The organism is Nocardia sp. NPDC059236 (assembly GCF_042754085.1).
Classification (GTDB): Bacteria; Actinomycetota; Actinomycetes; order Mycobacteriales; family Mycobacteriaceae; genus Nocardia.
In genome coordinates, this window is record NZ_JBHZAF010000027.1 from 56,088 (window position 1) to 97,197 (window position 41,110).

Below are 41,110 nucleotides of genomic sequence, written 5' to 3' on the forward strand. Positions count from 1 at the left end.
GCGAACCCGAACGAGCGCTGCGGCTGCTCACCACCAAGGACAGCCCGGTCCAGCACGAAATCGTCAACGCCATCGAGCGCATGGTGCAGCAGGAACTGGACCGCGGGCACCTCATCCATCCGATGTCCGCGCACGACCTGGCCTACCTGATCGCACGCATCGGCGAATCGTTCATCTACGCCGACCTGATCACCGGAGACGACCCCGACGCAGCCAAGGCCGCCATCGCGGTCGCGGCGCTGTTGGGCGATCCGACCTATACACCGAAAGGGATCCACTCATGACTGTGTCCGGGCAATGCCGCCCCCAATTCGATGAGCTACGAACAACTTTCGAGCGGAACATCGCCTCGGGCGAGGAGCTGGGTGCCTCGATCGTCATCGACATCGACGGCGAGATCGTGGTCGACCTGTGGGGCGGTTACTGCGACAGCGAACGAACCCGGCCCTGGGAGAAAGACACCATCACCAACGTATGGTCCTGCACCAAGACGGTCACCAGCCTGGCAGTGCTGATGCTGGTGGACCGCGGCCTGCTCGACGTGCGCGCACCGGTCGCGGCGTACTGGCCCGAATTCGCCGCCAACGGCAAGGAACACATCGAACTGCGTCACCTGCTCTCGCACACCTCCGGTGTCTCGGGCTGGGAGGCGCCCTTCGGCCTCGGCGACCTCTACGACTGGGAGCCGGCCAGCTCGCACCTGGCCGCGCAGGCGCCGTGGTGGGAACCGGGAACCGCGTCGGGATACCACGCGCAGAACTTCGGCCAGTTGCTCGGAGAAGTCGTTCGCCGGGTCACCGGCAAGACCCTCGCGCAGTTCGTCACCGAGGAGATCGCCGGCCCCTTGGGCGCCGATTTCCAGATCGGTGCGCGCGAAGACGATTGGCCCCGCATCGCCGATGTCGTTGCCCCGCCGCCGCTTCCGTTCGAACTCAACGCGCTGCCCCAGGACAACCTCCTGCGCAGAACCCTCGGCACACCCCCGCTCGACGCGGACGCCGCGAACACCGCGCCGTGGCGGCGCGCGGACCTGGGCGCTTACAACGGCCACGGCAACGCACGCTCGCTCGCACGCATCATGTCCGCCATTCCACGCGGCGGAACCGTCGATGACATCACCTTGCTGACCCCGGCCACGATCGAGTTGATCTTCGAGGAACAAAGCAACGGACCCGACCTGGTGCTGGGCGTCCCGCTGCGCTTCGGCATCGGGTACGGCCTGCCGCACAAGCGCCTCGTCCCGTACATCCCCGACGAACGGATCTGCTTCTGGGGAGGCTGGGGCGGCTCGATGGTCGTGATGGATCTGGACCGTCGCATGACCATCACCTACGCGATGAACAAGATGGGCGCCGGCCTCATCGGTTCACCCCGAAGCGAGGCGTACCTGCGGACGGTTTATCAGGTGAGCAACGCCTGATCCCGCCGTAACCCTGGCACCGAGCCCGGCCGCCGCTCCTCGAGAGCCGGGTTCGGTATCCGAATCTGCACCCGCTGACGAACAGGATGGCCGTCGGCGCCATTATGGTGCGTTCCGCGGAGCGTCTCGTCCCCCAAAAATCGAGACAGCGGCCCACACTGGAGCCATGGCTGACAGGAACGAACTCGCGGCTTTTCTGCGGGCCCGGCGCAATCGGCTGACACCCGGTGAGGTCGGGCTGCCGAACGGAATCAACCGCCGTGCACCGGGATTGCGCCGTCAGGAAGTGGCACAGCTGGCCGGGATCTCGGTGGATTACTACATCCGCATCGAGCAGGCCCGCGGCGCGAAGCCGTCGCGGCAGGTGCTGGCGGCGCTGGCCCGCGCGCTCATGCTCACCGTGGACGAGCGGGAATACCTGTTTCGGATGTCGGGGGAGTCGCCGCCGGTCACGGCCGGGCCGCACAAGACTGTGCCGCAGGCGGTCCGGTCCATCCTCGACAATCTGGCGGCCCCGGCGTATGTGGTGGACGCGACCTATGAGGTGCTCGCCTGGAACCGGGCGGCCACGCCCTTCGTCGGCGATCTCGACACGGTGCCCGAGCACGAGCGCAATATGATCCGCTGGATGTTCCGGGAGGCCGCCGACCATCCGCAATGGGCCGACGCCGAGACCCGCGACTTCGCCCGTGCCCTGATCGCCGATCTGCGCGCGGCCTATGCCCGGTATCCGGGGCATCCGGCGCTGGCCGCGCTGGTCACCGAACTGCTCGGCACGTCGAAGCGGTTCGCCGACATGTGGGCCGCCCACGATGTGGAGGTGCGCCGGATCCACCGCAAGCGCATCCGTCATCCGGAGCTGGGGCCGCTGGACTTCCACTGCCAGGTGCTGCACATCTCCGACACCGATCAGCGGGTCATCGTCTACTGCGCGACGCCGCACACCCGGACCGCCGCCGTCTTCCAGTCGCTGGCCGCCGCCACCGACCGCTGAAGGTTTGCCAACATTCGTTGGCCAACAAGTGTTGACATGGCTTCGACCGGGTCGTACCGTCTAAGTCAACAGACGTTGGCCAACAAATGTTGGCAGAGCCTCAGGAGTCGTCATGAACACCGTCCCCGCCACCGCCTCGGTCGTCATCGTGGGTGCCGGTCCCGCCGGGCTGACCGCGGGCATCGCGCTCGCCGACGCGGGTGTGAACGTGGTGCTGCTCGACAAGCTGGCCGAGGGCGCCAACACCTCCCGCGCGGTCGTCGTGCACGCCCGCACCCTGGAGGTGCTCGAGCAGTTCGGCGTCACCGAGACCCTGCTCGAGCGCGGAATCGTGGTGCCGCACTTCGTGATGCGCGACGGCGACCACGTGCTGGCCCGCATCTCGTTCGACGGACTGCCCACCGCCTACCCCTACACCGTGATGATCGGTCAGGAATCGACCGAGGCAATCCTGCTGGCGCGCCTCGAGAAGGCGGGCGGGCAGGTGCACCGGCACGCCGAGGTCACCGGCGTCGTCCAGGACGCCGACGGTGTCACCGTCTCCTTCACCGACGCCGACGGCGCCGCGAATTCCGTTCGCGCGGACTGGGTCATCGGTGCGGACGGCATGCACAGCCCGGTCCGCGAGGCCGCCGGGATCGGCTTCACCGGCGCCACCTACCCCGAGTCCTTCGTCCTCGCCGATGTCCGCATGACCTGGCCGGACCCGCGCGACGAGGTCTCCCTGCACCTGTCGCCCGAGGGGGTCACGGTCGTCGCGCCGCTGCCCGACCCGCAGCCCGACCGCTTCCGCATCGTCGCCACCGTGGCCGACGCCCCCGAGCACCAGGATCTGGCCTATGTACAGGCGCTGGTCGACGCCCGCCGGCCCGGCGCGCACGCGAAGCTCGAGGAGATCGTCTGGAGCTCGCGCTTCCGGGTGCACCACCGGGTCGCCGACCACTACCGCGCCGGCCGCATCCTGCTCGCCGGGGACGCCGCGCACGTGCACAGCCCGGCGGGCGGCCAGGGCATGAACACCGGCATCCAGGACGCCGCCATGCTCGGCCGCCTGCTCGCCGCGGTGGTCGCGGGCGCCCCTGAGGCCACCCTCGACGAGTACGAGCAGACCCGTCGCCCGGTGGCGCTGGGCGTGGTCAGCTTCACCGATCGCATGACCCGCATGGCCACCTTGCGTCCGGTGCCCGCCCGGCTGGTCCGCAACCTCGTCATCAGCACCGCCGCCCGTATCCCGGCGTTCCGTCGCAACATGGCCTACCAGCTCTCGGAACTGGCCAATCGCTGACTGCCGCAGCATGATTCGGCGGCCCGCACCCTCGGGTGCGGGCCGCCTGTCGGGTGGGATTCGCCGATGACGCCGCGTCGATCAGTGGCCGTCGCGGTGATCAGTGGCCGTCCCAGGACGCGGATGACGCCTCAGCCGCGCAGGGATGTGGTGACGGTATCGGCCGCGGCAATGGTGGCGGTGGCCAGCTCGTGCAGGCGGGCGGCGGGGAGATTGGTGTCGGGGCAGGAGACGATCGACGCGATGACCGAGCCGTCGGAGGCGAAGATCGGGGCGGCGACCGACACGACCGCATTGTGGTCGCCGAGTTCGTCGGGGAGATAGTCGATGGTGATGAGGTCGGCGATCATGGCGCTGAGACGGTGCCGCAGCGGATCGGTGACAGGGGAATGGCGAAGTGCCCCCAGGGCTTCCAGCATGGGGGCGGACTCGTCGGCAAGGCGTTCGACGGAGTAGCCGCGGGCGGCGATGACGTCGAGGACCGCGGTGAGGCGGGGGCGGTGGCGTGGGTCGGCGGCCTGCAGCCAGGTCTCCCGCTCGGATTCCGGTGCCCAGGCGATGAATTCGCGGCAGACCGGCGGCGCGAACGGCATGCGGCGGGCGGGGCGGATCCACGGGACCGACGGGGTGCCGAGCACCTCGGTGATGACGATGGCCTCCTGTTCCCGCTCGGCCAGGAAGATCGGGACGCCGTGCGCGGTGGCCAGCGCGTGCATGGGCTCCACGGCCAGGCGGCGCAGCGGAAAAGCGGTGTCGGCCCGCCGCGCCACGGCCAGTAGTCCGAGGCCGAGGCTGTAGTTCCCCTCGCTGTCGCGCACGGTCCAGCCGTCGGCGGTGAGCTGGGTGAGCACGGCGTGCGCGGTGGCCCGGGACATGCCGGTGGCGCGCACGATGCGGGCCAGTGAGAGGCGCTCGCCGGAATGCCGCGACAGCAGCTCGATCGCCTGCACGACCCGGTGGGTCGGCGGTGAGGCGGGCGCGGAACCTGCTCCGGCCGCCGTTCCGGGTTCGGAAGCCACAGGGGCGGTGGTGGATTCAGGCAACTCGATCCCTGCTGGTGTCGGTCCCGGCGCTGCGGGAGGTTCGGGCCCGATCGTATCGGCCGGGGTGTCGGTCATCCGCACCGGAGTGGCCCGGATCCGGTGTGCCCGAGCTACTCCGATGCGCGGCGGCAACTACTCCGATACGCGGCAATTCGGGCGCGGGTATTGACCGTCGCCCGGGTGCCGACCTATCGTCGGTGTCACATTATCGAACAATAGCGTCGAATATTCGACACTGCAAGGTCGAATGACCGGACGGATCGGATGACGCGGCGAATGGGACGAGAGATGCGCACGGGATATGAGCTGTCGCACCTGAACGCCTTGGAGGCGGAATCGGTGCACATCATCCGGGAGGTGGCGGCCACCTTCGAGCGGCCGGTGCTGCTGTTCTCCGGTGGTAAGGACTCGGCGGTCATGCTGGAGCTGGCACGGCGGGCGTTCTGGCCCGCGCCGCTGCCGTTCCCATTGCTGCACATCGATACCGGGCGCAATTTCGACGAGGTCATCGACTTCCGGGATCGCACCGTGGCGCGGCTGGGCGCCCAGCTGCTGGTCGGCAGCGTGCAGGACGATATCGACGCGGGCCGGGTCACCGAACGGCCTGGCGAGACCCGAAACCGGCTGCAGACCACCACCCTGCTGCGCACCATTCGCGAGCACCGCTTCGACGCGGTATTCGGCGGGGCGCGTCGCGACGAGGAGAAGGCGCGCGCCAAGGAGCGGGTGTTCAGCTTCCGCGACGAGTACGGCGCGTGGGAACCGCGGGCCCAGCGCCCCGAGGTGTGGAACCTCTACAACGGCCGGCACCGCAAGGGCGAGCACATCCGGGTGTTCCCGCTGTCGAACTGGACCGAGCTCGACATCTGGGAGTACATCGACCAGGCCGAGGTGGAGCTGCCGTCGCTGTACTACGCGCATCGGCGCACCGTGGTGGCGCGCGACGGAATGTTGCTGGCGGACAACCGATTCCTGGAGTTCGGCCCGGAGGAGAAGCGCTTCGAGGCCACCGTGCGCTTCCGGACCCTCGGCGATGCCGACTGCACCGGTTGCGTGGAATCCACCGCGGCCGACCCCGCCGAGGTGATCGCCGAAACCGCCGCCACCCGGCTGACCGAGCGCGGCGCCACCCGCGCCGACGACCGCATCTCGGAGTCCGGCATGGAAGATCGCAAGCGAGAGGGCTATTTCTGATGCGTCGCAACCTGTTACGACTGGCCACCGCGGGCAGCGTGGACGACGGCAAATCGACCCTCATCGGGCGGCTGCTGTTCGACTCCAAGAGCCTGTTCAGCGATCAGCTGGATGCCATCGAGCGCGCGAGCCTTTCGCGCGGCGGCGACGGGCCGGACCTGTCGCTGGTGACCGACGGCCTGCGCGCCGAACGCGAGCAGGGCATCACCATCGATGTCGCGTACCGCTACTTCGCCACGCCGCGAAGGAAATTCATCATCGCCGACACCCCGGGGCACGTGCAGTACACCCGGAACATGGTGACCGGCGCCTCCACGGCCGACCTGGCGCTCATCCTCGTCGACGCGCGCAAGGGCGTCTCCGAGCAGACCCGCCGCCACGCCTTCCTGTCCTCGCTGCTGGGGGTCGGGCACCTGGTGCTGTGCGTGAACAAGATGGACCTGGTCGACTGGTCCGAGCAGCGGTTCGAGGAAATCCGGTCGGAATTCGCGGATTTCGCCACCAAGCTCGATGTCGGCGATCTGAGCTTCATCCCGGTGTCGGCGCTGCACGGCGACAATGTGGTGGATTCGTCCGCGCGCACCGCCGGCTGGTACCCGGGCCCGCCGCTGCTGCGGCACCTGGAAGAGGTGCACGTGGCCTCCGACCGCAACCTCATCGACAACCGGCTGCCGGTGCAGTACGTCATCCGGCCGCACGGGGAGAACCAGCGCAGCTACGCGGGCACCGTCGCGGGCGGCATCTTCAAGCCGGGCGACGAGGTCGTGGTGCTGCCGTCGGGGCGGACCAGCCGAGTCAACCAGATCTGGGGGCCGGGCGGCGGGAAGGTCGACGAGGCCTTCACCGGTATGGCGGTGTCGCTGACCCTGGACGACGAAATCGATATCGGCCGTGGCGATATGCTCGCCCGGCCCGGCAACCAGCCGCACACCGATCGTGAGCTCGACGCCATGGTGTGCTGGTTCTCCGACGACACCGAACTGCGGGCCGGCAACTCCTACGCCATCCGCACCGCCACCCAGACCTCCAAGGTGGAGGTGAGCGAGCTGGACTACCGGCTGGACGTGAACACCCTGCACCGGCAGACGGACGCGGATCGGCTGGGGCTCAACGACATCGGGCGCGTGACGATCAAGAGCCGGCAGTCGCTGCTGTTCGACCCGTACCGGGAGAACCGCGCCACCGGCAGCTTCATCCTCATCGACGAGGCCACCGATCAGACGGTGGCCGCGGGCATGATCACCGGACGCTCCACGGGCGCACCGCGGGTCGGGCAGAAGGCCTCGAATGTGGTGTGGCACAGCTCCGCCGTGGAGCGCGGGCAGCGGCTCAGCACCGGCGCGACCGTGTGGCTGACCGGACTGTCGGGCTCCGGGAAGTCCACCATCGCAGTCGAATTGGAGCGGCAGCTCATCGAGTCCGGGCAGCCCGCCTACCTGCTCGACGGCGACAACCTGCGGCACGGGCTGAACAAGAACCTGGGCTTCACCGACGAGGACCGGCGGGAGAACATTCGCCGCGTCGCCGAGGTGGCGGCGCTGTTCGCGGATGCCGGCGTGGTCGCCATCGTGTCGCTCATCAGCCCGTTCCGTGCCGAACGGCGCGAGGCGCGCAAGCTGCACGACTCCAGGAATCTGTCGTTCCGGGAGATCTTCGTGGACACCCCGCTCGCGGAGTGCGAGCTGCGCGACTCGAAGGGCCTGTACAAGCGGGCCCGCGCCGGGGAGCTGCGCGAATTCACCGGCATCAGTTCGCCGTACGAGCGGCCGGAATTCGCCGACCTGACCATCACCCCCTCGGCCGGGACGCCGGCCGAGATCGCCCATCGAATTCGAGAGATCCTAGGAATCGCTGATAGCTGATGACAGATATAGAAAAGGCCGAGCTGCCCCTGACCGAGCCGTTCCTCGCGGCCGTCGCCGAGGCCGAAAAGCTCATCGCCGCCGCCGATTTCATCCGTGACCCGCACGACCTCGCGGAGGGCTACGACTACCTGCAGGGCAGCATTGCCGCCGTGCTGCAGCTGTCGCGGGCGCACGGCACCTCGCACCCGTACCTCGTGTCCGCCACCGGGCCCTACACCAAGATGGGCCTGGACAACCCGGACACGCTGTACTACAGCGCCAATATCGAGCCGAATGCGGAATACCTGCTCACCGGCGTGCGCGGCAGCACCGTCGACCTGAGTTTCCAGGTGCTCAAGGGCGATTACACTGCCACCGACGTCCCGAACGGTGACGACGCGTTCGACGACCGGCGGCTGCAGATCAACGAGGACGGCAGCTATCAGCTGCGCTTCGGCCCGCCCAAGGAGAATCCGGAGCCGAACTACTTCGTGCTCGGCGAGGGCGCGTCCATGCTGGCCGTGCGCGAGGTCTACGGCGGCTGGAATGCCGAGCGCAAGGGCAGCATTCGCATCGAGCGGGTGGACACCATCGGGACCGCGCCGGTCGAGGCCGGGGTGGAACAGCTGCGCAAGCGGTACCGAGCGGCCGGGCGCATGCTGCTGACCCGGGTGCACACCTGGTTCAACTTCCCGAAGTGGTTCTACCTGAACCTGCCGGTCAATACGCTGACCGAACCTCGGCTCACGCCGGGCGGCTTGAGCACGCAGTACTCCTCCGTCGGGCATTTCGAGCTGGAGGACGATCAGGCGCTGATCATCACCGTGCCGAAATCCGATGCGCCGTATCAGGGTTTCCAGCTGGGCAGCCGCTGGTACGTCTCGCTCGACTACGCCAACCACCAGACCTCGCTGAATCATCAGCAGGCGCAGGTGGATCCGGACGGGATGATCCGCATGGTGGTCTCCGCCCGGAACCCGGGGATCGCCAACTGGATCGAGACCACCGGCCGCAAGCTCGGCATTCTCCAGTTCCGCTGGCAGCGCGTGGATCGCGCGATCACGCCGGAGGACGGGCCGACCATCGAGCTCGTTCCGTTGGACAAGGTGGCCGAACGGCTGCCGCACTACGAACACAATCGAATCGACGAGGCCGGATGGCGCGAGCGGATCGCCGCTCGCCAGCGCGCCTTCGCGGAAAGGATGCTGGGATGACCCGCCTGAAGACGGGACTGCTGGCCGACAAGGTCGTGGTCGTCAGCGGCATCGGGCCCGGTCTCGGTCGCTCCATCGCGCTGGAGGCCGCGGCGGCCGGGGCCAAGGTCGTGCTGGCGGCGCGCACCGAGTCGCGGCTGAAGGAGGTCGCCGACGAGATCGCGGCCGAGGGTGGCGCGGAAACGCTCTGCGTGCCCACCGATATCACCGATGAGGCCACGGTCCAGAACCTGGCGAAGCAGACCCTCGAGACCTTCGGCCGGGTCGACGCGCTGGTGAACAACGCATTCAAGGTGCCGTCCATGAAGCCGCTGGCGCGCACCGACTTCGAGCAGATCCGCGAGAGCGTGGACCTGACCGTGCTCGGCAATCTCCGCATGACGCAGGCGTTCACCGACGGGCTGGCCGAGACCAAGGGCTCGGTCGTCATGGTCAACTCCATGGTGCTGCGGCATTCCGAACCCCGCTACGGCAGCTACAAGGTCGCCAAGGCGGCCCTGCTGGCCATGTCGCAGACTCTGGCGACCGAGCTGGGCGAGAAGGGGATTCGCGTCAACAGCGTGCTGCCCGGCTACATCTGGACCGACCAGCTGAAGTGGTACTTCAGCGAGATCGCCAAGAAGTACGGCATCACCGAGGAGCAGGTCTACCAGCAGACCGCGTCCAAGTCCGACCTGAAGCGGCTGCCGCTGCCCGACGAGATCGCCCAGACCATCGTCTTCCTCATGTCGCCGTGGGCCAATGCCATCACCGGGCAGACCATCGACGTCAACTGCGGCGAATACCACGTCTGAGCAAGGAGTTTCACCACTATGAGCGGACGTACCAACGTCGGCACCGTCGAGGATCTGCACCACTCGGCGTCGAAAGTCAGCGGCCTCACCGACTTCGGGTCCGACGACTACCTGGAGGCGCTCGGCGTCCTGCTGGAGTCATACCAGCGTGACGCCGGGCTCACCGAGCTCGGCTCCAAGATGAGCCGGTACTTCCTGCGCGGGGCGCTCGTCGCGCGTGCCCTGAGCGAAGCCTCCTGGCAGGCCAACCCGGCCTACACCGAAACCCAGGTCACCAGGCCGATTTTCGTGACCGGGCTGCCCCGCACCGGCACCACCGCCCTGCACCGGCTGCTCGCCGCCGACCCGCAGCACCAGGCCCTGGAGATGTGGCTCGCCGACTTCCCGCAGCCGCGGCCGCCGCGCGAGACCTGGGCCGACAATCCGGTCTACCAGGCGGTCGACAAGGGGTTCGCCCAGCACCGGATCGAGAACCCGGAATTCATGGGCGTGCACTACATGACCGCCGCCGAGGTCGAGGAGTGCTGGCAGCTGCTGCGCCAGACGGTGAAATCCATCTCCTACGAGTCGCTGGCCTACCTGCCGAGCTACTCGCAGTGGCTGCGCAAGCAGGACTGGACGGATGCCTATGCGCGGCACAAGGCGAACCTGCAGCTCATCGGCCTGGGTGACAACCGGCGCTGGGTGCTGAAGAACCCCAGCCACCTGTTCGCCCTCGACGCCCTGATGAAGGTGTACCCGGACGCGCTGATCATCCAGACCCACCGCGACCCGGTCACCATCGTCGGCTCCTCGTGCAGCCTGTCCGAGCAGGCCACCGCGGGCTGGTCCACCACCTTCGTCGGCGAGAAGATCGGTGAATCACAGCTCGAACTGTGGTCCCGCGGCCTGCGCGAATTCAATACCGCGCGAGCCCGGTACAACCCGGACCAGTTCATGGACATCGAATTCGACGAACTCCGCGCCGACCCCTTCGCCACGGTCGAGAAGATCTACTCGAAGTTCGGCCTGGACTACACGGATTCGGCCCGCACCGCCATGACCACCCTCGACGAGGAGAGCAAGTCCGGCGACCGCAAACCGGTCCACAAGTACTCCCTGGCCGACTACGGGCTCACCGAAGACCGGGTCCGAGCCGAATTCGAGCTCTGACCAACCCATCTCGGACGGCCGGGTGCGCACCTCGCGCATCCGGCCGTCCGCGCTGTGACGGGTTTTCACCGCGGTCGATTCGACCGTGATCAACCTCTGCTGTCACGTCGGGTGTGCGACCGGGGAGGTCACCGCGCTCAGTCCGGTGAACAGTACGGTCAAGCCGCGCTGCATGATCGCTTCGACCTCGGCGAAATCGGTCGACTCGGCCCTGACGATCCAGTGCGTATAAGCCTGGCGGCTGGTCTGTACCACCAGCTGGGCGGGCAGTTCGCGCAGAAACGGATCGGTGCCGAGATCGATACGCGCGGCGAGGAATTCGGTGATGGGCTCGTAGAGCCATTCGCCCCACTCCAGCCATCGGCGCCGGTATTCGGGGCTCATGACACCGGTGAGGCGGCTGCGCGGGCCAGATTGGCTCGGACCTCGGCATTCCAGGCCTCGGCCGGGCGGGTGGTGTCGAGTTCGTATTCGAATCGATCGACCATCGCCGGTTCGATATCGGCCTGGTCGACGTAGAACTGCTGATACCAGCGGCGCAACTGATAGACCGGGCCGTCTTCCTCGCAGAGCAGCGGATTGTCGATGCGCGCCTTGCGTTTCCAGATCGCCACGTCCTGCTCGAAGCCGAGCTTGACCCAGTCGCCCATCGCACGGGCACCGGCCATGGCTTCCTCGGCGTCGAGACCGGCGGGGATTTCGACCATGATGCCGTACTGCAGGACGAAGGAGTTCGCGTCGATCGGATAGTGGCAGTTGATCAAAACTGTTTTGTGGTCACCGTTCTCGTAGCGATAGAGCAGGTCGTCGATCATGAACGAGGGTCCGTAGTACGAGGCAACCGACTGTGTGCCGAGCAGTTTCGGCTCGCCGATCGGTCCCGGCAGATCCTCGCGCGCACCGCTGTCGAAGTACTGGGTCGCCACATGCCCTTCGAACACGTTGCGGAAGTAGGTGGGCAACGAGCCGTGCACGTAGAAGAAGTGCGCCATATCGACGATGTTGTCGACGATTTCACGGCAGTTGGTGTCGACGACGGTGGTGTACCAGTGCCAATCGGTCCACCCTTCGCTGCCGGCCGACTCGATGCGGGGAATGGCGACCTCTGGCGGCGGCGGATTGCCCTCGGGGTCGTTCCACACGAACAGCATCCCGTCCTGCTGCAGCGTGTTCCACGCTCGGGTACGTGCCAGCGGCGGGACGCGGCGGCCGTAGGGAATCTGCTTGCAGCGGCCGTCCCCGCCCCAGCGCCAGTCGTGAAACGGGCACGCGATCTCGTCCCCTTTGACTTCGCCGTCGGACAGATCCCCGCCCATGTGCCGGCAGTAGGCGTCCAGCACCTTCAGCGTGCCGTCCGCCCCGGCGAAGATCACCAGTTTGGTCCCGAACGCCCGGATGGAATGCGGCTTGCCGTCGGCGAAATCGCGCACCAACCCCAGGCAGTGCCAGCCTCGCGCGAAGCGGGCCGGTGCCGGCTCGGCTTCGACCCGGCGGAACTCGTCACGCATCGTTGTCATAGGTACCGTCCTCGCTCGGTGTGAATGCGGAACACCAACTCACGGGCCCCGTCATCGGAGCCGGCCCCGCACATTTCCCGTTATAGCGGTGGAAAATCCCATGCCGCGCAGATGATTTCACTCACTGGACGATCGGAGAAACTCCGCCATGGGGTTTCGGTGACTGGAACGTCGAACGGTGGTCACCTCCGGGCTCGCCGCTCATCGCGCTGATCGCCACGGTGCCAGGAGAAGTTCGCAGGCTCGGTGGATGTCGGAGAGGGCTTGGTCGGTGGTGAGGCGGCCGGCGGTGGTCCAGGTGAGGATGCCGAAGACGCACTGCTCGAGGAGGCGGGCCAGGCGGTGGTCCTCGGGGGTGGGGTGGGGGATGGCGGCGGCGGTCAGGATGCGGTCCGGCATGGCGTAGTCCTGGGCGAGGGGGCTGGCGGGGGCGGGGTCTTCGGCTCGGACTGCGTTCATGGACACCAGCATTGCGCGGGCCAGGCGGGGGTGGCGGAGCAGTTCGCCGATGGCGGTACCCAGGAATTCGGTCGCGCCGGCGACCGGGTCGGCGGGAATGTCGGCGGGACTGGGCATTTCGCGGATGGCGCGATCCAGGACGCCCGCGAACAGGTGGTGCTTGGACGGGTAGTAGCGGTACAGGGTGCCCAGCGCCACCCCGGCGGTCTGGGCGACCTCGCTCATCTGCACGCCGTCCAAGCCGTGCTCGGCACCCAGGCGGGCGGCGGCGCGTAGGATCGCGCGCTGGCGCTCGAGCTGGCGGGCGGTCGATACCCGGCCGGGGGTGCGGGACTCCGGAATTCGCGGCATGGCCTCATCTTCTGTCGGAAAACTAGAATTCACTCTAGTTTTTTCGGCCGGAAGTTTGTAGAACTGGAGGGTGCCGAGTTCATTCTCACAGGTGAGGAAGTCGCGATGAACGGTGAAGATCCGCAGCATCCGGTCGATCCGGAGCGCCCGGTCGATCCCGAGCGGTATGGGCCGTGGGCGGTCATCACCGGGGGATCGGAGGGGGTCGGGCGGTCGTTCGCGCTGGAGCTGGCGCGGGCGGGGATCGCGCTGCTGCTGGTGGCGCGGCGGGCCGAACCGCTCGCCGCGACGGCCGCCGAGTGCCGGGCGCTGGGCGTCCAGGTACGCACGCTGGCACTGGATTTGACCGCGCCCGGCGCGGTGGCGGAGATCGCGGCGGCGGTGGACGATGTCGAGGTCGGGCTGCTGGTGCTCAATGCGGGCGCGAATACGCACAGCGCGCCGTTCGTGGACGGGGATCTGGACGCCTTCCACCGGGTCATAGATCTGAACATCACCGCGCCGCTCGGGCTGATCCACCACTTCGGGCGCGCCATGAAAACCCGTGGACGAGGCGGGATTCTGATGGTCGGGTCGCTGGCCGGGTATCTGGGCTCGCAGCATCACACCGTGTACGGCGGGGTCAAGGCGTTCGGGCGGATCTTCGCCGAGAGCTTGTGGCTGGAGCTCGGCGAATACGGGGTGGATGTGCTCGAACTGGTGCTCGGCGTGACCCGGACACCGGCCATGGAGCGCGTCGGACTCGACTTCACCGTGCCAGGGATGACGGTGTCCGAGCCCGACGACGTGGCGCGCGAAGGACTTTCGCGGCTCGGGTTCGGGCCGGTGCACATCATGTCCGGCAACGAGGCGGGAGCCGCCCAGCGCAATGACCCGGATCGGGCGGCCGCCGTGCTGCGCGCCGACAAGGGCATGCGGCGGCTCATGGGTCTGCCGGAACGGGTGGTGCGATGAGTATCCGCCTCGGTCTGTCCACGCCGATCGTGGTGCAGGTGCCCGGCGTCGCCTCGCCCTGGGAGGCCACCGCGGGCCCCGAGGATCTGACCCGGATCGCCACGACCGCAGATGAACTCGGCTTCGACCACCTCACCTGCTCCGACCACGTCGGCGTGCCAGCGGCGGCCGCCTCGGTGCGCGGCGCGACCTATTGGGACCCGCTGGCCACCCTGTCGTACCTGGCGGCGCACACCACCCGGATCCGGCTCGCCACCTCGGTGCTCGTGCTGGGCTACCACCATCCGCTGGCGCTGGCCAAGAGCTACGGCACCCTCGACCGGCTCAGTGGCGGCCGGGTGGTGCTCGGGGTCGGAGTGGGCTCTCTCGCAGAGGAATTCGCCCTGCTCGGCGCGGCCTGGGAGGACCGGGGCGCGCGGGCCGATGCGGCGCTGACCCGATTGCGACGGGCCTGGGGGCGCCGTGATGTCGAAGGCTTCGTGCTGGAACCGCACGCCACCGCCACCACCGTGCCGATCTGGGTGGGCGGGCGCACTCGCCGGTCGCTGCGCCGCGCGGTGTCGCTGGGCACCGGCTGGGTGCCGTTCGGCCTGCACGCCGACCAGATCGCGGACCTGCTAACCACGGTGACCGTACCCGACGGCTTCGATGTGGTGCTCTCGCCGGGCGTGCCGCTGGATCCCCAAGGGAACGCCGAGGATTCCCTGCGCCGGCTGGCAGCGCTGCGAGCGGCTGGGGCGACCCACCTCACCTGCACGGTCCGGGCCACCGATGCCGTCCACTACTGCGATCAGCTCGCCGCGCTGCGCGAGCTGGTCGACCGTCATCTCCTGTAGCAGAAGGATTTCCATGATCGAAGAGCGTCTCGCCGTGCTCGAGGACCGGTTGCGCCGGGTCGAGGACGAGCTGGCCATCACCCGTCTGATCGCCTCCTACGGCCCGCTGGTCGATGCCGGGGCCGCCGAGGCGGTCGCCGAATTGTGGACCGAGGACGGCGAATACGACGTCGAGGGCTGGCACATGCGCGATCGCGGGCAGGTCCGCGACATGGTCGAATCGCAGGCGCACCAATCGCTCATCGCCGCCGGATCGGCGCACTTCCTGGGCCCGGTGTCGGTCACCGTGGACGGGGACACCGCGGACGCGGTGTGCGAGTCGCTGCTGGTCCGGCGGCGGGACGGCGGATTCTTCGTGTGGCGGGCGGGGGCGAATCACTTCCGCCTGGTCCGCACTTCCGGCGGCTGGCGGATCGCGCAGCGGATCACGCGGGCGCTGGATGGCTCCGAGACCGCCCGAAAACTGCTCATTGCGCCCTGGACCAGCGGAAATGGCGTTTCCGAATGGAAATGAGGGTCCCCTAACGCGCCGCCGATTCTTCCAGCTATGGTTAGCATCACCTAACGCCGCACCTGGGCGTTTGCTGGAAGGACCTGAAATGAACGGACGCTCGAGCGGCATGGCGCCGGTGCGCAAGACCCTGATGCGCGTGTCGGCACTGGGTGCAGCGCTGGTGGTCGCGGCGGCATGCAGCAATACGAAGTCGAACAACGACGACGTGAAGGCGCTCGACGGAAACCATTACGCCCAGGTCAATATCGCCTCCAACAAGGCGGACGACAAGGCGCAGTTCACCTTCCCGAACTTCATCAACGCCTGGGGCATCGCGGACCGTCCCAAGGGCGCCGGCGGGCACTTCTGGGTCGGCGCGGGCGGCTACTCCTTCCAGTTCGTCGGTGACGCCACCAAGGCGGCGGATGCCAAGTACCAGAAGATGTTCCAGGATCCGCTGAAGCTGGTCACCATCCCGGGCGCGGACTCCATCGCGGACGACGACGGCGACGACAGCGAAGGCAAGACCACCGGCGTCGTCTTCAACCCGGCCCCCATCACCTCCGACATCTTCGCGGTGAAGGACCAGCCGGTCAGCTACGACGGCAAGGACGAGAAGCTCACCGGCTCCGCGCGATTCATCTTCGCCACCGACTCCGGCAAGATCTCCGGCTGGACCGAGCAGGGTGCGGGCGGCGCCATCGTGCGCCACGACGGCCCGGCCGTGCTCGAATACGACGGCACCGCGGCGGGCATGAAGTTCAAGGGCATCGCACTGGACCCGTCCGGCGCCAAGCTGCTGGCCGCCGACTTCGGCAAGGACCCGCAGGTCCGCACCTTCGACAAGGACTGGAAGCTGGTGCCCACCACCGGTTTCGCCAACCCCTTCGCCACCGGTGACGCCATCGACCCGGCCGACGCGTCCAAGGGCAAGAAGGTGAAGGTCGGCGACCCGGCTCCCTTCAACGTCGCCACCATCGGCGACCGCGTCTTCGTCACCTACGCCGTCACCCAGTCCGAGGGCGGCGACCCGAACAAGCTGAAGGCCGGCGAAGAGGACAAGCTCGACAAGGACCAGGAGAAGAACGCCGGCAACAAGGCCAAGAAGGGCCAGGTCGCCGAATTCGACAAGAACGGCAAGCTGGTTCGCACCCTCGACGCCGACGGCCGCCTCAACGCGCCGTGGGCCGTCACCATCGCCCCGCAGGGCTTCGGCCCGCTGTCGGGCAAGCTGCTGGTCGGCAACTTCGGCGGCGCGGGCCACATCCTGGCCCTCGACGACCAGTCCGGCAAGTTCGTCGACTACCTGCGCGACGCCGACGGCAAGCCCGCCGAGATCGAGGGCCTCTGGGGCCTCATGTTCGGCAACGGTGAGAGCCTCGGCGACGCCGACGCCCTCTACTTCACCGCGGGCCCCAACGACGAGAAGGACGGCCTCTTCGGCAGCCTCCGCCTGAAGTAACCCGCGAAAGCCCCGGGCCCCGAGTCGATTCCGGCTCGGGGCTCACGCTTTTCCGGGGCAGGCTCGTCGCCGGGGTCAGCTCGCGCCGACGCCCAGTGCGGTGAGCAGGACCAGCACCACGGTGACGACGGCGAAGACGCCGTGCCCGCCCACGACCACGACGGGGAAGTGGCGTTCGGCCGGTTCGGACTGCGGGGCACCGGCTGCCCGGCCCCGATAGACCGGCAGCCAGCGCAGCAACATGAAGAAGCCGAGCAGTGCCACCGGAATCAGCACCGCGAAGGCGACCCAGGCGACAGCCTTGGTGTCGACCACCAGGTAGATGATCCACAGCACCAGCCCGGCCACGGCCAGCAGGAAGTGGCCGAAGATGAGGGGCGGGGGCAGATGGCTGGAACTCGGTTGCCGGACACCGCCTTTGGCGATCCAGGTGCCGAGCAGAACGAAACCGCCGGCCGCGGTGAGCAGCCAGGTGATGAGTGCCGCGATGGCCATGATCAACTCCTGTCGAGAGAGGGGGCGGGGGATTCAGCGCTGGAAACCCGCGGCCTGGGTGGTCTCGTCGGCGACCCGGACGCCGTAGCGATAGGCGAGTTTGCCGCCGAGATAACCGGATACGGTCAGCGCCGCGAGGGCTGCCACCGACAGCAGCAGCGGACCCCACGGCACCGGACCGTGCGTGCCCTCGGCTCGCCGCCAGACGAAATCCAGTGCGAAGGCGACGGTCACCGCGAGGTTGAGGCTCAGGTGGACCAGGCCGGTGCGGAAGGCGGCGGTGCCGGCCGGAATGGCCAGGAAATCCAGGAATCCGACGGTGGCCGCCGCGAGTGCGCCGAGCACGCCGATGGCGATCAGCCACAGTGCGCCGCGCGCCAGGAACTCCGGATCATCGACCATGTGCGAGGCGAGGTCGAAGATCAGGCTGGCCACCCAGGTCCCGATGGGCACGGTGACCAGGATCGGATGGAACGGATGGCCGTACGGCCCGGCCAGCGCCGCGCTCACCGGGCGCTTGGCCTGGTACGGATCAGGCTCGGTCTGCTGCGGATCAGCCGTCACGACAACCTCCCAACCAGCCTTGAATTCAGGAAATAATTCTTGGCGTAATTACCCTGCCGGGTCAAGGACCACACGCTGCAGCGGTACCAAATACTTTTCGGCCATCACGATGGGCGCTATTGTGGTCACGTGACCAGTGCTTCCGCGATCGGTGCCGTCGCCGTCCTCGATGACGACCTGCGGCGCGGCATGTACTGGTACATCCGCCGCGCCCGCCGCCCCGTCACCCGCGACGAGGCCGCCGCCGAGGTCGGCATCTCCCGCAAACTCGCCGCCTTCCACCTGGACAAGCTCGTCGACGCGGGTCTGCTACGCGCCCGCTACGAGGCCGTCGGCGCCCCCCGTCGCGTCGGCCGTACCCCCAAGGTCTACGAACCCGCCGAAACCGATGTGCGCGTGAGCATTCCGGAACGCCGCTACGAGGTGCTGGCCGAAATCCTGATGGGCGCGGTCCTCGCCGAGGGTGCGGACGAGACCGCCCGGGACGTCGCCGTCCGCGTCGCCACCGAGCGCGGCACCGCCCTCGGCGCCGCCGAACGCGACCTCCGCAAACCCGGCCGCCTCGGCCCCGAACGCGCCCTCACCCTCCTCCAGGCCCTACTGTCCGACCAGGGCTTCGAACCCGGCCGCCCGACCCCGTCCTGCGTCCGCCTGCACAACTGCCCCTTCCACCCCCTCGCCGCCTCCGCCCCCGAACTCGTCTGCACCCTCAACCACGCCTACCTCTCCGGCATCCTCGACGGTCTGGGTGCGAACACCGTCGAAGCCGTTCTGGCTCCGGCCCCCGGCGAATGCTGCGTCGAACTACGCCCGGCAGTCGACGGCCGCGACCGCCCGGACCACCCTTCGCCCGCCCCGGGCTCATCGGCAGCCTCCGCCTGAGGGAGATATAGCTATTCCATCGTCTTGCCGATCAGGAACAGTGTGAGGACGATGCCCATCACCACGACCAGTCCGTAGTGGCCGGCCGACCGGCCGTAGTCATAGGTGGAGGAGGCGACGACGATCGTCATGATCAGGAAAAGAAAGCGCTTCACCGCAGACTCCCACAGGCTCGTTCCCAACCGTACGAGCGGTGGATTCGGTTGTGCCACAGCGTAATGGGTGAAGGGCAGCGCAGTGGCGGCGGCCCGCCCGAACGCTGCGTGTCGGCGTGGAAACGGGGCAGCGGTCACCGCGGAATCCGGGTGCGCGACCGATGAATCCACGACGGTCGCCCCGTCCTATGGGTAACCGCGCGGCCCACCTCGACCCATTCGCAAGGAGTACACCGATGCGCAAGATCACCGCTGGACTGTTCATCTCGCTCGACGGCATCGTCGCCGACCCGCAGGACTGGCACTTCCCCTACTACAACGACGAGATGGGCGAGGCGGTCTCGGCCCTGGTCGCCACCGCCGACACCCTGCTGTTCGGCCGCGTCACCTACGACTCGTTCGCGGGTGCGTGGCCCGAACGTGAGGCCGCCGGAGCCGAGGACGCGGGCTTCGCGAAGGCGCTCGGCGATCTGCGCAAGATCGTGTTCTCCCGTCGCGAACTCGACTTCACCTGGCGCAATTCCGAACAGCCCCGCGGTGATCTGGTGGCGACCGCGGCCGCCCTCAAAGCCGAACCGGGCGGCGACATCTCGCTCAGCGGCTCGACCTCGATCGTGCGTCAGCTGCTGGCGGCCGCGCTCGTCGACGAACTGCACCTGTTCGTGCACCCGATCGCCCTGCGCAGCGACGGCCTGCGGCTCTTCGACGAGGGCACTCCCATCCCGCTGCGGCTGCTGTCGGCCACGCCGTTCAAAACCGGTGTGCTCCACCTGATCTACGGCCCCGCCGACGCTCCCGAGGAGGCCGGTTACGAGGACGCGAGAGCGCACCTCGCCTGAGCAGCCGGGCGGTGTCGAACCAGCGAGTAGAGCCGAGGTATGCCAACATCGGCCGCATGGCGATCTCTGTGGAGTCTGTTGCGCATATCCGGCTCACCGTGGGTGACATCGGGCGGTCGAGAGCCTTTTACGATGCGGTCTTCGGGTGGCCGGTGGCGCTGGAGATCGCGGCCGATGCGGACGACGAAACACGGCAACGGCTGAGCTTCCTGCACGGTGGGGTGATCTACCGGATGGCGCAGGGACTGATCGGTCTGCGGCCGGTCGGAACCGACCGGTTCGACGAGGACCGTGTCGGTCTCGACCACCTCGCCTTCCCGGTCGGTTCACTGGCCGAATTGGAGACCGCCGCGGCGCATCTCGATGCCTGCGGGGTCGCGCACGAGGACATCAAGGACATCGGCTTCAGCTACATCCTGGAGTTCCGGGACCCGGACAACATCGCACTGGAGTTGGTTGCGCCGAAGTAGGTGCGGGGGCCCGGGGCTAGTTCATGGCCTTGCCGACGAAGAACATGGTCAGGACTGCGCCCAGGGCTATTGCCGCGCCGTAGTGGCCGGGGGAGTGGGCGTAGGTGTAGGTGGATGCGGCGAGGATGATCGCGGCGGTGAGGAATAGCAGGCGCTTCGCTTTGGGCTCCACAGGCTGGAATTCAACCGTAGGAGGGGGCGGATTCCTGGGCGCCACGGCGGCGGGTCAAGGGTGGGAGCGGGTCCGCCGACGGCGGGCCCGCTCCTTGTCGGGAAGCGGCGCTCCGACCGGCTACTTGCCGAAGGATCCACCGGCCGAGCCGCTGGCGACCAGGCAGAGCGGATTGTTGACCATGAGCATTTGCGCCGAGCCCGAGGACGAACCGGTGATGCCGGAGTCGATGGCGGGTGTGTTCGGCGGTGTAGCAGCGGGATCACCGGAACCGCCGAGCCGCACCGAGCGGCCGTCGGAGTTCGGATCCGCCGGTGCACCCAGCAGGTCCAGCACTGTCGGGGTGATGTCGGCCAGGGTGTAGCCGTTGTTCTGCGCACCCGCGGCGAAGTCCGGCCCCCGCGCGATCATGAAACTCGCTGTCTCGTAGGCGCTCTGACCACCGTGGCCCCCCTCGGGCTTGTGCCCGTGGTCCGTGGTCACCAGGATCGTCCAGCGCTCGCCGGCGTGCGTCCGGGCGCGGTCGTCGACCGCCTTGGTGATCTTGCCGACCAGCGCGTCCACCCGGCCGATGGCATCCCGGTACGCCTGCGGCCAGATGCCACGCAGGGTGTGGCCGACGATATCGACCTGATCGAGGTGGGTGAACACGAAATCCGTGCCGTCGTCGGTGATGGCGGACACCACCTGCGCCGCGGCATTCGAATCCGCGGTCGTCTCACAGACTCCCGCGCCGGTCGGATCGACCTGCGTCACGGACACCCTGTCCGCCGCGGGATTTCCGGTCCGGGCGATCATGCCGATCTTGTCCCAGGTACCCAGCGACGCGGTGGCCAGGCTCGGCTTCGCGCGCTCCAGCTGCGTGAACACCGTCGGATACTGTGCGAAAGGCGCAGGGGTGCAGGTGGAGTCATTGTCCTTGATGCCGTGCTTGGTATCCCACACCCCGGTCAGGGCCGTCGCCCAGGAGACGCACGACATGGTGGTGTGCGGGGCGATGGAGGTCCGCGCCAGGGTGCCCTGGGCCGCGAGCAGGCCCAGGTTCGGGGCATTGGCCGCCTGCACCTCGCTCCACAGCGTGCCGTCGATGCCGATCACCACGACCTTGTTCACCACGGGTGCGGCCGTTGCCGGGGCGGCCGTGGCCAGCGGGAGTGCGGCCAGCGCGGCGGCGGCCACCATTGCACGAGTACGAGACATGCGCGGCAACCTAGCCGGGGCCCGGCACTTCCGCAGCAAATTCGGACAATTGACCAGAACTGTCCCGCTGAGTGAACGTCGGCGGGACGCATCCCCTAGCCGGAGCGGGGGTTCGAGCGGGTCTGCCGCCGGCGGGCCCGCTCCTTCTCGATGGCGTCGAAGCGGAGTTGCAGGCCGTCGGTGAAGGCCGACAGCGCCAATTCGAAACTCTCCGAATCGATCTCGTCCGCCTTGGCGCGCAGCAGATGCGCCTGCTCCAGATGCGGGTAGCGGTCGCGATAGACCTGGACGTCGTCGACGAAACCGCGGGAGAACGAGCCCATGGTGGCGCCCATGACCAGGTAGCGGGTGGCCGCGCCGATCATGGTGGCGTCGCGCGGTGGCCAGCCGGCGGAGACCAGGCCGCCGTGGACGGCGTCGGCGGCGCGCAGGTTCTCGTCGCGGGTGCCGGGTCCGGCGGCCAGGTACGCGACGAAGTTGGGGTGCCGGACCAGGGCGTCGCGGTAGGAGTGGGCCCACGAGGTGAGGCCGGCCCGCCAGCCCTGGTCGAAGGCAGACGCATCGACCCGCGCCATGAGACCGCCCGCAATGTCGTCGAGGACGGCGTCCTTGGTGGGGTAGTGGGTGTAGAGGGAGGCGGCCTGCACACCGAGTTCGGCGGCGAGCTTGCGCATGGACAGCTCGGCGAGCCCGTCGCGATCGATCAGGGTCAGGGCCGCGTCGCGAATCCGTTCGCGGCTCAGCAGCGGCACCTTCGGCCTGGCCATCCGGCTCACCTCCTTCGATGGAAGACCCCAGCGATCCCCCGGCGGACGTCGAATTTATCACTCGGTCCTTGATTAACCGAACACTGTTAGGATAACTTCGGGCCATAAACCTAACAACGTTTGGTTAGGAGCTATCACAACCATGGACTTCGAACTCGGCGAGTCGCAGCGCGAACTGCGCGAGCTGGCCCGGGCCTGGGTGGACAAAGAGGTCGTTCCGCACGCGGCCGCCTGGGATCGGGCCGAGGCGGTCGATACCGCGATCGTCGGCAAGCTCGGTGCGATGGGCTTCCTCGGAATCGAGATCCCGGAGGAGTACGGCGGCTCCGGCGGCACGGCCCTGGACTACTGCGTCCTGCTCGAGGAACTCGGCCGCGGCGACAGCTCGGTGCGCGGCATCGTGTCCGTCTCGCTCGGCCTGGTGGCCAAGTCGATCAAGACCTACGGCACCGAGACCCAGAAGCGGGAGTGGCTGCCGCGCCTGTGCGCCGGGCAATCGCTGGGCTGCTTCGGGCTCACCGAACCCGGCACCGGCTCCGACGCGGGCAGCCTCACCACCAAAGCCGTTGCCGACGGCGACGATTGGCTGCTGTCGGGCACCAAGATGTTCATCACCAACGGCACCTGGGCCGATGTCGCCATCATCTTCGCCCGCACCGGCGGCCCCGGCCCCAAGGGCGTGACCGCCTTCCTGGTGCCCACCGACGCACCCGGCTTCGCGCGCACCGAGATCAAGGGCAAGCTCGGCCTGCGCGGCCAGGCCACCGCCGAACTCGTCCTCGACCAGGTCCGGGTGCCCGACGCCAACCGGCTCGGCGAGCTCGGCCAGGGCTTCAAGATCGCCATGGCCGCGCTGGACAAGGGCCGGATGGGTGTGGCCGCCGGGTGTGTCGGCGTCGTGCGCGGCTGCCTGGAGGCCGCCGTGAAATACGCTCGGGAGCGCGAGCAGTTCGGCAAGCCGATCGCCTCCTATCAGCTGGTCCAGGAACTCATCTCCGATATCGCCGTCGATGTCGAGGCGGCACGGCTGCTCACCTGGCGGGTCGCCGACCTGGTCGGGAAGGGCAAGCCGTTCGGCACCGAGGCCTCGGTCGCCAAGCTGTTCGCCAGCGAGGCCGCGGTGAAGGCCGCCAACAATGCCATCCAGGTATTCGGCGGATACGGCTACATCGACGAGTACCCGGTGTCGAAGTACCTGCGCGACGCCCGCGTGCTCACCCTCTACGAGGGCACCAGCCAGATCCAGAAACTGCTCATCGGACGCGCCCTTACCGGCGTGAACGCCTTCCTCTGAACGTCATTCACAGACAGGGAGATTCAGTCATGTCGAAAGTCGCAGTCGTGACCGGTGCGGCCCGCGGAATCGGCGCGGGCACCGCGGCCCGGCTGGCCGCCGACGGCTTCGCCGTCGCCATCGTCGATCTCGACGAGGCCGCCTGCAAGGACGCCGTGGACGCCATTACCGCCCAGGGCGGCACGGCCATCGCGGTGGGCTGCAATGTCACCGACGAGGCGCAGGTCGCCGCCGCGTTCGAACGCATTGCCGCGGAACTGGGTTCGGTCGACGTGCTGGTCAACAACGCGGGCGTGCTGCGCGACAACCTGCTGTTCAAGATGTCGGTGGACGACTGGGACATCGTCATGTCCGTGCACCTGAAGGGCACGTTCCTGTGCTCGCGGGAGGCGCAGAAGTACATGGTGAAGCAGAAGTCCGGCAAGATCGTGAACACCTCCAGCGTGTCCGCACTGGGCAGCCGCGGCCAGGCCAACTACTCGGCCGCCAAGATGGGCATCCAGGGCCTGACCCGCACGCTCGCCATGGAATTGGGCCCGTTCGGCATCAATGTGAATGCCGTCGCGCCCGGCTTCATCGTCACCGAGATGACCGATGCCACCGCCGCCCGCGTGGGCGTCTCGCCGGAGGAGTTCCGCGCCGAGGCCGCCAAGATCACCCCGCTGCGCCGGGTCGGCGAGCCCACCGACATCGCGAACGTGGTGTCCTTCCTGGTCTCCGACGACGCGTCGTTCGTCACGGGCCAGACCATCTACGTCGACGGCGGACGCCGTCTCTGACCGCTAGAGAGATTTCTTCCATGCAGAGAACAGTTTTCGACAAGGACCACGACGCCTTCCGCGAGACCGTGCGCGCGTTCATCGAAGCCGAGGTCGTGCCCGTCTACGAGCAGTGGTACGCCGCCGGTATCGCACCCCGCGACTTCTATTACAAGCTGGGCGAACTCGGCGTCTTCGGCATCGAGGTGCCCGAGGAGTACGGCGGCGCGGGCATCGAGTCGTTCAAGTTCCAGGCCATCCTCATGGAGGAGTGCGCCCGCGCCGCGGTGTCCTTCGGCGGCTCGGGCGTGCACGTCGGACTGTGCCTGCCCTACATCAAGAATCTCGCGAGCGCGGCGCAGAAGCAGCGCTGGCTGCCCGGCTTCGTCACCGGCGAGATCATGTTCGCCATCGCCATGACCGAGCCCGGCACCGGCTCCGACCTGGCCGGAATGCGCACCACCGCAAAGCTTTCCGCGGACGGCACGCACTACGTACTGAACGGGTCCAAGACCTTCATCACCGGCGGCGTGCTCGCCGACCGCGTCATCGTCTGCGCCCGCACCGCCGCGCCCAGCGACACCGATCGGCGCCACGGCATCTCGCTGTTCGTGGTGGACACCAAGTCCCCGGGCTACAGCGTCGGCCGCAAGCTGGACAAGCTGGGCCTCAAGGTCTCCGACACCGCCGAGCTCAACTTCACCGACGTCAAGGTGCCGGTGGAGGACCTGCTCGGCGAGGAGCACAGGGGCTTCTCCTACCTGGGCCAGAACCTCCCGCAGGAGCGGCTGTCCATCGCGGTCGGCGCGTACGCGCAGGCCAAGGCCGCGATCCGCTTCGCCAAGGAATACACCCGGCAGCGCAACGTCTTCGGACAGCCGGTCGCCAGCTTCCAGAACACCAAGTTCGAACTCGCCGCCTGCCAGGCCGAGGTGGACGCCGCCGAGGCCGTGGTCGACCGTGGCCTCGAGGCCCTCGACGAAGGCACCCTGACCCCCGCCGACGCCGCCTCCGCCAAGCTGTTCTGCACCGAGGTCGCGCACCGCGTCATCGACCGCTGCCTGCAGCTGCACGGCGGCTACGGCTTCATCAACGAATACCCGGTCGCCCGCCTGTACGCAGACAACCGCGTCAATCGCATCTACGGCGGCACCAGCGAGGTCATGAAAATGATCATCGCCAAGGACATGGGGCTGTAGGCCGAGCCGCCCCGAACGCTGATCCGATCGAACCGAGGTCTCAATGAACGCGACTCTCTCCCTGGCCGGCATCCTCGCCGAACCGGCGTGGCGGCGACCCGACCACATCGCCCTGATCGAGGGCGACCAGCGCATCACCTTCCGCGACCTGTGGCGGCAGGCCCGCGAACAGGCCGGTGCGCTCATCGAACTCGGGGTGCGGCCGGGTGACCGGGTCGCGCTCATGGGACCCAATACCGCTGATTTCCCGCGCGCATACTTCGCCATCCTGGCGGCGGGTGCGACCGTGGTGCCGGTGCACCTGCTGCTCACCGCGGACGAGGCGGAATACGTGCTGCGCGACAGCGGGGCCAAGGTCATGATCTGCCATCCGATGGTGGAGGCCGTCGGCAAGGAGGCGGCCGGCCGGGTCGGCATCGACTGCCTGAGCCCGAAAGAGCTTTCCGGCGAGGCGATTCCGGCGTATGTGGCGCGCAGCCCGCTCGACACCGCGGTGGTGTTCTACACCAGCGGCACCACCGGCCGCCCCAAGGGCGCGGAGCTCAGCCACCTCAATATGGTCATGTGCGCGACGGTGAACGCCTTCGACGCCAACGAGGTCGAGCGCGAGGATATCGCGCTGGGCGCGCTGCCGCTGTTCCATGTGTTCGGGCAGACCGTCTCCATGAACTCGCACTGGCGGCTGGGCGCGACCCTGGTGCTCATGCCGAGATTCGATGCGGCACAGGCGCTCGAGCTCATGGTGAAGGAGAACATCAACACCTTCCACGGGGTGCCGACCATGTACCACGGGCTGCTCGAGGCGGCCGGGGGCGCGGCGGAACTGCCGAAGCTGCGGCTGTGCATCAGCGGCGGCGCGGCCATGCCGCCGGTCATCATCGAGGAGTTCGAGAAGGTCTTCGGCTCGCACATCCTCGAGGGCTACGGCCTGTCCGAAACCTCGCCCACCGCAACGGTGAACCAGCCGCTGCTCGGCCCGCAGATCGGCACCGTCGGCCACCCGGTGTGGGGCGTCGACGTCGAGATCGCCGCCGCCGAGGTGCGCGACCGCATCGAACTCCTGCCGACCGGCACCATCGGTGAGGTCGTGGTGCGCGGCCACAATGTGTTCAGCGGCTACACCGGCAAGCCCGAGGCCACCGCGGAGGTCATGGTGGACGGCTGGTTCCGCACCGGCGACCTGGGCGTCAAGGACGAGCAGGGCTACCTGCGCATCGTGGACCGGATCAAGGAGATGATCATCCGCGGCGGGTTCAACGTGTACCCGACCGAGGTGGAGGCCGCGCTGCTGCGGCACCCGAACATCGCGCAGGTGGCGATCATCGGTGTGCCGGACGAGAACTACGGCGAGGAGATCCTCGCGGTCGTCGTGCCGTCCGGACCGCTCACCGCCGAGGACGTCATCGACTTTGCGAAAGAGCATGTGGCGCGGTACAAGTACCCGCGCCGCGTCGAGTTCGTCACCGAACTGCCCATGGGGCCCACCCACAAGATCCTCAAGCGCGAACTGAAGCAGCGCTACGCCTAGCGGGAGGAACACAGCATGATCGACTTCAGCGACTTCGACCACCTGCGCGCCGCCGCCGGCACCGAAATCGGTGTCAGCGACTGGATCACCGTCGACCAGCAGCGCATCGACACCTTCGCCGACGCCACCGACGACCACCAGTGGATCCACGTCGACGCCGCCCGCGCGGCCGCCGGACCCTACGGGCGCACCATCGCCCACGGGTTCCTCACGCTGTCGCTGGTGGTGCCGATGACCGCGCAGGTCATGACCGTCAGCGCCGCGAACATGGCGATCAACTACGGGCTCAACAAGGTTCGGTTCATCAACCCGGTGCCGGTGGACAGCCGCATCCGCGGGCGCTTCACCCTCGACGCCGTCACGGACATCCCCGGCGGCGTGCAGGCGGTGCGGACGGTCACCGTCGAAATCGAGGGGCAGGACAAGCCCGCCTGCGTCGCGGAGAGCATCGCCCGCTACCTCGCCTGAGGCGCGCAGACCAGGGCCCGCCGATCGAATGGATCGGCGGGCCCTGGCTTTTCGCGGACCGGCGGTGTTCTGCGGGCTAGCTGCGTGGTCCGAACGGCACCGCCGACAGCGGGGCGGCGTCCGGCGTCATGGTCGCCACCACCGAGATCCCGGCCGCCTGGAAATTCATCAGAGCCCGGGCGATATGGTTCGCCGAGGTGATCAGGATCGCCGCGTGCGCGCCGATGGCATCCATCAGCTGCGCCGAGAACGCCGCGTTCTGGACCGTCGAATTCGCCTTGGTCTCGGTATGAATGCGGGTGCGGTCGATACCGCGCTCGACCAGCCAGTCCGCCATGGCGTCCGCCTCGGTCACCCCGTTCTGCGGATTGCCGCCGGTCACGATGACCGGGGCCTGCGGCGAGAGCAGGGCCGAGACGTAGCCGGCGTAGAGCCGGGCCATGAGCTCCGGGCGCATCGAGCCGTCGGGCTGCAGACCGTAACCGAGCACCACGATCGCGGTGTCCGGGGTGAACAGCGCGGGCAGGTTCACGCCCGGCAGGTCCATGCCGGGGATATTGAAGGTCTGCAACGCGTTGATGGCCGCCAGCATGTTCTGGGAGAGCCCGGCGATGGAATCGATCTGTACCGGCTGCGGCGGCGCGTCGGCGTGGGCCGGGGCGGCGGCCGTCGCCAGTGCGATGACGGTCGCGCCGGGCAGCAGGGCCTGGATGGCCTTGGTGCGGAACTGATTCGATGTCCTCCGGTGATGGCGGCCGGGCCGGACGCGCCCCAGCTGGGGGCGGACTCCTTGCCACTGACCGCTGGGTGAGATTCTCCGATGTCTGCCTGCGTCGAGCATCGCAACCCCCTAGGTAGCCGGGATGTGACTACCGGTCGGTTCACAATCGTCCGAATCATGATCGCGCCGGATCCACTTCCATGGAGGCGATTTCGCGAAATCAAGATTCACATCGTCGCGAGACAGTGTCCGAACAGCGGAAATATCAAGCCGGACCGGCATTGTCGTGAGGTCGGCGCGACCGGTCGGACCGCTCCAGATGGTATGACCGGCATCACATCGCACCCGATGTCACACCCGCGTGGGCCGCGTCGTCAACCTGACGAAGGCAACGAACGACACAGAGAAAAGAGAGAACAATGACCCGCTTCGCCCTGTACGAGAACGAAGTCGCCGCCAAGTTCAACAAGCGCCTCGTCACCGCCGCCCGCGTCGTCGACGAGTCCAGCCTGCCCAAGGCCACCCAGGAACTGGTGAAGATCCGCGCCTCGCAGATCAACGGCTGCGGCATGTGCCTGGACATGCACACCAAGGACGCCGCCCACGCCGGCGAGACCGCGGTCCGCCTGGCCATGGTCGCCGCCTGGAAGGAATCCACCGTCTTCACCGAGCCGGAGCGCGCGGCCCTCGCCCTCACCGACGAGGGCACCCGCCTCGCCGACGGCGGCGGCATCTCCGAGGACACCTGGGCCCTGGTTCGCAAGAACTACGACGACGACCAGATCGGCGCGCTGATCTCCCTCATCGCCACCATCAACGCCTGGAACCGCCTGAACGTCATCTCCGGCCAGCTGGGCGGCCAGTACGTTCCCGGCCAGTGGTGACCACCTGCCCGCGCCCCAATCACATTGGGGCGCAAGGGTAGACATTCCTCGAGTGGCACACCACCGAGGGGAATCGGTCGAATCCCCGCGGCGGTGTGCCACTCGGCGTTCGGGCCGCGCAACCGACCCCGCGATTCGGCTGCCGGGCCCGAGCTTCCAGGACGGGCGGCCAACCCGCCTGTCCGTCCGGCCGATCGAGCCTGCCCGGCTCGGGTTCTCGATACCGTGCAACTGCCCGCTCTCATTCCGGTCCGCGTTCCCCGGTGGAGTGTCGGCTCGGAAGCGCCGCGGTCGGGTGGATTCCGGTCCCGCCCCTCGATCGTCGAGACCGGACGGCTAGTCGTTGTGGCGCACCAGCGGCCAGTCGATCGCGACTCGGCCCGCCGTCGTCACGTAGGTGGTGAAGACGTTCAGCGCCACGTGGGCGATGATCTCCACCAGGAGGTCCGGGGCCAGGCCGGCGTCCTGGGCGGTACGCAGATCGGCGTCGGTGACGGTGCCGTTGTGGACCAGCAGGGCGTGCGCGAAGGCCAGGGCCGCTTCGGCTTCCGGGTCCGTGGACGCGGCCTGCCGGGCGCGGATCGTCTCCTCCGCGGGCAAGCCGGTGACCTTGGCACCGCGATAGGTGTGGGCCGACAGCTCGTAGTCACTGCGATTGTGCTGGGCCACCAGCAGCGCGAGGCGCTCGCGGGTGGCGGGCGGAATCCGGCCGTGCCGCAGGGCATCCGACAGATCCAGATAGCCGCGCAGGGCCGAGGGACTGTTGGCCATGGCCTTGGTCAGGTTCGCGGTGATGCCGAAGGCTTGCTGCGCCTCGGTGAAGAGGGCGGCGGTGGCGGCGGGCGCATCCTCCGGCTCCAGTAGCGGCAATCCTGACATCGTTCGAGAATCGGCCGCCGCGTTGATAGATTCGCTGTACATCGGCGATGTGCCGAACGAACAGCGGCTCATGGTGGATGTGCGGGTGACAGTAGGACTGACGGTGCTCGGACCGGTCGGTGTGACAGTGGACGAGCGGGCCGTGCCCGGACTCGCGCCCCGCCACCGCGCGGTGCTGGCGCACCTGTTGCTGAACGCCCGCACCGTGGTCACCGTCGACCAGCTCACCGACGCGCTGTGGGGACCCACCCCGCCCGACACCGCGCGCTCCCAGATCCACCACGCCATCACCGCCGTCCGCAAGGTGCTGCGCACCGCGGGCATCGCCGACCTCCTGCACACCCGCGCCAACGGCTACCTCATCCAGCCCGCGCCCGGCCAGCTCGATCTCGACGTCTTCGTCGCCGAAACCGCCACGGCCACCCGCGAATCCGCCACCGACCCGGCCGCCGCTGCCACCCGCCTGCGCGCCACCCTGCGGCTCTGGCGCGGTCAGCCCCTCGCCGACGTCAAGGCCGACTTCGCCCCCGACGCCCGCGCCCGCCTCGAGGACCGCCGCCTGCGCGCCGTCGAACAGCTCGCCGAACTCGACCTCGCCCTGGGCCGCCACGACGATCTCATCGACGAACTCCCCGCCCACCTCGCCGCGAACCCCTTGCGCGAGAAGCTGACCGCCCACCTCGTGCTCGCCCTGCATCGCGCCGGTCGCCAGCCCGACGCCCTCACCGCCGCCCGCGCCTTCCGCAGCCGCCTCGCCGACGATCAGGGCCTCGACCCCAGCCCCGCTTTCGCCGACCTCGAACAGGCCATCCTCTGTCGCGACCCCGCCCTCGACTACCGCCCGGACCAGCCGGGGTCGTTCGGTGCGCACCCGGTCGTCGGCCACCATACGAATGATGCTGCCGCGCAGCAGCATTCGGAGGCTCCGGATCTCGGCGCGGGCCGCATCGGCGTGGACGCCGCCCGATTCGAAGCGACGTCGCGCCCAGTGGTGGACAGGATCGATCCGGCTGCCGATCCCGCAGCGAGCACGTTGCCCGCCGCGGGGCAGGTGGTCAACTTCCTGCCGTACGACGTTCCTGATTTCACGGGACGGGCCGGGGATATCGAGCGGCTGCAGGGCTGGCTGACCGGGGAGGCCGCCGGGGTGGCGGTCCTCGACGGCATGGCGGGGGTCGGGAAGACCGCGCTCGCAGTGCATTTGGCGCACGTGGTGGCGGGGCAGTTTCCGGACGGGCAATTGTTCATCGACCTGCAGGGTCATACGCCGGGGCGGGAGCCGCTGGATATCGGGATCGCGCTGGGGGCCTTGCTGCGTCAGCTGGGTGTGTCCGACGACGCCATTCCGTCGGGGGAGGCGGAACGGGCGGCGCTGTGGCGGGCCCGAGTGCGGGACCGGCGGGTGATCGTGGTGCTCGACAATGCGGTCGACACCGCTCAGGTGCGGCCGCTGCTGGCCGGAGGCGGGGCACACCGGGTGATCGTGACCAGCCGGCGACGGCTGCTGGATCTGGATGGTGCGCAATCGCTGTCGATGGAGCTGCTGGCGGCGGCCGATGCCGTCGAGCTGTTCCGGGCCATCGTGGGGGAGCGGGCGGACGCGGAACCGCTGGCGGCGCTGGATGTACTGCAGCTGTGCGGATTCCTGCCGCTGGCCATTCGCATCGCGGCCGCGCGGCTCGCGCACCGGCCCCAGTGGACGGTCGAATACCTGGCCGGGCGGCTGCGGGATCAACGACGGCGGCTCACCGAACTGGCCACACCGGAACGCGGGGTGGCCTCGGCCTTCGCGCTGTCCTATCAGCAGCTGGAACCCGCTGAGCAGCGCATGTTCCGGCTGCTCGGGCTCAACCCCGCGCGCGATATCGAACCGCACGCCGCCGCGGCCCTCACCGGCCTCACCGTCGCCGAGGCCGAGCACCACCTCGAGCGCCTGCTCGACGCGCACGTCCTGACCCAGCTGCGCCCCGGCCGCTACACCATGCACGACCTGGTCCGTCAGCACGCACGTACCACCGCGGCGAACGAGGAATCCGCCGAAACCCGCTCCGCCGCAGTCGAATCCCTCTACCGCTACTACCAGGACACCGCCGCTCAGGCCGTCCGACTACTCTTCCCCGACGGCTCCCACGCCGCACCGGAGTTCACCAGAGCTTCGGAATCCACTGCAGCATCGCAATCGACCGGAGCATCGGAGTTCACTGGAGCAGCGGACTTCACCGGTGCATCCGAGTTCGCACCGGCGCGGGAGTCCGTCGGGGCGCTGGATTCGGCTGGGGCGCAGTCGTTCGATAGATCGGCGCTGACCTTCGAGGAGTCGGCGGAGGCCATCGAGTGGCTCGATGCGGAACGCATCAACCTGGTGGCCATCTGCATTGCGCCGGAGGAGGCCGCGCGGCCCGGTTACACGGCGCGGCTGGCACGCAGTCTGCACGCCTACCTCGATGGGAACGGCCACTACGGTGCGGCGCGCACCATGCACACGCAGGCGTTGCGGAGTAGCCGCCGCGATGAGGACCTGGCCGCGCAGTCCCGGGCATGCAGCGACCTGGCTTGGATCGCCTGGCGATTCGGGCGGCTGGACGAGGCGCACGACTACGGTGAGCAGGCCCTCGACGCGGCCCGCGCAGTCGGGGATGGGCGGGCTGAGGCCCGGGCCCATTACGTGTTCGGGTATGTCTTCTGGCAGCGCGACATCGAGCGGGCAGGGGAGCACTATCGGCAGGGGCTGGCCCTGTTCCGCGAGTTCGGCGACCGTGCTGGTGAGGCGGCCTGCCTCACCAGCCTCGGCACCGTCAGCGAGCGCTTGGAGCGCTACCCCGAAGCTCGTGAAACGCTTGGCGAAGCCCTGCGCCTCTACCGCGAATTGGGTTCCCGCACAGGGGAAATAGTCGTGCTCAACAACCTCGGCCCGGTGCATCTCGGCGAGGACCGCCCCGACGAGGCGCGCCGCCGGCACCGCCGCGCCCTCGACCTGTGCCGCGAACTCCGCTTCCGCAGCGAGGAGGCCGAGGCCCTCAACGGTCTCGGCGAGATCGCCCTCGCGCTGGACGATCCCGCCGCCGCCGTCGCCGACTTCACCGCCGCGGTCACGGTCTGCCGCGATCTCGGCGACCGCGCCGAGGAGGCCCGCGCTCTGCTCGGCCTGGCCCAGTCCCACCGCGCGCTCGGGCAGACTGCTGCCGCTCGCGACCATTCCGTCAGGGCGCTGGCCCTTTTCGAGGAACTCGAGGTCCCCGAGGCCGATGACGCCCGCGCCCTCCTCGCCGACCTCGGCTGACCCCGCCGCGGAAATTCGGTACCGCTTTCCGCGACGTGTCATTACTGTCATCGTCGCCACCGACGCCCTGGCGCGCAGGTCGTGGGGTGGTCCAGCCGGTGTGGAGGAGTCCGGAGTCCTCGCTTCCCCGTCAAGGAAGAAACCGCGGGTTCGAATCCCGTCACTGGTGCAGGTGATGTCAGCCGGATGCGGTCCGTCAGCCCTCGAAGGCTCGGTCAGTCCTCGAAGGCGGCGCGGTGGGCCGCACACCATTCGGCGAAGGTGCGCGGCGGGCGGCGGAGCAGTTCGGTCACGGTGCCGGTGCGCGCGCCCACGGTGTCGGCACGCATGAGGGCGAAGCCCGCCACGATCGCCGCGGCCAGCGGCGGGGGAGCGCCGTTCGGGAAGCGGGCCGCCACCGCCTCCTCCGGCGTCGCGGCCTCACGAATCTTGATGTCGCGGTCCAGGATTCGGGCGAGGATCGCGACCTGCTCGCCGACGGTCAGGCTCTCCGGCCCGGTGAGGTGATAGGCCGCCCCGGCGTGGCCGGGCTCGGTGAGGCAGCGCGCCGCCACCTTGGCGATATCGGCGGGATCGATCGGGGCGAAGCGGCCCGGACCGGAGGGGTCGAGGATCGGGTCGCCCGCCCGCAACGCCGGAATCCATTCCAGGGCATTGGACATGTACCCGCCCGGACGCAGGATCGTGCACGGAATTCCGCTGGCGCGCACCAGATTCTCGCGCTCGTGGTGCCAGCTGCCCATGGCGGGCAGTGGTTCGACCAGCACGTGGGCGGAGGAAATCATGACGATCCGCCTCACTCCCGCCCTGACGGCGGCGTGCAGCAGGTTGCGGGTGTGGTCGAGCCCGATGCCCGGGACCAGCAGAAACAGGCCGGTGACTCCGGTCATGGCCCGGTCCAGGCTCGCCGGATCATCGAGGTCGCCCGGGCAGGTCTCCGCACGCGCGGGCAGGGTCGTGGCCCGTGCCGGATCACGCACCAGGGCACGGAAATCGAGGTCGTTGGCGTCGAGGATGCGGGTGAGTTCGCGGCCGATGTTCCCGGTCGCTCCGGTCAGCAGTAGCATGACATCTCCAGATCGTTAGCCGTCTATCGAAAAACGTTAGACGGCTAACGATCGACGGTCAATATCCGCACCCGACCGGAGGCCTCATGTCTTCCCCAGGCTCAGCCGACTTCCTGGACCTGCACGGCCGCACCTCGAAAGCCCTGCGCGCCTTGGCCGATCGCGATATGCGCCGCCTCGGCCTGCACCTCGGCCAGAATCACGTGCTGGCCGTGCTGTGGGAACAGGACGGCCGCACACCGGGGGAGATGGCGGCCGTGCTGAACGTCACCACGCCGACCGTCGTCAAGATGGCCACCCGCATGGCCGCCGCCGGTCTGCTCACCCGCCGCCGCGACGACAAGGACAATCGCCTGGTCCGGCTCTGGCTCACCGACCGCGGCCGCGACCTCCGCGACCCCGTCGAAGCCGACCGGAAGACCCTGTCCGACAAGGTGACCGCCGACCTCACCGACGCCGAGCGCCGACACCTGATGTCGGCGCTGGAAAAAATCCACCGCGCCGCCGCCGACCTCCTCGGCGAATCGCTCGACCACACCGACTCGATCCCGGACTGACCCGGACCCGTGCCGTTCGATCCCGGACCGGCGCTGCCGTCCCGGCCATCACCTAGAGTTGGGCACATGATTACCGCGATCGTGTTGATCTCTGCCGAACCGGATCGGATTCCAGAGACCGCGCAGGAACTGGCCGACATCAAGGGGGTGGCCGAGGTCTATTCGTGCGCGGGGGATGTGGACCTGATCGCCGTGGTCCGGGTGCGCGACCACGAGGAGATCGCCGACGTGGTCACCGGCCGGATCAACAAGACGCCGGGCGTGCTGCGCACGGCCACCCACATCGCGTTCAAGTCCTACTCGCGCGCGGACGTGGAGGCCGGCTTCTCGATCGGCGAATAGCCGGCCGGGTCAGCGGGTCTGCACGGACGCGCCCAGCGCGGTGCCGGTGTGACCGGGCTCGATGGTGTGGGTGACGCCGCCCTTGCAGCCGGGGAACAGATACACCTGGGCGCGCAGGGCGGTTTCATTGTCGACACTGAGCCGGCGCGGCACACTGCGGATGGTCACGCAGTCGCCCGGAATGCCGTAGCTACGGCCGTCCACACTGAGGGTGCCGGGATCGGCGGTCTCGTCGTGAGCCCAGTGAGCGGCGCTCACCGGAATGCCGATGCCCAGGAACACGGCCACCAGGCCGGGTAGCACCACTCCGTATCGCATGTCGAAACTGTAACGCCGCCTCGGGGACCGAACGGCAAACACACAGCTGGGTGACCCGAACTCTCAGGACACTCGGAGGAATTCTTCCATGAGAGGGCAGGAACCATGTTCGTGAAGGTGTGCGGGCTCACCACCGAGGAACAGATCGACTGGGCCGTCGAGCTCGGCTACTCGGCCATCGGCGTGGTCGGCACGGCCAAGAGCAAGCGGTATGTCGAGCCCGCCCGGGCGCGTGAGCTGGCGGCGTACGCGCGCGGCCGGATCCGCTCGTTCGTGGTGGCGTTCGACCGGACCGAGGTCGCCGAGGTGATCGGCGACTTCGACGTCATCCAGCTCTACAACTGGACCGACCTGCCGAATCTGGCCTACTGCTCGGCCGCCGCACCCGCCCCGGAACAGGTCTGCGAGTACTTCTTCTACGACGCCAGCACCGGATCGGGCGTCTTCGCCGAATTCCCGGACTGGCTGGAGAAGGTGCCCGGACAGGTGGTGCTGGCCGGTGGCCTCAGCCCCGACAATGTCGCCGAGGTGATCACGACCCATCGGCCGTTCGGCGTCGACGTCTCCAGCTCCGTCGAAACCGCCCCTGGCATCAAGAGTTTCGATGCCATGAGCCGGTTCAAACAGGCCGTGGACTCCGTGGCCGAACCGGGGGCCTGAAGCCCCCGGGATCAGTTCGCGCCGAGCCCGTTGGAGACGGTGACCCAGCGATCCAGCAGGGCCGAGGCCGCACCCGAATCCACGGTCTCGGCCACCCGCTTCAACGCCGCGGCCAGCTTGGTGTGCAGATCGTCGTCCACCTCCGCGGCGGACAGCTCGAACGCCACCAGCGCCGCCGCCGAATTCAGCAGCACCGCGTCCCGCACCGGGCCCGGGTCGCCGGCGAACATAGCGCGCGCGATCTCCGCGTTCATCGTCGCGTCGCCGCCGCGCAGCGCCGACGGATCCACGCGCTCGATGCCCAGTCTCGTTGGGTCGATGGTGGTTTCGTGCAACCGGCCGCCCGATACCACCCACACATCGGTGGTGTCGGCGGTGGTGATCTCGTCCAGGCCGTCGTTGCCGCGGACCACCAGCGCCGAGGCGCCGCGTTCGGCGAACACACCCGCGATGACCGCCACCAGATCCGGGAAAGCGCAGCCGATCAGGCCCGTGCTGGGCTGGGCCGGATTGGTCAGCGGGCCCAGGATATTGAAGACCGTCGGAATCCCGATCTCACCGCGCGCCTGACTCGCGAACCGCAGCGAGGGATGGAACACCGGCGCGAAGCAGAACCCGATGCCGGTCTGCCGCACGCACTCGGCCACCGATTCCGGCCCGAGTGCGATCTTCACGCCCAGCGCCTCCAGCACGTCCGCGCCGCCGCTCTTGGACGAGGCCGCCCGGTTGCCGTGCTTGATCACCGGAATCCCGCTGGCCGCCACCACGATCGAGGACATGGTGGAGATGTTCACGCTGCCCGAGCGGTCGCCGCCGGTACCGACGATATCCACCGCCGCGCCCTCGAACGGCACCCGCCTCGCGTGCGAGAGCATGCCGGTGGCCAGGCCGCTCAGCTCGGTCGGGGTCGGGCCCTTCATCTTCAGGGCCACGCCGAAGGCCGCGATCTGCGCGGAGGTGGCGTTGTCGGAGAAGATCTCGTTCATCGCCCACGCGGCCTCATCCGAGGACAGATCGTTGCCGTCGGTGAGGATGCCGAGAATTTCTCTCCAGCTGCGCGCGCTCATTGCCTTCTCTTCCCGTTGCCGGTCCACGCCGGACACCAGTGTTGTTGGGGCAAGCCTAGTGTGCGGGGCTAGTTCTTTCCGCCAGGACCGGCGGCGGGCTGGAGGGCATCCCAGCCGAGGACATGGCCGTCGTAGCGATGGGCGATTCCCGCCATGCGGGAACGCTCCTGGGAGCAGTGCAGGGCGTCGAGCACCTGCACGCGCTGCAGCACCAGGCTCGCCGGGTCGGCCGCGTCCACCGAGGCCGTGTCATAGCCGATCTGCGCGGCGATGACTTGCACCTCACCGACGCGGTCGGCGGGAACCTGGAGGTGGTGCCGGAGGACTACTGGATCGTCCGATGTCCACTGCAGAGCCTTGCCCAGGGCCGCCGAACAGGCTTCGGCGTCATCGAAACTCGACGCCACCACCACCAGATCCGGCCGCGTCGGGTCCAGTTCCGTTGCCCCGCCGCGTCCGGCTATCCGCCGCCACCACGATTTCACGCTCATACATCCCTCTCCACAGGGCTCAGCTTCCTCTTACCTGCGCAATCTAGGCTCACCCGGGACACGCCGAGAGCCCTGCCAGACGAGCGCTCGCCCTGGGCTTTCCGACACGTACGACAAAGTTTCGTACCCGCCTACGCCTGTCGTACTACGACAAGTCATACTTACCGGCGTGACGACCGCAGTAGGGACCCCAGGATCGGCCATTACCCAGCGTGTGCATTCGCTGAACCGGCCCAACATGGTCAGCGTCGGTACCATCATCTGGCTGTCGAGCGAGCTGATGTTCTTCGCCGGCTTGTTCGCCATGTACTTCGTTGCTCGCGCGCAGGCGCACGGAAACTGGCCGCCGGAGCCGACCGAGCTGAACATGAAGCTCGCCGTGCCGGTGACCGCGGTGCTGATCGCCTCCTCCTTCACATGCCAGATGGGCGTGTTCGCGGCGGAGAAGGGTGACGTCTTCGGCCTGCGCCGCTGGTACCTGCTGACCTTCCTGATGGGTGCGTTCTTCGTCGGTGGCCAGGCCACCGAGTACCACGCCCTGTACTCGGAGGGCACCTCGATCTCCAGCAGCGTGTACGGCTCGGTGTTCTTCATCACCACGGGCTTCCACGGTCTGCACGTCATCGGCGGTCTCATCGCGTTCGTGTTCCTGCTGATCCGCACCAAGCTCAGCAAGTTCACCCCGGCGCAGGCCACGGCGGCGATCGTCGTCTCCTACTACTGGCACTTCGTCGACATCGTCTGGATCGGCCTCTTCGCCACGATCTACTTCGTCCGCTAGTACCGGACGTGCCGAGGCCCAGCCCGCGTCGGCAACCCAAAAACTTGTACAAGTCGGTTCCGTCTACTCCAAAGGGACACAGATGAGTTCATCTCCCCCGTCAGCGCCAGATCCCGAGGGGATCGGCCAGGCCACCAAGATCCGCAAGCAGCGCCGGATGCGCCGGAAGCTGGCCGGCGGTCTGGTCCTCCTGATGGGCCTCGTCGGAGCCGGCTTCGCGGCGTCGGCCCTGACCCCGCAGGCTCAGGTCGCCACCGCGAAAGAGGACCAGTCCGCGCTGATCCGCGAGGGCAAGCAGATCTACGACACCTCCTGCGTCACCTGCCACGGTGCCAACCTGCAGGGTGTCCAGGATCGCGGCCCCAGCCTGATCGGCGTCGGTGAGGCCGCGGTCTACTTCCAGGTTTCCACCGGTCGTATGCCTGCCGCCCGCAACGAGGCGCAGATCCAGCGCAAGCCCCCGAAGTTCGACGCGCACCAGACCGACGCGCTCGGCGCGTACGTCCAGTCCCAGGGCGGCGGTCCGACCGTGCTGCGCGACAGCAACGGCGAGATCGCGCAGGAGTCCATCGTCGAGGACCGTGACCTCGGCCGCGGTGGCGAGCTGTTCCGCATGAACTGCGCCTCCTGCCACAACTTCACCGGCAAGGGTGGCGCGCTGTCGTCCGGCAAGTTCGCGCCGCCGCTGGAAGAGGCCACCGAGCAGCAGCTCTACCTGGCCATGCTGACCGGCCCGCAGAACATGCCCCGGTTCTCCGACCGGCAGCTGACGCCGGACGAGAAGAAGGACATCGTCGCCTACATCAAGGACCGCATGGATACCCCGTCCGAGGGCGGCTACGGTCTCGGCGGCTTCGGTCCCGCGACCGAGGGCCTGGCCATCTGGGTCGTCGGCATCGTGGTCCTGGTCGGCTCCGCGATGTGGATCGGTTCCCGGTCATGAGTGAACAGGAGCGAAACAGCATGGGGGACAACCCCACCGAACCCACCGATGAGCAGCTCGACGCCATGTCGCGGGACGAGCTGGTCAAGCTCGGCACCGAGCTGGACGGCGTCGACGTCGCCTACCGTGCCCCGCGCTGGCCGGTCCCGGGTACCCGGGCCGAGAAGCGCGCCGAGCGCCGGGTGGCGCTCTGGTTCGGCATCTCCGCGCTCGCGGGTGCCGCGCTGATCGGTGTCTTCCTGTTCTGGCCCTGGGAGTACAAGGGCCGTCACCAGGACGGCAACGGCATGTACACGCTGACCACCCCGCTCTACGGCCTCACCCTCGGCATCGCCGTGCTGGCCGTCGGCGTCGCGGTGGTGCTGATCCGCAAGCACTTCATCCCCGCCGAGATCTCCATCCAGGACCGCCACGACGGCGCGTCCAAGGAGGTCGACCGGCGCACCCTGGTCGCGCAGCTGCAGGACGCCGCCGAGACCTCGACCCTGGGCCGCCGCAAGCTCATCACCCGCACCGCGGGCCTGGGCGTGGGCGTCATGGGCGTCGGCGCGCTGCTCGTCTTCGTCGGCGGCATGATCAAGAACCCGTGGGCCAAGCGCGACAAGTCGCCGCTGTGGGTCTCGGGCTGGACCCCGGACTACCCGGGCGAGACCATCTATCTGCGTCGCGACACCGGCCGGCCCGAGGACATCGTCCTGGTCAAGCCGGAGGATCTGGACGCCGGCGCCATGGAGACCGTCTTCCCCTGGAAGGAATCCTGGCGCGGTGACGAGCACAAGACGCTGGAATCGCTGCGCGGTATCCGCAACGCGGTCATGCTGATTCGCTTGCGCACCCACGATGCCGAGCACGCCATCAAGCGCAAGGGTCAGGAGAGCTTCAACTTCGGCGACTACTTCGCCTACTCGAAGATCTGCACCCACCTCGGCTGCCCCACCTCGCTGTTCGAGCAGCAGACCAACCGGATCCTGTGCCCCTGCCACCAGTCGCAGTTCTCCGCGACCGAGTGGGGTAAGCCGGTCTTCGGTCCCGCCGCGCGTGCGCTGCCGCAGCTGCCGATCACCGTCAACGCCGATGGCTACCTGGTCGCCCAGCACGACTTCATCGAGCCCCTCGGCCCGGCCTACTGGGAGCGTCGTTCATGAGCCCTAGCAAAGTGGCCGTCCAGGCCAACGAGATGGACGAGCGCTACCGCCTCGCGGCGTTCGCCAAGCGATCGATCAACAAGGTCTTCCCGACCCACTGGTCGTTCCTGCTCGGTGAGATCGCGCTGTACGCGTTCATCATCCTGCTGCTGTCGGGTATCTACCTGACGCT

The 41,110-nt window shown here is 68.3% G+C and carries 45 protein-coding genes, 1 tRNA gene and 1 pseudogene (1 of these 47 running past the window's edge); 31 read left to right on the forward strand and 16 right to left on the reverse strand.

Annotation, left to right across the window (positions count from 1 at the left end; translation table 11 throughout):
* The 4 genes from ACFXIV_RS42120 to ACFXIV_RS42135 form a co-directional block, all read left to right on the forward strand.
* On the forward strand, positions 1 to 284 hold the end of the coding sequence (locus tag ACFXIV_RS42120; protein WP_379402561.1) for a QsdR family transcriptional regulator. Its footprint begins 313 nt before the window's first position; the window shows 284 of its 597 coding nt (coding positions 314-597); the start codon falls outside the window, past its left edge; its stop codon occupies positions 282 to 284.
* Positions 281 to 1,420, forward strand: coding sequence for a serine hydrolase domain-containing protein (locus ACFXIV_RS42125; RefSeq protein WP_379402560.1), 1,140 nt, complete (start codon positions 281 to 283; stop codon positions 1,418 to 1,420). Before ACFXIV_RS42120 ends, ACFXIV_RS42125 begins: the two co-directional genes overlap by 4 nt.
* Positions 1,421 to 1,586: 166 nt before the next feature.
* Complete coding sequence (locus tag ACFXIV_RS42130) at positions 1,587 to 2,414, forward strand: helix-turn-helix transcriptional regulator (RefSeq protein WP_379402559.1); 828 nt, start codon at positions 1,587 to 1,589, stop codon at positions 2,412 to 2,414.
* A 112-nt stretch (positions 2,415 to 2,526) separates the two neighbouring features.
* Positions 2,527 to 3,699, forward strand: coding sequence for an FAD-dependent monooxygenase (locus ACFXIV_RS42135; RefSeq protein ID WP_379402558.1), 1,173 nt, complete (start codon positions 2,527 to 2,529; stop codon positions 3,697 to 3,699).
* Positions 3,700 to 3,830: 131 nt separating this feature from the next.
* Here ACFXIV_RS42135 and ACFXIV_RS42140 read toward each other — a convergent pair whose 3' ends face one another.
* On the reverse strand, positions 3,831 to 4,718 hold the full coding sequence (locus tag ACFXIV_RS42140) for a helix-turn-helix domain-containing protein (protein WP_379402557.1): 888 nt from the start codon (positions 4,716 to 4,718) through the stop codon (positions 3,831 to 3,833).
* 312 nt (positions 4,719 to 5,030) lie between these two features.
* Between ACFXIV_RS42140 and cysD the strand changes: the two genes are divergently transcribed.
* From cysD to ACFXIV_RS42165, 5 genes are read left to right on the forward strand one after another with little or no spacing between them, the layout of a single operon-like run.
* Entirely contained in the window at positions 5,031 to 5,936 is a 906-nt protein-coding gene (cysD, locus tag ACFXIV_RS42145; protein WP_354851579.1) for a sulfate adenylyltransferase subunit CysD, read from the forward strand.
* Complete coding sequence (gene cysC / locus ACFXIV_RS42150; protein WP_379402556.1) at positions 5,936 to 7,798, forward strand: adenylyl-sulfate kinase; 1,863 nt, start codon at positions 5,936 to 5,938, stop codon at positions 7,796 to 7,798. The genes cysD and cysC overlap by 1 nt, the downstream gene beginning before the upstream one ends.
* On the forward strand, positions 7,798 to 8,994 hold the full coding sequence (locus ACFXIV_RS42155) for a hypothetical protein (protein ID WP_379402555.1): 1,197 nt from the start codon (positions 7,798 to 7,800) through the stop codon (positions 8,992 to 8,994). Before cysC ends, ACFXIV_RS42155 begins: the two co-directional genes overlap by 1 nt.
* The gene (locus tag ACFXIV_RS42160) at positions 8,991 to 9,788 is read left to right on the forward strand and encodes an SDR family oxidoreductase (protein WP_379389674.1); all 798 of its coding nucleotides are present in this window, start codon (positions 8,991 to 8,993) and stop codon (positions 9,786 to 9,788) included. The genes ACFXIV_RS42155 and ACFXIV_RS42160 overlap by 4 nt, the downstream gene beginning before the upstream one ends.
* A gap of 18 nt (positions 9,789 to 9,806) precedes the next feature.
* Positions 9,807 to 10,940: a sulfotransferase family protein gene (locus ACFXIV_RS42165; protein ID WP_379402554.1), complete on the forward strand. Its 1,134-nt coding sequence runs from the start codon at positions 9,807 to 9,809 to the stop codon at positions 10,938 to 10,940.
* Positions 10,941 to 11,042: 102 nt separating this feature from the next.
* On the opposite strand, the gene ACFXIV_RS42170 is transcribed toward ACFXIV_RS42165, so the two are convergent.
* From ACFXIV_RS42170 to ACFXIV_RS42180, 3 genes are all read right to left on the reverse strand, one after another.
* Positions 11,043 to 11,324, reverse strand: coding sequence for a hypothetical protein (locus ACFXIV_RS42170; protein ID WP_379402553.1), 282 nt, complete (start codon positions 11,322 to 11,324; stop codon positions 11,043 to 11,045).
* Positions 11,321 to 12,457 carry a Rieske 2Fe-2S domain-containing protein gene (locus ACFXIV_RS42175; RefSeq protein WP_379402552.1) on the reverse strand — a complete coding sequence of 379 codons (1,137 nt, stop codon included), beginning with the start codon at positions 12,455 to 12,457 and terminating at the stop codon, positions 11,321 to 11,323. The genes ACFXIV_RS42170 and ACFXIV_RS42175 overlap by 4 nt, the downstream gene beginning before the upstream one ends.
* Positions 12,458 to 12,658: 201 nt before the next feature.
* A complete protein-coding gene (locus ACFXIV_RS42180) occupies positions 12,659 to 13,267 on the reverse strand; it encodes a TetR family transcriptional regulator (protein WP_379402551.1) in 609 nt (202 codons plus the stop codon).
* A gap of 105 nt (positions 13,268 to 13,372) precedes the next feature.
* Here ACFXIV_RS42180 and ACFXIV_RS42185 point away from each other — a divergent pair, with 105 nt between their 5' ends.
* From ACFXIV_RS42185 to ACFXIV_RS42200, 4 genes are all read left to right on the forward strand, one after another.
* Positions 13,373 to 14,221, forward strand: coding sequence for an SDR family NAD(P)-dependent oxidoreductase (locus ACFXIV_RS42185; protein WP_379402550.1), 849 nt, complete (start codon positions 13,373 to 13,375; stop codon positions 14,219 to 14,221).
* A 2-nt stretch (positions 14,222 to 14,223) separates the two neighbouring features.
* Entirely contained in the window at positions 14,224 to 15,057 is an 834-nt protein-coding gene (locus ACFXIV_RS42190) for a TIGR03619 family F420-dependent LLM class oxidoreductase (RefSeq protein WP_379402607.1), read from the forward strand.
* 13 nt (positions 15,058 to 15,070) lie between these two features.
* Positions 15,071 to 15,571, forward strand: a complete 501-nt coding sequence (locus ACFXIV_RS42195; protein WP_379402549.1) for a nuclear transport factor 2 family protein — start codon at positions 15,071 to 15,073, stop codon at positions 15,569 to 15,571.
* Positions 15,572 to 15,656: 85 nt separating this feature from the next.
* Positions 15,657 to 17,012 carry a TIGR03118 family protein gene (locus tag ACFXIV_RS42200; RefSeq protein WP_379402548.1) on the forward strand — a complete coding sequence of 452 codons (1,356 nt, stop codon included), beginning with the start codon at positions 15,657 to 15,659 and terminating at the stop codon, positions 17,010 to 17,012.
* A gap of 75 nt (positions 17,013 to 17,087) precedes the next feature.
* On the opposite strand, the gene ACFXIV_RS42205 is transcribed toward ACFXIV_RS42200, so the two are convergent.
* Positions 17,088 to 17,507 carry a hypothetical protein gene (locus tag ACFXIV_RS42205; RefSeq protein ID WP_379402547.1) on the reverse strand — a complete coding sequence of 140 codons (420 nt, stop codon included), beginning with the start codon at positions 17,505 to 17,507 and terminating at the stop codon, positions 17,088 to 17,090.
* A 33-nt stretch (positions 17,508 to 17,540) separates the two neighbouring features.
* On the reverse strand, positions 17,541 to 18,071 hold the full coding sequence (locus ACFXIV_RS42210) for a DUF2231 domain-containing protein (RefSeq protein ID WP_379402546.1): 531 nt from the start codon (positions 18,069 to 18,071) through the stop codon (positions 17,541 to 17,543).
* 129 nt (positions 18,072 to 18,200) lie between these two features.
* On the opposite strand from ACFXIV_RS42210, the gene ACFXIV_RS42215 reads away from it, so the two are divergent.
* Positions 18,201 to 18,953, forward strand: a complete 753-nt coding sequence (locus ACFXIV_RS42215) for a helix-turn-helix transcriptional regulator (protein ID WP_379402545.1) — start codon at positions 18,201 to 18,203, stop codon at positions 18,951 to 18,953.
* Positions 18,954 to 18,964: 11 nt separating this feature from the next.
* Here ACFXIV_RS42215 and ACFXIV_RS42220 read toward each other — a convergent pair whose 3' ends face one another.
* Positions 18,965 to 19,108, reverse strand: a complete 144-nt coding sequence (locus ACFXIV_RS42220) for a hypothetical protein (protein WP_379402544.1) — start codon at positions 19,106 to 19,108, stop codon at positions 18,965 to 18,967.
* Between the two features lie 236 nt (positions 19,109 to 19,344).
* Here ACFXIV_RS42220 and ACFXIV_RS42225 point away from each other — a divergent pair, with 236 nt between their 5' ends.
* Together ACFXIV_RS42225 and ACFXIV_RS42230 are read left to right on the forward strand one after the other, a co-directional pair.
* Positions 19,345 to 19,947, forward strand: coding sequence for a dihydrofolate reductase family protein (locus ACFXIV_RS42225; protein ID WP_379402543.1), 603 nt, complete (start codon positions 19,345 to 19,347; stop codon positions 19,945 to 19,947).
* A 56-nt stretch (positions 19,948 to 20,003) separates the two neighbouring features.
* The gene (locus tag ACFXIV_RS42230; RefSeq protein ID WP_379402542.1) at positions 20,004 to 20,417 is read left to right on the forward strand and encodes a VOC family protein; all 414 of its coding nucleotides are present in this window, start codon (positions 20,004 to 20,006) and stop codon (positions 20,415 to 20,417) included.
* A gap of 16 nt (positions 20,418 to 20,433) precedes the next feature.
* Here ACFXIV_RS42230 and ACFXIV_RS42235 read toward each other — a convergent pair whose 3' ends face one another.
* From ACFXIV_RS42235 to ACFXIV_RS42245, 3 genes are all read right to left on the reverse strand, one after another.
* Positions 20,434 to 20,589: a hypothetical protein gene (locus ACFXIV_RS42235; protein ID WP_379402541.1), complete on the reverse strand. Its 156-nt coding sequence runs from the start codon at positions 20,587 to 20,589 to the stop codon at positions 20,434 to 20,436.
* A gap of 120 nt (positions 20,590 to 20,709) precedes the next feature.
* The gene (locus ACFXIV_RS42240; RefSeq protein ID WP_379402540.1) at positions 20,710 to 21,789 is read right to left on the reverse strand and encodes an alkaline phosphatase family protein; all 1,080 of its coding nucleotides are present in this window, start codon (positions 21,787 to 21,789) and stop codon (positions 20,710 to 20,712) included.
* A gap of 95 nt (positions 21,790 to 21,884) precedes the next feature.
* The gene (locus ACFXIV_RS42245; protein WP_379402539.1) at positions 21,885 to 22,556 is read right to left on the reverse strand and encodes a TetR/AcrR family transcriptional regulator; all 672 of its coding nucleotides are present in this window, start codon (positions 22,554 to 22,556) and stop codon (positions 21,885 to 21,887) included.
* Positions 22,557 to 22,698: 142 nt separating this feature from the next.
* Between ACFXIV_RS42245 and ACFXIV_RS42250 the strand changes: the two genes are divergently transcribed.
* From ACFXIV_RS42250 to ACFXIV_RS42270, 5 genes are read left to right on the forward strand one after another with little or no spacing between them, the layout of a single operon-like run.
* Complete coding sequence (locus ACFXIV_RS42250; protein WP_379402538.1) at positions 22,699 to 23,850, forward strand: acyl-CoA dehydrogenase family protein; 1,152 nt, start codon at positions 22,699 to 22,701, stop codon at positions 23,848 to 23,850.
* Between the two features lie 29 nt (positions 23,851 to 23,879).
* The gene (gene fabG, locus ACFXIV_RS42255; RefSeq protein ID WP_379402537.1) at positions 23,880 to 24,629 is read left to right on the forward strand and encodes a 3-oxoacyl-ACP reductase FabG; all 750 of its coding nucleotides are present in this window, start codon (positions 23,880 to 23,882) and stop codon (positions 24,627 to 24,629) included.
* Positions 24,630 to 24,649: 20 nt separating this feature from the next.
* Positions 24,650 to 25,807, forward strand: a complete 1,158-nt coding sequence (locus ACFXIV_RS42260) for an acyl-CoA dehydrogenase family protein (protein ID WP_379402536.1) — start codon at positions 24,650 to 24,652, stop codon at positions 25,805 to 25,807.
* 43 nt (positions 25,808 to 25,850) lie between these two features.
* Entirely contained in the window at positions 25,851 to 27,335 is a 1,485-nt protein-coding gene (locus ACFXIV_RS42265) for a long-chain fatty acid--CoA ligase (RefSeq protein WP_379402535.1), read from the forward strand.
* A gap of 15 nt (positions 27,336 to 27,350) precedes the next feature.
* Positions 27,351 to 27,803 carry a MaoC family dehydratase gene (locus tag ACFXIV_RS42270; protein WP_364616316.1) on the forward strand — a complete coding sequence of 151 codons (453 nt, stop codon included), beginning with the start codon at positions 27,351 to 27,353 and terminating at the stop codon, positions 27,801 to 27,803.
* Positions 27,804 to 27,879: 76 nt separating this feature from the next.
* On the opposite strand, the gene ACFXIV_RS42275 is transcribed toward ACFXIV_RS42270, so the two are convergent.
* A complete protein-coding gene (locus ACFXIV_RS42275; RefSeq protein WP_379402534.1) occupies positions 27,880 to 28,644 on the reverse strand; it encodes a YdcF family protein in 765 nt (254 codons plus the stop codon).
* Between the two features lie 299 nt (positions 28,645 to 28,943).
* On the opposite strand from ACFXIV_RS42275, the gene ACFXIV_RS42280 reads away from it, so the two are divergent.
* On the forward strand, positions 28,944 to 29,408 hold the full coding sequence (locus tag ACFXIV_RS42280) for a carboxymuconolactone decarboxylase family protein (RefSeq protein WP_379402533.1): 465 nt from the start codon (positions 28,944 to 28,946) through the stop codon (positions 29,406 to 29,408).
* A gap of 336 nt (positions 29,409 to 29,744) precedes the next feature.
* On the opposite strand, the gene ACFXIV_RS42285 is transcribed toward ACFXIV_RS42280, so the two are convergent.
* Positions 29,745 to 30,287 (reverse strand): carboxymuconolactone decarboxylase family protein, encoded by a 543-nt coding sequence (locus ACFXIV_RS42285; RefSeq protein ID WP_379402532.1) that lies wholly within the window; start codon positions 30,285 to 30,287, stop codon positions 29,745 to 29,747.
* 49 nt (positions 30,288 to 30,336) lie between these two features.
* On the opposite strand from ACFXIV_RS42285, the gene ACFXIV_RS42290 reads away from it, so the two are divergent.
* Complete coding sequence (locus tag ACFXIV_RS42290; RefSeq protein WP_379402531.1) at positions 30,337 to 33,567, forward strand: BTAD domain-containing putative transcriptional regulator; 3,231 nt, start codon at positions 30,337 to 30,339, stop codon at positions 33,565 to 33,567.
* A 94-nt stretch (positions 33,568 to 33,661) separates the two neighbouring features.
* Positions 33,662 to 33,736, forward strand: a tRNA-Asp gene (locus tag ACFXIV_RS42295).
* Positions 33,737 to 33,782: 46 nt separating this feature from the next.
* Here the strand turns inward: ACFXIV_RS42295 and ACFXIV_RS42300 are convergent.
* A complete protein-coding gene (locus ACFXIV_RS42300) occupies positions 33,783 to 34,634 on the reverse strand; it encodes an NAD(P)H-binding protein (protein ID WP_379402530.1) in 852 nt (283 codons plus the stop codon).
* An 86-nt stretch (positions 34,635 to 34,720) separates the two neighbouring features.
* Here ACFXIV_RS42300 and ACFXIV_RS42305 point away from each other — a divergent pair, with 86 nt between their 5' ends.
* Both ACFXIV_RS42305 and ACFXIV_RS42310 read left to right on the forward strand, forming a co-directional pair.
* Positions 34,721 to 35,191, forward strand: coding sequence for a MarR family winged helix-turn-helix transcriptional regulator (locus ACFXIV_RS42305; RefSeq protein ID WP_379402529.1), 471 nt, complete (start codon positions 34,721 to 34,723; stop codon positions 35,189 to 35,191).
* A 66-nt stretch (positions 35,192 to 35,257) separates the two neighbouring features.
* On the forward strand, positions 35,258 to 35,533 hold the full coding sequence (locus tag ACFXIV_RS42310; protein ID WP_040856541.1) for an Lrp/AsnC family transcriptional regulator: 276 nt from the start codon (positions 35,258 to 35,260) through the stop codon (positions 35,531 to 35,533).
* 9 nt (positions 35,534 to 35,542) lie between these two features.
* On the opposite strand, the gene ACFXIV_RS42315 is transcribed toward ACFXIV_RS42310, so the two are convergent.
* Entirely contained in the window at positions 35,543 to 35,851 is a 309-nt protein-coding gene (locus ACFXIV_RS42315; RefSeq protein WP_354843135.1) for a hypothetical protein, read from the reverse strand.
* 105 nt (positions 35,852 to 35,956) lie between these two features.
* On the opposite strand from ACFXIV_RS42315, the gene ACFXIV_RS42320 reads away from it, so the two are divergent.
* A complete protein-coding gene (locus ACFXIV_RS42320) occupies positions 35,957 to 36,511 on the forward strand; it encodes a hypothetical protein (protein ID WP_379402528.1) in 555 nt (184 codons plus the stop codon).
* Between the two features lie 11 nt (positions 36,512 to 36,522).
* Here ACFXIV_RS42320 and trpD read toward each other — a convergent pair whose 3' ends face one another.
* The gene (gene trpD, locus ACFXIV_RS42325; protein ID WP_379402527.1) at positions 36,523 to 37,578 is read right to left on the reverse strand and encodes an anthranilate phosphoribosyltransferase; all 1,056 of its coding nucleotides are present in this window, start codon (positions 37,576 to 37,578) and stop codon (positions 36,523 to 36,525) included.
* A gap of 68 nt (positions 37,579 to 37,646) precedes the next feature.
* Positions 37,647 to 38,069, reverse strand: a complete 423-nt coding sequence (locus ACFXIV_RS42330) for a hypothetical protein (protein WP_379402526.1) — start codon at positions 38,067 to 38,069, stop codon at positions 37,647 to 37,649.
* A 169-nt stretch (positions 38,070 to 38,238) separates the two neighbouring features.
* On the opposite strand from ACFXIV_RS42330, the gene ACFXIV_RS42335 reads away from it, so the two are divergent.
* The 4 genes and pseudogenes from ACFXIV_RS42335 to ACFXIV_RS42350 all read left to right on the forward strand — a co-directional run.
* Positions 38,239 to 38,850 (forward strand): heme-copper oxidase subunit III, encoded by a 612-nt coding sequence (locus ACFXIV_RS42335; RefSeq protein WP_083868641.1) that lies wholly within the window; start codon positions 38,239 to 38,241, stop codon positions 38,848 to 38,850.
* Between the two features lie 82 nt (positions 38,851 to 38,932).
* Positions 38,933 to 39,793: a c-type cytochrome gene (locus ACFXIV_RS42340; protein WP_379402525.1), complete on the forward strand. Its 861-nt coding sequence runs from the start codon at positions 38,933 to 38,935 to the stop codon at positions 39,791 to 39,793.
* On the forward strand, positions 39,790 to 40,938 hold the full coding sequence (locus ACFXIV_RS42345) for a ubiquinol-cytochrome c reductase iron-sulfur subunit (protein ID WP_364616283.1): 1,149 nt from the start codon (positions 39,790 to 39,792) through the stop codon (positions 40,936 to 40,938). Before ACFXIV_RS42340 ends, ACFXIV_RS42345 begins: the two co-directional genes overlap by 4 nt.
* A pseudogene (locus tag ACFXIV_RS42350) lies at positions 40,935 to 41,110 on the forward strand (cytochrome b); the annotation flags it as partial. The gene ACFXIV_RS42345 and the pseudogene ACFXIV_RS42350, both read left to right, overlap by 4 nt.

Bases quoted from the DNA above. Each gene is read 5' to 3' on its own strand.
- ACFXIV_RS42280 (WP_379402533.1), top strand. From the start codon at position 28,944: ATGACCCGCTTCGCCCTGTACGAGAACGAAGTCGCCGCCAAGTTCAAC.
- ACFXIV_RS42315 (WP_354843135.1), bottom strand. From the start codon at position 35,851: ATGCGATACGGAGTGGTGCTACCCGGCCTGGTGGCCGTGTTCCTGGGC.
- ACFXIV_RS42180 (WP_379402551.1), bottom strand. From the start codon at position 13,267: ATGCCGCGAATTCCGGAGTCCCGCACCCCCGGCCGGGTATCGACCGCC.
- ACFXIV_RS42170 (WP_379402553.1), bottom strand. From the start codon at position 11,324: ATGAGCCCCGAATACCGGCGCCGATGGCTGGAGTGGGGCGAATGGCTC.
- ACFXIV_RS42300 (WP_379402530.1), bottom strand. From the start codon at position 34,634: ATGCTACTGCTGACCGGAGCGACCGGGAACATCGGCCGCGAACTCACC.
- ACFXIV_RS42205 (WP_379402547.1), bottom strand. From the start codon at position 17,507: ATGGCCATCGCGGCACTCATCACCTGGCTGCTCACCGCGGCCGGCGGT.
- ACFXIV_RS42310 (WP_040856541.1), top strand. From the start codon at position 35,258: ATGATTACCGCGATCGTGTTGATCTCTGCCGAACCGGATCGGATTCCA.
- fabG (WP_379402537.1), top strand. From the start codon at position 23,880: ATGTCGAAAGTCGCAGTCGTGACCGGTGCGGCCCGCGGAATCGGCGCG.
- ACFXIV_RS42125 (WP_379402560.1), top strand. From the start codon at position 281: ATGACTGTGTCCGGGCAATGCCGCCCCCAATTCGATGAGCTACGAACA.
- ACFXIV_RS42185 (WP_379402550.1), top strand. From the start codon at position 13,373: ATGAACGGTGAAGATCCGCAGCATCCGGTCGATCCGGAGCGCCCGGTC.
- ACFXIV_RS42305 (WP_379402529.1), top strand. From the start codon at position 34,721: ATGTCTTCCCCAGGCTCAGCCGACTTCCTGGACCTGCACGGCCGCACC.
- ACFXIV_RS42165 (WP_379402554.1), top strand. From the start codon at position 9,807: ATGAGCGGACGTACCAACGTCGGCACCGTCGAGGATCTGCACCACTCG.
- ACFXIV_RS42200 (WP_379402548.1), top strand. From the start codon at position 15,657: ATGAACGGACGCTCGAGCGGCATGGCGCCGGTGCGCAAGACCCTGATG.
- ACFXIV_RS42265 (WP_379402535.1), top strand. From the start codon at position 25,851: ATGAACGCGACTCTCTCCCTGGCCGGCATCCTCGCCGAACCGGCGTGG.
- cysC (WP_379402556.1), top strand. From the start codon at position 5,936: ATGCGTCGCAACCTGTTACGACTGGCCACCGCGGGCAGCGTGGACGAC.
- ACFXIV_RS42225 (WP_379402543.1), top strand. From the start codon at position 19,345: ATGCGCAAGATCACCGCTGGACTGTTCATCTCGCTCGACGGCATCGTC.
- ACFXIV_RS42160 (WP_379389674.1), top strand. From the start codon at position 8,991: ATGACCCGCCTGAAGACGGGACTGCTGGCCGACAAGGTCGTGGTCGTC.
- ACFXIV_RS42240 (WP_379402540.1), bottom strand. From the start codon at position 21,789: ATGTCTCGTACTCGTGCAATGGTGGCCGCCGCCGCGCTGGCCGCACTC.
- ACFXIV_RS42130 (WP_379402559.1), top strand. From the start codon at position 1,587: ATGGCTGACAGGAACGAACTCGCGGCTTTTCTGCGGGCCCGGCGCAAT.
- ACFXIV_RS42345 (WP_364616283.1), top strand. From the start codon at position 39,790: ATGAGTGAACAGGAGCGAAACAGCATGGGGGACAACCCCACCGAACCC.
- ACFXIV_RS42195 (WP_379402549.1), top strand. From the start codon at position 15,071: ATGATCGAAGAGCGTCTCGCCGTGCTCGAGGACCGGTTGCGCCGGGTC.
- ACFXIV_RS42155 (WP_379402555.1), top strand. From the start codon at position 7,798: ATGACAGATATAGAAAAGGCCGAGCTGCCCCTGACCGAGCCGTTCCTC.
- ACFXIV_RS42270 (WP_364616316.1), top strand. From the start codon at position 27,351: ATGATCGACTTCAGCGACTTCGACCACCTGCGCGCCGCCGCCGGCACC.
- cysD (WP_354851579.1), top strand. From the start codon at position 5,031: ATGCGCACGGGATATGAGCTGTCGCACCTGAACGCCTTGGAGGCGGAA.
- ACFXIV_RS42285 (WP_379402532.1), bottom strand. From the start codon at position 30,287: ATGTCAGGATTGCCGCTACTGGAGCCGGAGGATGCGCCCGCCGCCACC.
- ACFXIV_RS42330 (WP_379402526.1), bottom strand. From the start codon at position 38,069: ATGAGCGTGAAATCGTGGTGGCGGCGGATAGCCGGACGCGGCGGGGCA.
- ACFXIV_RS42175 (WP_379402552.1), bottom strand. From the start codon at position 12,457: ATGACAACGATGCGTGACGAGTTCCGCCGGGTCGAAGCCGAGCCGGCA.
- ACFXIV_RS42260 (WP_379402536.1), top strand. From the start codon at position 24,650: ATGCAGAGAACAGTTTTCGACAAGGACCACGACGCCTTCCGCGAGACC.
- ACFXIV_RS42250 (WP_379402538.1), top strand. From the start codon at position 22,699: ATGGACTTCGAACTCGGCGAGTCGCAGCGCGAACTGCGCGAGCTGGCC.
- ACFXIV_RS42230 (WP_379402542.1), top strand. From the start codon at position 20,004: ATGGCGATCTCTGTGGAGTCTGTTGCGCATATCCGGCTCACCGTGGGT.
- ACFXIV_RS42340 (WP_379402525.1), top strand. From the start codon at position 38,933: ATGAGTTCATCTCCCCCGTCAGCGCCAGATCCCGAGGGGATCGGCCAG.
- ACFXIV_RS42275 (WP_379402534.1), bottom strand. From the start codon at position 28,644: ATGCTCGACGCAGGCAGACATCGGAGAATCTCACCCAGCGGTCAGTGG.
- ACFXIV_RS42245 (WP_379402539.1), bottom strand. From the start codon at position 22,556: ATGGCCAGGCCGAAGGTGCCGCTGCTGAGCCGCGAACGGATTCGCGAC.
- trpD (WP_379402527.1), bottom strand. From the start codon at position 37,578: ATGAGCGCGCGCAGCTGGAGAGAAATTCTCGGCATCCTCACCGACGGC.
- ACFXIV_RS42135 (WP_379402558.1), top strand. From the start codon at position 2,527: ATGAACACCGTCCCCGCCACCGCCTCGGTCGTCATCGTGGGTGCCGGT.
- ACFXIV_RS42320 (WP_379402528.1), top strand. From the start codon at position 35,957: ATGTTCGTGAAGGTGTGCGGGCTCACCACCGAGGAACAGATCGACTGG.